General features: G+C 66.3%; 48 protein-coding genes and 1 other RNA gene (2 of these 49 only partly in view). 25 read left to right on the top strand and 24 right to left on the bottom strand.

What is annotated here, in order from left to right; genetic code table 11:
* Positions 1-33 carry the 3' portion of a CsbD family protein gene (locus ACQR1F_RS16930; RefSeq protein WP_315804750.1) on the top strand. It extends 339 nt beyond the left edge of the window, so 33 of the gene's 372 nt are visible here — the last part of the coding sequence; the start codon falls outside the window, past its left edge; it ends in the stop codon at positions 31-33.
* A gap of 130 nt (positions 34-163) precedes the next feature.
* Here ACQR1F_RS16930 and ACQR1F_RS16935 read toward each other — a convergent pair whose 3' ends face one another.
* Together ACQR1F_RS16935 and ACQR1F_RS16940 are read right to left on the bottom strand one after the other, a co-directional pair.
* On the bottom strand, positions 164-1,891 hold the full coding sequence (locus ACQR1F_RS16935) for a DUF459 domain-containing protein (RefSeq protein ID WP_434913489.1): 1,728 nt from the start codon (positions 1,889-1,891) through the stop codon (positions 164-166).
* Positions 1,892-2,030: 139 nt separating this feature from the next.
* Positions 2,031-3,425, bottom strand: a complete 1,395-nt coding sequence (locus tag ACQR1F_RS16940) for a lytic murein transglycosylase (RefSeq protein WP_315804752.1) — start codon at positions 3,423-3,425, stop codon at positions 2,031-2,033.
* Positions 3,426-3,643: 218 nt separating this feature from the next.
* Here ACQR1F_RS16940 and galU point away from each other — a divergent pair, with 218 nt between their 5' ends.
* On the top strand, positions 3,644-4,525 hold the full coding sequence (gene galU / locus ACQR1F_RS16945; protein ID WP_434913490.1) for a UTP--glucose-1-phosphate uridylyltransferase GalU: 882 nt from the start codon (positions 3,644-3,646) through the stop codon (positions 4,523-4,525).
* A gap of 46 nt (positions 4,526-4,571) precedes the next feature.
* Here the strand turns inward: galU and ACQR1F_RS16950 are convergent, their stop codons facing one another.
* A complete protein-coding gene (locus ACQR1F_RS16950) occupies positions 4,572-6,080 on the bottom strand; it encodes a sensor domain-containing diguanylate cyclase (RefSeq protein ID WP_434913491.1) in 1,509 nt (502 codons plus the stop codon).
* Positions 6,081-6,222: 142 nt separating this feature from the next.
* On the opposite strand from ACQR1F_RS16950, the gene ACQR1F_RS16955 reads away from it, so the two are divergent.
* The 7 genes from ACQR1F_RS16955 (at position 6,223) to ACQR1F_RS16985 (ending at position 14,336) form a co-directional block, all read left to right on the top strand.
* Positions 6,223-6,480, top strand: coding sequence for a DUF7662 domain-containing protein (locus tag ACQR1F_RS16955; RefSeq protein ID WP_316177305.1), 258 nt, complete (start codon positions 6,223-6,225; stop codon positions 6,478-6,480).
* A 119-nt stretch (positions 6,481-6,599) separates the two neighbouring features.
* Positions 6,600-8,393 (top strand): peptide ABC transporter substrate-binding protein, encoded by a 1,794-nt coding sequence (locus ACQR1F_RS16960; RefSeq protein WP_434913492.1) that lies wholly within the window; start codon positions 6,600-6,602, stop codon positions 8,391-8,393.
* A 246-nt stretch (positions 8,394-8,639) separates the two neighbouring features.
* Positions 8,640-10,433: a peptide ABC transporter substrate-binding protein gene (locus ACQR1F_RS16965; RefSeq protein ID WP_434913493.1), complete on the top strand. Its 1,794-nt coding sequence runs from the start codon at positions 8,640-8,642 to the stop codon at positions 10,431-10,433.
* A gap of 40 nt (positions 10,434-10,473) precedes the next feature.
* Positions 10,474-11,433, top strand: coding sequence for an ABC transporter permease (locus ACQR1F_RS16970; RefSeq protein WP_316177308.1), 960 nt, complete (start codon positions 10,474-10,476; stop codon positions 11,431-11,433).
* Positions 11,399-12,340, top strand: a complete 942-nt coding sequence (locus ACQR1F_RS16975; RefSeq protein ID WP_316177309.1) for an ABC transporter permease — start codon at positions 11,399-11,401, stop codon at positions 12,338-12,340. The genes ACQR1F_RS16970 and ACQR1F_RS16975 overlap by 35 nt, the downstream gene beginning before the upstream one ends.
* Positions 12,340-13,338 carry an ABC transporter ATP-binding protein gene (locus ACQR1F_RS16980; protein ID WP_315804760.1) on the top strand — a complete coding sequence of 333 codons (999 nt, stop codon included), beginning with the start codon at positions 12,340-12,342 and terminating at the stop codon, positions 13,336-13,338. The genes ACQR1F_RS16975 and ACQR1F_RS16980 overlap by 1 nt, the downstream gene beginning before the upstream one ends.
* On the top strand, positions 13,338-14,336 hold the full coding sequence (locus ACQR1F_RS16985; RefSeq protein WP_315804761.1) for an ABC transporter ATP-binding protein: 999 nt from the start codon (positions 13,338-13,340) through the stop codon (positions 14,334-14,336). The genes ACQR1F_RS16980 and ACQR1F_RS16985 overlap by 1 nt, the downstream gene beginning before the upstream one ends.
* A 16-nt stretch (positions 14,337-14,352) precedes the next feature.
* Here ACQR1F_RS16985 and ACQR1F_RS16990 read toward each other — a convergent pair whose 3' ends face one another.
* Both ACQR1F_RS16990 and ACQR1F_RS16995 read right to left on the bottom strand, forming a co-directional pair.
* Positions 14,353-16,338, bottom strand: coding sequence for a cache domain-containing protein (locus tag ACQR1F_RS16990; protein WP_315804762.1), 1,986 nt, complete (start codon positions 16,336-16,338; stop codon positions 14,353-14,355).
* Positions 16,339-16,503: 165 nt separating this feature from the next.
* Positions 16,504-18,360: a feruloyl-CoA synthase gene (locus tag ACQR1F_RS16995; protein WP_434890335.1), complete on the bottom strand. Its 1,857-nt coding sequence runs from the start codon at positions 18,358-18,360 to the stop codon at positions 16,504-16,506.
* 300 nt (positions 18,361-18,660) lie between these two features.
* On the opposite strand from ACQR1F_RS16995, the gene ACQR1F_RS17000 reads away from it, so the two are divergent.
* Complete coding sequence (locus tag ACQR1F_RS17000) at positions 18,661-19,140, top strand: MarR family winged helix-turn-helix transcriptional regulator (RefSeq protein WP_316216496.1); 480 nt, start codon at positions 18,661-18,663, stop codon at positions 19,138-19,140.
* A 164-nt stretch (positions 19,141-19,304) separates the two neighbouring features.
* Here ACQR1F_RS17000 and ACQR1F_RS17005 read toward each other — a convergent pair whose 3' ends face one another.
* Entirely contained in the window at positions 19,305-22,184 is a 2,880-nt protein-coding gene (locus tag ACQR1F_RS17005) for an EAL domain-containing protein (protein ID WP_315804765.1), read from the bottom strand.
* A gap of 169 nt (positions 22,185-22,353) precedes the next feature.
* On the bottom strand, positions 22,354-23,352 hold the full coding sequence (locus ACQR1F_RS17010; protein WP_434913494.1) for an NAD(P)H-quinone oxidoreductase: 999 nt from the start codon (positions 23,350-23,352) through the stop codon (positions 22,354-22,356).
* Positions 23,353-23,438: 86 nt separating this feature from the next.
* Here ACQR1F_RS17010 and ACQR1F_RS17015 point away from each other — a divergent pair, with 86 nt between their 5' ends.
* Both ACQR1F_RS17015 and ACQR1F_RS17020 read left to right on the top strand, forming a co-directional pair.
* Positions 23,439-23,630, top strand: coding sequence for a DUF1192 domain-containing protein (locus ACQR1F_RS17015; RefSeq protein WP_315713892.1), 192 nt, complete (start codon positions 23,439-23,441; stop codon positions 23,628-23,630).
* 615 nt (positions 23,631-24,245) lie between these two features.
* A complete protein-coding gene (locus tag ACQR1F_RS17020) occupies positions 24,246-24,758 on the top strand; it encodes a DUF1465 family protein (RefSeq protein WP_315713893.1) in 513 nt (170 codons plus the stop codon).
* A gap of 158 nt (positions 24,759-24,916) precedes the next feature.
* Here the strand turns inward: ACQR1F_RS17020 and rpmE are convergent, their stop codons facing one another.
* On the bottom strand, positions 24,917-25,144 hold the full coding sequence (rpmE, locus tag ACQR1F_RS17025; protein WP_012046762.1) for a 50S ribosomal protein L31: 228 nt from the start codon (positions 25,142-25,144) through the stop codon (positions 24,917-24,919).
* A 223-nt stretch (positions 25,145-25,367) separates the two neighbouring features.
* On the opposite strand from rpmE, the gene ACQR1F_RS17030 reads away from it, so the two are divergent.
* Together ACQR1F_RS17030 and ACQR1F_RS17035 are read left to right on the top strand one after the other, a co-directional pair.
* Positions 25,368-27,224, top strand: coding sequence for an ABC transporter ATP-binding protein/permease (locus tag ACQR1F_RS17030; protein ID WP_434913495.1), 1,857 nt, complete (start codon positions 25,368-25,370; stop codon positions 27,222-27,224).
* 143 nt (positions 27,225-27,367) lie between these two features.
* Positions 27,368-27,568 carry a hypothetical protein gene (locus tag ACQR1F_RS17035; protein WP_006614616.1) on the top strand — a complete coding sequence of 67 codons (201 nt, stop codon included), beginning with the start codon at positions 27,368-27,370 and terminating at the stop codon, positions 27,566-27,568.
* A gap of 203 nt (positions 27,569-27,771) precedes the next feature.
* Here the strand turns inward: ACQR1F_RS17035 and ACQR1F_RS17040 are convergent, their stop codons facing one another.
* Genes ACQR1F_RS17040 through ACQR1F_RS17050 form a run of 3 tightly spaced genes read right to left on the bottom strand, consistent with a single transcriptional unit; the run spans position 27,772 to position 30,290 of the window.
* Positions 27,772-28,221 (bottom strand): GNAT family N-acetyltransferase, encoded by a 450-nt coding sequence (locus ACQR1F_RS17040; RefSeq protein WP_434913496.1) that lies wholly within the window; start codon positions 28,219-28,221, stop codon positions 27,772-27,774.
* Positions 28,218-29,246, bottom strand: a complete 1,029-nt coding sequence (locus ACQR1F_RS17045) for a peptidoglycan -binding protein (protein ID WP_315753304.1) — start codon at positions 29,244-29,246, stop codon at positions 28,218-28,220. Before ACQR1F_RS17045 ends, ACQR1F_RS17040 begins: the two co-directional genes overlap by 4 nt.
* A gap of 54 nt (positions 29,247-29,300) precedes the next feature.
* On the bottom strand, positions 29,301-30,290 hold the full coding sequence (locus ACQR1F_RS17050) for a flagellar motor protein MotA (RefSeq protein WP_315804771.1): 990 nt from the start codon (positions 30,288-30,290) through the stop codon (positions 29,301-29,303).
* 181 nt (positions 30,291-30,471) lie between these two features.
* Between ACQR1F_RS17050 and ACQR1F_RS17055 the strand changes: the two genes are divergently transcribed.
* The 5 genes from ACQR1F_RS17055 (at position 30,472) to ACQR1F_RS17075 (ending at position 38,137) form a co-directional block, all read left to right on the top strand.
* A complete protein-coding gene (locus ACQR1F_RS17055) occupies positions 30,472-31,287 on the top strand; it encodes a DUF1295 domain-containing protein (protein ID WP_434913497.1) in 816 nt (271 codons plus the stop codon).
* The gene (locus ACQR1F_RS17060; protein ID WP_434913498.1) at positions 31,284-32,312 is read left to right on the top strand and encodes an SAM-dependent methyltransferase; all 1,029 of its coding nucleotides are present in this window, start codon (positions 31,284-31,286) and stop codon (positions 32,310-32,312) included. Before ACQR1F_RS17055 ends, ACQR1F_RS17060 begins: the two co-directional genes overlap by 4 nt.
* A gap of 283 nt (positions 32,313-32,595) precedes the next feature.
* Positions 32,596-33,792, top strand: coding sequence for an efflux RND transporter periplasmic adaptor subunit (locus ACQR1F_RS17065; protein ID WP_316238139.1), 1,197 nt, complete (start codon positions 32,596-32,598; stop codon positions 33,790-33,792).
* 6 nt (positions 33,793-33,798) lie between these two features.
* Positions 33,799-36,954, top strand: a complete 3,156-nt coding sequence (locus tag ACQR1F_RS17070; protein ID WP_315804774.1) for a multidrug efflux RND transporter permease subunit — start codon at positions 33,799-33,801, stop codon at positions 36,952-36,954.
* 583 nt (positions 36,955-37,537) lie between these two features.
* Entirely contained in the window at positions 37,538-38,137 is a 600-nt protein-coding gene (locus tag ACQR1F_RS17075; protein ID WP_434913499.1) for an outer membrane protein, read from the top strand.
* A gap of 230 nt (positions 38,138-38,367) precedes the next feature.
* On the opposite strand, the gene ACQR1F_RS17080 is transcribed toward ACQR1F_RS17075, so the two are convergent.
* From ACQR1F_RS17080 to tkt, 9 genes are all read right to left on the bottom strand, one after another.
* Positions 38,368-39,159: an inositol monophosphatase family protein gene (locus tag ACQR1F_RS17080; RefSeq protein ID WP_315804776.1), complete on the bottom strand. Its 792-nt coding sequence runs from the start codon at positions 39,157-39,159 to the stop codon at positions 38,368-38,370.
* 129 nt (positions 39,160-39,288) lie between these two features.
* On the bottom strand, positions 39,289-40,386 hold the full coding sequence (locus ACQR1F_RS17085) for a tetratricopeptide repeat protein (RefSeq protein WP_316216505.1): 1,098 nt from the start codon (positions 40,384-40,386) through the stop codon (positions 39,289-39,291).
* A 10-nt stretch (positions 40,387-40,396) separates the two neighbouring features.
* The gene (locus tag ACQR1F_RS17090) at positions 40,397-41,074 is read right to left on the bottom strand and encodes a thiamine phosphate synthase (protein WP_316216506.1); all 678 of its coding nucleotides are present in this window, start codon (positions 41,072-41,074) and stop codon (positions 40,397-40,399) included.
* Positions 41,074-42,096 carry a class I fructose-bisphosphate aldolase gene (locus ACQR1F_RS17095; protein WP_315804779.1) on the bottom strand — a complete coding sequence of 341 codons (1,023 nt, stop codon included), beginning with the start codon at positions 42,094-42,096 and terminating at the stop codon, positions 41,074-41,076. The genes ACQR1F_RS17090 and ACQR1F_RS17095 overlap by 1 nt, the downstream gene beginning before the upstream one ends.
* A gap of 423 nt (positions 42,097-42,519) precedes the next feature.
* Positions 42,520-43,587 carry a class II fructose-bisphosphate aldolase gene (fba, locus tag ACQR1F_RS17100; RefSeq protein WP_315804780.1) on the bottom strand — a complete coding sequence of 356 codons (1,068 nt, stop codon included), beginning with the start codon at positions 43,585-43,587 and terminating at the stop codon, positions 42,520-42,522.
* 194 nt (positions 43,588-43,781) lie between these two features.
* Entirely contained in the window at positions 43,782-44,039 is a 258-nt protein-coding gene (locus tag ACQR1F_RS17105) for a hypothetical protein (RefSeq protein ID WP_434886752.1), read from the bottom strand.
* A 45-nt stretch (positions 44,040-44,084) separates the two neighbouring features.
* Entirely contained in the window at positions 44,085-45,275 is a 1,191-nt protein-coding gene (locus ACQR1F_RS17110) for a phosphoglycerate kinase (RefSeq protein WP_316177327.1), read from the bottom strand.
* Positions 45,276-45,386: 111 nt separating this feature from the next.
* Positions 45,387-46,394, bottom strand: a complete 1,008-nt coding sequence (gene gap / locus ACQR1F_RS17115; protein ID WP_434863945.1) for a type I glyceraldehyde-3-phosphate dehydrogenase — start codon at positions 46,392-46,394, stop codon at positions 45,387-45,389.
* Positions 46,395-46,638: 244 nt separating this feature from the next.
* Positions 46,639-48,624, bottom strand: a complete 1,986-nt coding sequence (gene tkt / locus ACQR1F_RS17120; protein WP_434913500.1) for a transketolase — start codon at positions 48,622-48,624, stop codon at positions 46,639-46,641.
* Between the two features lie 268 nt (positions 48,625-48,892).
* Here tkt and ACQR1F_RS17125 point away from each other — a divergent pair, with 268 nt between their 5' ends.
* On the top strand, positions 48,893-49,243 hold the full coding sequence (locus ACQR1F_RS17125; protein WP_315804785.1) for a DUF4164 domain-containing protein: 351 nt from the start codon (positions 48,893-48,895) through the stop codon (positions 49,241-49,243).
* Entirely contained in the window at positions 49,240-49,623 is a 384-nt protein-coding gene (locus tag ACQR1F_RS17130) for a cell division protein ZapA (protein ID WP_315804786.1), read from the top strand. The genes ACQR1F_RS17125 and ACQR1F_RS17130 overlap by 4 nt, the downstream gene beginning before the upstream one ends.
* 264 nt (positions 49,624-49,887) lie before the next feature.
* On the opposite strand, the gene ACQR1F_RS17135 is transcribed toward ACQR1F_RS17130, so the two are convergent.
* On the bottom strand, positions 49,888-50,283 hold the full coding sequence (locus tag ACQR1F_RS17135; protein ID WP_434873343.1) for an ester cyclase: 396 nt from the start codon (positions 50,281-50,283) through the stop codon (positions 49,888-49,890).
* A 65-nt stretch (positions 50,284-50,348) separates the two neighbouring features.
* Positions 50,349-50,552, bottom strand: coding sequence for a hypothetical protein (locus ACQR1F_RS17140; RefSeq protein ID WP_434913501.1), 204 nt, complete (start codon positions 50,550-50,552; stop codon positions 50,349-50,351).
* 211 nt (positions 50,553-50,763) lie between these two features.
* Between ACQR1F_RS17140 and ACQR1F_RS17145 the strand changes: the two genes are divergently transcribed.
* Positions 50,764-52,032 carry a serine hydrolase domain-containing protein gene (locus ACQR1F_RS17145; protein ID WP_434913502.1) on the top strand — a complete coding sequence of 423 codons (1,269 nt, stop codon included), beginning with the start codon at positions 50,764-50,766 and terminating at the stop codon, positions 52,030-52,032.
* A gap of 8 nt (positions 52,033-52,040) precedes the next feature.
* Positions 52,041-52,682 carry a glutathione S-transferase family protein gene (locus ACQR1F_RS17150; RefSeq protein ID WP_434913503.1) on the top strand — a complete coding sequence of 214 codons (642 nt, stop codon included), beginning with the start codon at positions 52,041-52,043 and terminating at the stop codon, positions 52,680-52,682.
* Between the two features lie 243 nt (positions 52,683-52,925).
* Here the strand turns inward: ACQR1F_RS17150 and ACQR1F_RS17155 are convergent, their stop codons facing one another.
* Positions 52,926-54,167, bottom strand: coding sequence for a TAXI family TRAP transporter solute-binding subunit (locus ACQR1F_RS17155; RefSeq protein ID WP_315804791.1), 1,242 nt, complete (start codon positions 54,165-54,167; stop codon positions 52,926-52,928).
* Positions 54,168-54,284: 117 nt separating this feature from the next.
* On the bottom strand, positions 54,285-54,740 hold the full coding sequence (locus tag ACQR1F_RS17160) for a DsrE family protein (RefSeq protein ID WP_315804792.1): 456 nt from the start codon (positions 54,738-54,740) through the stop codon (positions 54,285-54,287).
* 1,114 nt (positions 54,741-55,854) lie between these two features.
* Here ACQR1F_RS17160 and ssrS point away from each other — a divergent pair.
* Positions 55,855-56,016: non-coding RNA, 6S RNA (gene ssrS / locus ACQR1F_RS17165), on the top strand.
* 119 nt (positions 56,017-56,135) lie between these two features.
* Positions 56,136-56,518, top strand: partial view of a 5-formyltetrahydrofolate cyclo-ligase gene (locus tag ACQR1F_RS17170; protein WP_434838673.1) — the 5' portion only. It continues 199 nt past the right edge of the window; 383 of the gene's 582 nt are visible here — the first part of the coding sequence; it begins with the start codon at positions 56,136-56,138; its stop codon lies off the right edge, out of view.

Consider the following 56,518-nt stretch of genomic DNA (forward strand, 5'->3'; position numbering starts at 1 on the left):
CGGCCGCAGCCGCCGCAGCGCTGGCGCTACTGAATCCGTAAGTCCCCCTGACGATCAGATGACAATCGGCCCGCATTCGCCGCGAATGCGGGCCGATCTTGTTGTGGGCATTTCGTTTCGGACGATCGCGTCGATCACCCCTGGCGCTCAGGCGCGGCCACGATCAGCGTCCCTGGGACTCCAGCGCTGCCGCCGAGCGGCCGACCGATGCTGGCGGCCGCGGCGGCACGTTCGGATTGCGCGCGGCAGGGGGCCGTGCCGGCTGCTGAGGCGCGCCGAAGCCGAAGAATTCACGGACGCCCTGACCTGGCTGATTCGGCTGCTGTGCCTGGGCTGGCGGCTGCTGGCCGGGGGCCGTCGGCGCGGTCAGCCGCTTCTGTCTCGGTGGCGCCGGTGTCGGCGCGGCCGGCGTTGCTTCCGCCGGCGTGGTCGCTGCCATCGGCGCTTCGGGCCGGGTCAGCTCCTTCGGCGGCTCCTTGGCCTGTTCGCGGCCGACCTCGCGGCGGGGCCAGACGAAATCGTCGGCGCGGCCGGCCGGCGGGCTCAGGGCCTCGCCCTTGACCAGGGTTCGGGCCGCCAGCGCGTCGACCGCCGCAGGTCGGGAGCCGGGGCCGCCCAGCAACTGGTCGGTGCCGACGGATGACGCCACCAGCGGCAGGATCGGGCCGGCGACCGGCCGCGGCGCCGGCTGGCCGGGCACGGCATTGGCGTCCGGCGTCGCCGGCTCGTTTGGCAGCTCGAGCGGCGCAGAACGGGCCGCGAGCAGCCGGTTGATCTCTCGCTCGGCATAGTGGGCGAGCTTGCGCGCGCCCGGCTTGGTGAAATAGACGCCGTCATAGGAGCGCAACTGGCGGATCTGGCCCTCGAAGTCCGGGCCCTTCTGCAGGAAGCGGCCGGACTCGTCGACGAAGCCGTCCCAGACATCGACATAGGTGATGCCGGCCTTGCCGGCGGCATCGCGATACAGCGAGTCGAGGAACAGCGTGTCCGCCGTGCCCTTGGGACCGCGAACCGCGGGCAGGCCGACCCAGAGCACGGGCACGCCCTTGCTCTTGGCGATCGCGATCATCTCCTCGATCTTCTTCGCATACAGCTCGACCCAGCGCTCGTCCCGGAACTCATAGAGGCCGCCCGGCGAGCGGGCGGCCTTCTCCGGTGCCGCGACCGCGGGCGTGTCGTTGTCGACCTCGTCCTGCGGCAGATCGGTATCGGCAGCCTTGTCGTCGGGCTTGGCCGCCGTGTCGGCCTTGCCGTCCGGCTTGGCTTCGCCCGGCTTGGCCTCACCGGGCTTGGCCTTGGCATCCTTTTTGGCCTTGTCGCCCTTCTTGTCGTCCGGCTTCTCGGTCTTCTCCACCGCAGGCTCGCGCAGCGAGATGCGGTCGTTGAGGCCGAGCATGATGACGATGGCGTCGGCGCGCTCGGTCGCCAGGATGCCCTTGGCGGCGGCGGCCCAGTCGGCCGGCTCGCCCCTGGGCTGGTACTTGATGAGGCCCGACGTGGTCCTGATCCTGCGGGTCACGCCCATGTCGGGCTGCTCGGCATAGGCCTCTTCCAGGCCATAGGCGAGCCAGTCGGCCATGGCGTCGCCCAGCACCAGCACGTAGCGGTCCGGCGCGCCGTCACGTTTCTCCGGCGGCGGCGCCTTGGAATAGTCCTGGATCACCCGCTTGGGCTGTTGCTGCGGGAACGGAGCGAAGAAGTCGCCGCCGAACCAGCCTCCGCCACCTCCACCGCCGCGCGGGGTCGGGCGGGGCGAAGCGAACGGGTTGAAGTTGAAGAACTGGGCCGAGGCGGGGCCGGCGATGCCGACGAGCATGGCGATGACGACCGCCAGCACGACCAGCGGGCCGGGCTCGTTCAACAGCTTGAGGATGGACTTCAGCTTTGACATGCGCACTCGTCGCGCGGCGTGATCGTGACGATCCATATAATAGGACGCGAATCAGGCCGCAAACGGGCATTCACCGGATGGTGTTGACGGCGCCGGTAATCACCCCAGAAGGTTACCGGCAGGGCAGGTTGGGCTGCGATCAGCGCGCCCGCAGCCGTTCGAGCACGTCCGAGGTGGCAAATCCGTCCGCCGGCGCCCCGATCGAGGCCTGGAAGTTCCGCAGCGCCTCGCGCGTCTGGCCACCGAACTGGCCGTCCGGCGTTCCGCGGTAAAATCCGCGCTCGGCGAGCAATTGCTGCAGCTCGAGCCGCTCGCCGCGCGACAGCGTTCGCTCCTCGCGCGGCCAGGCCTGAACGAACGGCGGCGCGCCGCGCAGGCGGTCGGCGAAGTGTCCGATCGCCAGCGCATAGGCTTCCGCAGGGTTGTATTTCATGATGACGCGGAAGTTCTGCAGCATCAGGAAGCCGGGGCCCTGGGCGCCGGCCGGCGCCAGCAGATAGGCCTTTTCGGCGCTAGTCGGGAACGGCTGACCATTGGCCCGTCGCAGGCCGAGCTGTTCCCACTGGCGGAAGCTCATGCTCTTGGCGCGGTCGGCGAGCATGTAGTTGAAGCCCTGGGGCACCACGACCTCGTAGCCCCAGCTCTGGCCGCTCTGCCAGCCGTCCTTCTTCAGATTGTTGGCGGTCGAGGCGATCAGGTCGGCCGGATTGTCGACGACGTCGCGGCGGCCGTCACCATCGGCATCGACGGCGAAGCGCTTGAACGCGGTCGGCATGAACTGGGTCGGGCCGAAGGCGCCTGCCCAGGAGCCGCGCAGCTGCTCGGGGCGCAGATCGCCGCGATTGAGGATTTCCAGGGCGGAGAGGAACTCATCCTTGAAATAGGCCTGGCGGCGGCCGATGCAGGCGAGCGTCGCGGTCGACTGCAGCACGCTGCGGTCACCGATCTGGGTCGAGTAGTTGGACTCGATGCCCCAGATCGAAGCGACGATGTAACGGTCGACGCCGTAGGCGCGCTCGGCCGCATCGAACTGCGGCTTGTACTTCGCCAGCACCTCGCGGCCCTTCGCCAGCCGGTTGTCGTTCACCAGGATGTCGAGATAGTCCCAGATCGATTTGGTGAATTCGGGCTGCGCGTCGAGCAGGTCCATGATGCGCAGGTCCGGCGACAGGCCGGCGGTAAAGCGCTGGAAATTGTCCTGCGTGATGTTGCGCCTTGCGGCATCTGGCCACATGCCGGCGACGCAATTGTCGAAATTGCCGGCGGCCTCGCGGATCGCCGCCGCCGTCATCAGCGGATGGCCGGAGGCGCCGTCCTCGCCGCTCCACGGCTGCGGCCCGCCGGCGGCAGGGGGCTGGTTGGGGGCGGGGTTGCCCTTGGTCAAGGTGCCCGTGAACAGGCCGTCGAGAAAGTTCAGCGGCCCGCCGCCGGATTGCGCGACAGCGGAACCGGACACCACCGTCAACGCCGTGACCAGAACCGCCGCGCCGGCACCCGCCTTCAGAGCTGTCAGCATCACGTTCCGTCGCATCATGTCTCGATCCAGATCGCATGGAAGATCGGCCTCCACGAGGCCCGGTCCTGCTTAACGGGAGATTAACAAGGTTAACGATTTCCGCAGCGAAATTTAGCCGTTCGGTCCATGTCGAGCGGAACACCGGACCAACATCCGCCTTTGTTCTCGGCTGCAAACGAGCTACCTAAAATGCGATCGATTTCGCATTCATATCGCCACAAGGTCTAGTCATCCCCATGAAGATCCGCAAAGCCGTTTTTCCGGTCGCCGGTCTCGGCACCCGCGTCCTTCCCGCCACCAAGGCGATGCCGAAGGAAATGCTGACGATCGTCGACAAGCCGCTCATCCAATACGTCTTCGATGAAGCCAAGGAGGCGGGCATCGAGCATTTCGTGTTCGTGACCGGGCGAAACAAGACCGCGATCGAGGATCATTTCGACCGCATGTACGAGCTCGACGCGACGCTCGCGGCGCGCGGCAAGAAGACCGAGATGGAAATCCTGGCGCGCGACCAGCCGGAGGCTGGCGCCGTCAGCTTCACCCGCCAGCAGGCCCCGCTCGGGCTCGGCCATGCCGTGTGGTGCGCGCGCGACATCGTCGGCGACGAACCGTTCGCGGTGGTGCTGCCGGACGAACTGGTGCTGAACGCGCCGGGGTGCCTGGCGCAGATGATCGCCGCCGCGAACAAGCTGCCCGAGAAGAGCAATTTGCTCGCGGTGCAGGAGGTGCCGGCCGACCAGACCCATCAATACGGCATCTGCGGCGTCGGCAAGCGTGACGGCAAGATCTTCGAGGTCGACGGCATGGTCGAGAAGCCGGCCAAGGGCACCGCGCCGTCGAACTTCTCGATCACCGGCCGCTACATCCTGCAGCCGGAGATCTTCAAGATCCTGGCGACGCAGGAGCGCGGCGCCGGCGGCGAGATCCAGCTCACCGACGCGATGATCGGGTTGTCCAAGACGCAGAAATTCTACGGCGTGGATTTCGACGGCGAGCGGCACGATTGCGGCTCGAAGTCCGGCTTCCTGAAGGCCAACATCGCCTTCGCCATGGCGCGACCCGACCTGCGCGATGGCCTGCGCGAGGACATGAAGCGCTATCTCGACGGCAAGGGCTGAGGCCCAGCCGACGAGAAATGCCGCGCCTTCGAGACAGTTGGTGGCATCACGCCGCCAGCGAGGCCGCGGGTGACGGGTTATGCACCGCTGCGCTGGCGCAGCGGTTGCGGCCTGCGGCCTTGGCCATGTAGAGGGCGCGGTCGGCGGCATTGAGCAGGCCGGTCCAATCCGTGTCGCGCGACGGCGTGACACTGGCGGCACCGATGCTGATCGAGGTGGTGCACGCCTCTCCCGCCCACAGCTTGACCTTGCTGCGGATCGTCTCCGCGACGCGCAGCGCATCCGCTTCCGAGGTCCCCGGCAGCAGCACCGCGAACTCCTCGCCGCCATAGCGCGCGGCGCAATCGCCGGCGCGCCGCACCGAATCGGAAATGCACACGGCAATGCCGACCAGCACCTGGTCGCCGGCCTGGTGCCCGTGGGTGTCGTTGTAGCTCTTGAAGTGATCGGCATCGATCATCAAGAGCCCCAGCGGCGCGCCGGCGCGCTGCGCCCGCCGCCATTCGAGCTCGATGGTCTCGTCGAACTTGCGCCGATTCTTCAGACCCGTCAGCGGATCGGTGGTGGCGAGCTGCTCCAGTCTGGATTCGACCTTCGCCCGGAGCTGGATCTCGCGCGCGGCGACCTGCGTCGCGGCCAGGACGAACACGATCAGCGCCAGCATCATCGCGCCGATCTGCGCAGCTTCGTTGCGCCAATAGGCGAAGACGCTGTCCCACGACTTGCTGGCGATCACGACCAGCGGCTCGGTGCCGTTGCGCCAGACCAGGAGCCGCGGCAGATCGTCCAGCGCGCCATGGCTGCTCGACCAGCCGGCCGGCTCGGTGAGCGCGCGGGTCACGGCCGGCGCCCGCGCCAGGTTGCGTCCGATCGCGGCAGGATCGAATGGCGCGCCGACGATGACGGTGCCGTCGCGCCGGAGCACGGTGATGTTGTCGCCCGTTCCGAGCGTGAGCCGCGCGAACAGGTCGCGGAAATAGCCGAGGCGGATCGAGCCGGCGACGACGCCGGCGAAGCGTCCGTCCGGCGTCGAGATGCGGCGACTGAGAACGATGGAATATTGGCCATGATGCTGGGCGGGCCGCCCGACATAGAGCCCGGTGTCGGGCCCGTCGCGATGCACCTGGAAGAAATCGGCGTCGCTGCGGTCCTCCGGCAGCGGGTCGAGCGTCGACGATTCGAGCGACAGCCGTCCGCGGGCATCGAACACCTGGATGGTGCCGAAATTCTTCGCGGTGGACGAACGGTCGAACAGGATCAATTGGCGGACCGGCTTGCTGACCTCGTTGATTTCGGGCAGCAACATGTTGCTGGCCACGGCCCGCAGCGAGAGATCGTAGAGCTCGACGTTGCGGCTGATGTCGGCGCCGATGCTGGCGGCCATGTTCTCCAGCGCCTGCCGGGCGCGGACCTCCTCGCTCCGGCGCAGGTCGATCATGACGCTGGCGCAGATGGCGGAGAAACCGATGATGGTCGAGATGGAGCTGGTGATCAGCGTGCGCGCCGAGAGCCGCCAAGGCTGCGTCGCCCGGCCCGTTCGGCGTGTCCAGCGCATCGGCTCGTCCCGTCCCCGTGAAACCCCGTCCGTAGACTGACGGATCAGGCCGAAGTAACGCATGTTAGGTTAACGAGCGGTTGCGTTCGCTGCGCCTGTCGTCAAGGCGGCCGCACACGCGCTGGTATGAGGGAGTCGAGACTTGCCGGACTATGATGCGCTTCGAGACTATCTCAAGCGGCAGACCCGCCCCGAACTGGTGCTCAGCCTCGAGGAGATCGAGGAGCTGATCGGCGACGGCCTGCCGCGCGCCGCGCAGCGCGCCTCGTGGTGGGACAGCCTGCGGAGTCCGCAGGAGAAGATGCCGCAGCGCGAGGCCTGCCTGGCGGCAGGCTATGTCGCGACCCGGCTGCCCGATGGCAAGGGCGTCCGCTTCCGCAAGCTGAAGCCGGAGCGCTGAGCTGCATCAGTGTCCGCGCAATTGGCCTACATCCTGCTTTCCGGGCGGTGCTGCAGTGTGGTTGAGCTTTCAGAGCGCGATCGAGCCCGCATTGTGACCGAGGATCTGGAGAGACGTACATGAACGAGCAGGACCTGCGCCACGAGATCGCCGCGGTCAAGGACGGGCGGCTATCGCGCCGTGACTTCGTGCAGCGGATGCTGGCGGCCGGACTGACGGCGCCGCTGGCCGGCATGATGCTGGCGCATTCGGGAGTGGCAATGGCGGCGCAGGAATTCCCCTACAAGCCGACCAAGGCGGGTGGCGGCGGCGCGCTGAAGCTCCTGTTCTGGCAGGCGCCAACCCTGCTCAATCCGCATTTTGCCATCGGCTCCAAGGACCAGGAATCCGCGCGCGCCTTCTACGAGCCGCTGGCCGGCTGGGACGCCGACGGCAATCTCGTCCCGGTGCTGGCGAGCGAGATTCCCAGCGTGGCCAACGGCACCGTCGCGGCCGACGGCACCTGGGTCATCTGGAAGCTCAAGCAGGGCGTGAAGTGGCACGACGGCCAGCCGTTCACCGCCGACGATGTGATCTTCAACTGGCAATATGCCATCAACACAGAGACGTCCGCGGTCACCATCGGCGACTACAAGGACATCAAGACGATCGAGAAGATCGACGACCACACCGTTCGCCTCGTGTTCAGCCAGCCGACGCCGCAATGGTTCACGCCGTTCGTCGGCGGCCGCGGCGCCATCATTCCGAAGCATCTGTTCGGCGACTACATCGGCGCCAAGTCGCGCGAGGCGCCGAACAATCTCAAGCCGGTCGGAACCGGCGCCTATCTGTTCGTCGACTTCAAGCCGGGCGACATCCTGACCGGCAGGCTCAATCCCGACTACCACGTTCCGAACCGGCCGCATTTCGACACGCTCGAGATCAAGGGCGGCGGCGACGCGGTATCGGCGGCACGCGCGGTGCTGCAGACCGGCGAATATGACTACGCCTGGAATCTGCAGGTCGAGGACGAGATCCTCGCCAAGCTGGAGACCGGCGGCACCGGCGTCGCCGAGATCGTGCCGACCGGCAATCTCGAATTCATCCTGCTCAACGCCACCGATCCCAATGTCGAGGTCGACGGCGAGCGCTCGAGCCTCAAGACCAAGCACCCGCTGTTCTCGGACCCGGCGGTGCGCGAGGCCATCAACCTCCTGATCGATCGCGCATCGATCCAGAAATTCGTCTATGGCCGCGGCGGCATCGCCACGGCGAACTGCGTCAACAATCCCGCGCGCTATCGCTCGCCCAACACGCGCTTCGAGTTCAACATCGACAAGGCGAACGAGATCCTGGAGAACGCCGGCTGGAAGAAGGGGACGAGCGGGATTCGGGAGAAGGACGGCAAGCCGCTGAAGCTCGTCTTCCAGACCTCCACCAACGGGCCGCGGCAAAAGAACCAGGCGATCGTCAAACAGGCCTGCCAGAAGGCCGGCATCGAGCTCGAGCTGAAGTCGGTGGTGGGTTCGGTGTTCTTCTCCAGCGACGTCGCCAATCCCGACACCTACACGCACTTCTATTGCGACATGGAAATGCTGATGATCACGATGTCGTCGCCCGAGCCGCAGGCCTTCATGACTCAGTACGTGTCGTGGGAAGTGGCGAGCAAGGCCAACAAATGGCAGGGTCGCAACATCTCGCGCTGGCAGAGCAAGGAGTATGACGATCTCTACAACGAGCTCACGCGCGAGCTCGATCCGGTGAAGCGTGCGGCGCTCTACATCAAGCTCAACGACACGGTCTGCGCCGGTCGTCACGTGCTGCCGGAGCTCAATCGTCCGCGCGTCAGCGGCATCCGCAAGGGTCTGCAAACCCATTCCTCGGGGTGGGACAACGACCTCTGGCAGCTGCCCAACTGGTATCGCGAGAGCTGAGCACTCCTTACGGCGTCCCGGTGCGGGGCGACCGTCGTTGACGACATAGTTCCATTTTCCGGGATGCTCTGGCAGTCATTCTTCCCGCATCTGCGAAGTGCGACAATCGATCCATTCTTTATTGCGGAATTGGCCCGGATTCTGCTTTGACAGTCGCTTCGAAGGCTGATCCAATTTTGTGCAGTTCCCGATCGATGCATGACGGGGACGCGTTTTTGGCATTCAGCACCACCTTGGAGTCGATGAATGAACGAGCGTGACCTCCGTAGCCAGATCGCTGATGTCAAAGCAGGACGCCTGTCACGGCGCGAATTTGTGCAGCGGATGATTGCCGTGGGGCTGACCGCGCCGATGGCCGGCGCGATGCTCGCCCATTCCGGCGTTGCGATGGCCGCCGAGCCGATCGGATACAAGCCGACCAAGGCCGGCGGCGGCGGCCCGCTCAAGCTGCTGTTCTGGCAGGCGCCGACTTTGCTCAACCCGCACTTCGCCAACGGCACCAAGGATCAGGAGGCCTGCCGGCTGTTCTACGAGCCGCTCGCCGGCTGGGACGCCGACGGCAATCTCGTGCCGATTCTCGCGGCCGAGATTCCGAGCAAGGAGAACGGCCTGCTCGGCGCCGACGGCCTGTCGGTCACCTGGAAGCTGAAGCAGGGCGTGAAATGGCACGACGGCAAGCCGTTCACCGCAGACGACGTGATCTTCAACTGGGAATATTCCGTCAATCCCGACACCGCTGCGGTTTCGATCGGCAGCTACCGGGGTATCAAATCGGCAGAGAAGATCGACGACCATACTGTCAAGCTGACGTTCAAGCAGCCGACGCCGTTCTGGGCGGATGCCTTCGTCGCAGCCTACGGTCCGGTGATTCCGAAGCATCTGTTCGCCGACTATATCGGCGGCAAGTCGCGTGAGGCGCCGGCAAATCTGAAGCCGGTGGGCACCGGCCCGTACGTCTACGTCGATTTCAAGCCCGGCGATTCCATCTCCGCCAAGCGCAACCCCGATTATCATCAGGAAAACCGGCCCTATTTCGACACGGTCGAGGTCAAGGGCGGCGGCGACGCGGTGTCGGCGGCACGCGCGGTGTTGCAGACCGGTGAATACGACTACGCCTACAATCTCCAGGTCGAGGACGAGATCCTGACCAAGCTGGAGGCCGGCGGCCAGGGCAAGGCGCAGCTTACGGTGACCGGTCACATTGAATATATCGCGCTCAACGTCACCGATCCCTGGACCGAGGTCGACGGCGAGCGCGCGAGCATCAAGACCAAGCATCCGGTGTTCTCCGATCCGGCCGTCCGTAAGGCGATCAACCTGTTGATCGATCGCGCCTCGGTGCAGAAGTTCATCTACGGGCGCGCTGGCGTCGCGACGCCCAACTTCCTCAACAATCCCGAGCGCTTCCGCTCGCCGAACAACAAGTTCGAGTTCAACATCGACAAGGCCAATCAGATCCTGGAGGAGGCGGGCTGGAAGAAGAACTCGTCCGGCATTCGCGAGAAGGACGGCAAGCCGATCAAGCTGGTATTCCAGACGTCGATCAACGCGCCGCGCCAGAAGAACCAGGCGATCATCAAGCAGGCTTTTCAGAAGGCGGGCATCGAGGTCGAGCTGAAATCGGTCGTCGCGTCGGTGTTCTTCTCCTCCGACGCGGCCAACCCCGACACCTACACCCATTTCTACTGCGACATGGAGATGTACCAGACCACCATGCCGCAGGCGGATCCGCAGTTCTTCATGAACCAGTTCACCTCATGGGAGGTCTCGAACAAGGAGAACAAGTGGCAAGGCCGCAATGTCTCGCGCTGGCAGAACAAGGAATATGACGAGACCTACAAGCAGGCCTCGAGCGAGCTCGACCCGGTCAAGCGCGCGGCGCTGTTCATTAAGCTCAACGATCTCGTCGTTCAGGACAATTACATCCTGCCCGAGATCAATCGCCGCAACTGCATCGGGTTGAAGAACGGGATGGTCGCTAACAAGAGCGGTTGGGACAACGATCTCTGGCAGATCGCCAACTGGTATCGCGAGACCTGATTGCGCCACCAGCATGATTAGACATCCTAGAGGCTGAGCGATGGGAAACTACCTCCTCAGGCGCCTCATCGTCGCGGTGCCGAGCCTGCTCGGCATCAGCGTCATCCTGTTCGTGCTGCTGGCGCTCGCACCGGGCGATCCGTTCGGCGAACTCGCGAGCAACCCGAACATTCCCCCGGAGGTCCGCGAGGCGCTGCGCGTCAAGTTCGGCATGGATGACCCGATCATGGTGCGCTACTTCCACTGGCTGATTGCGATGATGCATGGCGACTGGGGCTTCTCCTTCGCCAGCCGCGTCAACGTCGACACACTGATCCTGCAGCGCATTCCGGCTACGCTCTACGTGGTCGGAACCGCTCAGCTCCTCGCGCTGATCGTGGCGATTCCGGTCGGCGTGCTTGCAGCACGCCGGCCCTATTCGATCTTCGACCAGATCGCCAACACCTTCGCCTTCATCGGCTTCTCGCTGCCCACCTTCTTTACCGGGCTGCTGCTGATCCTGATCTTCAGCGTCAATCTCGGCTGGCTGCCATTCGTCTATCGTGCCGACATCCAGGCCACGGGCTGGATGTGGTGGTGGGAAAACTTCAAGCAGGCGGTGATGCCGGTTACCGTGCTCGGCCTCTACCAGGCCGCGTCGTATACGCGCTACGTGCGTTCGGCCGTACTCGACGTCATCAAGCTCGATTACGTCACGACGGCGCGCTCCAAGGGGCTCGACGAGAGCAAGGTCATTGTCAAGCACGTGGTGCGCAACGCGCTGATTCCGGTGGTGACGCTGGTGGCGCTGCAGATGCCGACTGTGTTCGGCGGCGCCATCGTCACCGAGCAGATATTCCGCATTCCCGGCATCGGCTCGCTCCTGATCAGCGCGATCCTCGCGAACGATACGCCCGTCATCATGGCGGTGACCTTCGTGTTCGCCTGCCTCGTCGTCCTATTCAACCTTATCGCCGATATCCTGTATGGCTGGCTTGACCCACGCATCTCCTTCCGTTGAGACGCCGCTCGCGCCGGCTTCGACGAAGCGCCGATTCTCGCCCGGACGAGATGCGGTCAGGCGCTTCCTGCGTCACCGCCTCGCGGCCGTCAGTATTGTCGTGCTGGCGCTGCTGGCGCTTGCGATCGTCGTTGGCCCGTGGATCTGGCGCGTGCCGATCAACGAGATCGATTTCACCGCGCGGCTCGCGGCGCCGTCCTGGGACCATCCGTTTGGCACCGATGATCTCGGGCAGGATCTCCTGGCGCGCATGATCTATGGCGGCCGCATCTCGCTCGCCGTCGGCTTTGCGGCAATGGCGGTCGGCCTGTTCGTCGGCGTGGTCATCGGCGCCATTGCCGGCAACTCCAAGGGGCCGGTCGATGCCGCGCTGATGTGGCTGACCGACCTGTTCCTGTCGCTGCCGCAGCTGCCGCTGCTGCTGCTCGTGATCTATCTGTTCCGCGACCTGCTGAAGGGCCTTGTCGGGCCGGAGGGCGGCACCTTCGTCCTGATCGTGCTCGTGATCGGCGGCTTCCGCTGGATGCCGGTGGCGCGGCTGGTGCGCGCGCAGTTCCTGTCGCTGCGCGAGAAGGAGTTCGTCGAGGCCGCGCGCGCGCTCGGCGCCTCCAACGCCCGTCTCGTCGTCCGCCACATCCTGCCGAACGCGCTGGGACCCGTGATCGTCGCCGGCACCATCGACGTCGCGGCGGCGATCATCGCGGAATCGACGTTGTCGTTCCTCGGTCTCGGCTTCCCGCCGGACATTCCGACCTGGGGCCGGCTGCTGTTCGACGCCAAGGACTATCTCGACATCGCGCCGCATTGGGCGCTGTTCGCCGGCGGCGCGATCTTCCTCACGGTCATCGCGATCAACTTCATCGGCGATGGCCTGCGCGATGCGCTCGATCCGCGGAAGGTGATGTGATGGACGCGCGCGTGGCTCCGCTGCTCGAGATCAAGGGGCTGAAGACCTATTTCAACACCGACGAGGGCGAGGTCCAGGCCGTCGACGGCGTCGACATCTCGATCGGCAGCGGCGAGACCCTGTGCGTGGTCGGCGAGTCCGGCTCCGGCAAGACCGTCACCGCGATGTCGGTGCTGAAGCTGATCGCGATGCCGCCCGGCCGCATCGCCGGGGGCCAGATCCTGTGGCAGGGTCGTGACCTGGTGTCGCTCGGCTCGTCCGAGATGAACAAGATCCGCGCCAGCGAGATCGCGATCGTGTTCCAGGAGCCGATGACCTCGCTCAACCCGGTCTACACCGTCGGCGATCAGATCGCGGAGGTGATCCGGCTGCATCAGGGCCTGTCCAAGAAGGCGGCGATGGATCGGGCGGCGGAGATGCTGGCGCTGGTGCAGATCCCCAATCCGAAAGCCCGCGTGCACGATTATCCGCATCACTTCTCCGGCGGCATGCGCCAGCGGGTGATGATCGCGATGGCGCTGTCGTGCAACCCGAAGCTCCTGATCGCCGACGAGCCGACCACCGCGCTCGACGTCACGATCCAGGCGCAGATCCTCGATCTGCTGCTCGACATGAAGGAGCGGCTCGGCATGTCGATCATGCTGATCACCCACGCGATGGGCGTCGTCGCCGAGGTCGCCCAGCGCGTTGTGGTGATGTATGCGGGCCGGGTGGCCGAGGAGGCGCCGGTGGATCGTCTGTTCGCCAATCCGCGCCATCCCTACACGCAGGGCCTGATCCGCTCGATCCCGCGCATCGATCTCGACGCGGTCAGGAAGAGCCGGCTGGAGAGCATTCCCGGCAGCGTGCCGAAGCTGGTCAATCCGCCGGAGGGCTGCCGCTTCGCCTCGCGCTGCCGCTTCGCCATTCCCGATTGCAGGACCGCGCAGCCTCTGCTGCGCGAGATCGAGCCCGGCCACAAGGTGGCGTGCATCCGCGCCGAAGAGACGTTGCTGTGATGACCGAAGCTGCCATTGCCACGCCCGCCGCACCCGCGCCGCTGCTCAGCGTACGCAACCTGACCAAGGCGTTCCCGATCCGGGGTGGGCTCTTGAAGCGCCAGATCGGCAGCGTGCGCGCGGTGGACGGCGTCAACTTCCACATCGAGCCGAGCGAGACCTTCGGCCTCGTCGGCGAGTCCGGCTGCGGCAAGTCGACCACCGGGCGCTGCGTGCTCAGGCTGATCGAGCCAAGCTCGGGCGAGCTGAATTTCGAAGGCAAGGACGTCATCGCGCTGTCCGGCGAAGGCCTGCGCGCGCTCCGCCGCGACATCCAGATCATCTTCCAGGACCCCTATGCCTCGCTCAACCCGCGCATGACCATCGGCGCCATCATCGGCGAGGCGCTGACGATCCACGGGCTGGCGACTTCACGCCAGCAATACGAGGCGCGCATCGTTCATCTCTTGGAGACCGTCGGCCTGCAGGCCGATCACATGACGCGCTATCCGCACGAGTTCTCCGGCGGCCAGCGCCAGCGCATCGGCATTGCGCGTGCGATCGCGGTCGAGCCCAAGCTGATCATCTGCGACGAGCCGGTGTCGGCGCTCGACGTTTCGATCCAGGCCCAGGTCATCAACCTGCTCGAGGACCTGCAGCAGAAGTTCGGCATCGCCTATCTATTCGTCGCGCACGACCTCTCGGTCGTCGAGCACATCAGCCGCCGCGTCGCGGTGATGTATCTCGGCCGCATCGTCGAGACCGCGCCGTCACGCCAGCTCTATTCGGCGCCGAAACATCCCTACACGGAAGCGCTGTTGTCGGCAGTGCCGATCCCGGACCCGAGCATCAAGCGCAAGCGCGTGCGGCTCAAGGGCGAGGTGCCGAGCCCGATCAATCCACCATCGGGCTGTCACTTTCACACCCGCTGCCCGATCGCCAAGGACGTCTGCAGCAAGGAAGTGCCGCCATTGAAGGCGAGCGCCGAGGGGCATCTCGTCGCCTGCCATTTCCGTTGAGGCGGAGGTCGGCGCGCTACGCCGCCTGACGGTCCGAGACCAGCGCCGTCAGCCGCGCCGATTGCTCCGGGTTCAGTGCGAACTGCACCAGCGCGGTGCGGTCGCCGACGCGGGTCACGGTCCCCGGCAGATCGGACACCATGCCGGTGATGGCAAGCGTCACCGACGTGTTCATCGTCAGACGAACCGGAACGGCTTCGAGCAGGGCGCCGCCGAGCGAGAGGTTGCGCACGGTGACGGGGATCGCTTCGCCGTTCACCTGCAGCGTGCCCGGGCGATTGATGTTGAGCCGCGTCGACAGCCGGCGATCGACGTCGGCCGTCGAGGTCCGGATCACCCGCACCAGCTCGGTGCGCAGCCGCTGTACCTTGTCGGCGACAACGGTCGAGCCGTCGCGGATGTCGGTCGAGCGCCGGCCGGCCTCGCTGGCCTCGCGCGAGACCTCGGCGATCTGGCTCGCGACCTCGCGCGCGGCGGCGGACGTCTCTTCGACCGTGCGCGAAATCTCGATGGTCACACCGTTCTGCGCCTGGATCGCATCGGCAATGCCGGAGGATACGGCTTCGACGTTGCGGATGACTTCGCCGATCGCCCCGATCGAGGTCACCGAGGCGCGCGTCGAGTCCTGAATCTCGGCAATCTGCTGCGCGATCTCGCTGGTCGCCTTGGCGGTCTGCTCGGCGAGCGATTTGACCTCGGAGGCGACGACCGCAAAGCCACGGCCGGCATCGCCGGCCCGGGCGGCCTCGATGGTGGCGTTCAGCGCCAGCAGATTGGTCTGGCCGGCGATCTCGCTGATCAGACTGGTCACGGCGCCGACCTTGTCGGCGGCCTCCGACAGCTTCGCGATGGTGGCCTGGGCATCGGACGAGGCGGCGACGGCCTTGCGCGTGAGCTCGCGCGACGAGCTGACCTGGCTGGAGATCTGCGAGATCGAGGCGGCGAGCTGGGCGGACGCCTTGGCGACCGTCTGGGTGGTGGCGAGAGCCTGCTCGGCCGCCGCCGCAACGCTGCTCGAGTTGCGCTCCAGCGTCAGCGCACTGTCGGTCATCGACTTGGCGTTGTCGGCCATGTGGCCGGTGCCCTGCGCGACCTCGCCGACCGCGTTGCTGGCGGCCTGCTCGACGGCTTCGGCCATCTCCTGCAGCGCCCTGGTCTTGATGCGCTCGGCGACCTGGCGCTGCTCGTCTTCGAGCATCGCGGTCTGCCGCGCCTTCTCCTCGGTCTTCTGCCTGAACTGCTCGATCGAGCGCGCCATGTCGCCGAGCTCGTCGCTGCGGTTCTGACCCGGCAGCTTGATGTCGAAGTTTCCGTTGCCGAGCTCGGTCAGCGCGCCGCTCATCGCGGCCAGCGCCGATGACATCCGCCGCGCGATGATCAGCGTGATCGATCCGATGATCAGCATCACCAGCATGGCGGCAATGAACACGCTGCGCTTGCTCTCCCACATCTGGGCTTCGAGATCGTCGACATAGACACCGGTGCCGATGATCCAGCCCCAGGGCTCGAAGCCGGCCACATAGGACATCTTCGGCTGCGGCGCATCCTTGCCGGGCTTCGGCCACATGTAGTCGACGACGCCGGCGCCCTGACGCTTGACGACATCGACCATTTCGACGAACAGCCGCTTGCCGGTCGGGTCCTTGTTGTCAGCGAGGTTCTGGCCATTCAGCTCCGGCTTGATCGGATGCATGACCATCTTCGGACCCATGTCGTTGATCCAGAAATAGTCGCCGCTGCCGTAGCGGAGCTTGCCGATCCGCTCGGCCGCCTTCTTCTGCGCGACCTCGGGCGCCACCTTGTCGCGCGCGATCGCGTCATATTCCTCGCGGGCGATGCTGACTGCCGTCTGTGCCAGATGGCTCAGCTCGCTCTGCCGCTGATCCTTGAGAGCGGTCTCGAGGTTCTGGCTCTGCGTTGCAGCGAGCCCGACCAGTCCACAGAATGACAGGCCGATGATCGCGTAGATGCGGAGGGCGAGAGAGAAACGCGGCTTGGCCATGGGGCGGTCCGGACAAATGAGGGAGCTAGATGCAAGCCATTTTAAGGATTCGCAGTTGATGCCCGGTTAAGTGTGACTGGTAGCTAATTGCCGTACTCGCGAGGCGTTTCCGTAATTATACGTGCGGCATTTTGTGAGTGAGTCGAGTAGTCGTGTAGTTCCGGATCAGGACATGTCGGGCCTGATCAGCTCGGTCGCGGTTTCATCCTTCAGTCGTGCGACCAGATCGGCGCGGCGGCTGAGCACCGCGCGCTGGTTGATATAGCCCTTGTCGGTGATCTCGCCGGCATCGAGCAAGGGCGGCTCCGCCATCAACAGCGCACGGCTCGCATAGCGCGACGAGCCGACCGCCTCAGTGCGAAGCCTGGCCAATCCTCGCGCGATGGCGGTGCGCACCGACGGATGCGCCAGAACGTCGCTGGCCGGGACCGTCTCGGCCAGCCCCGCGGCGCCGCGGCAGGCCGCGATGTTGGGCACGATGAGAAAGTGCACCTCGTCGGTGCCGTGGCCGGCGATCACGATATCCTGCGCCAATGGTGCCAGCGCCGCGATGCCGGCGACGCGTAGCGCGCCGACGTTCACCCATGTCCCGGAGCTCAGCTTGAAATCCTCGGTGATGCGGCCGTCGAAGAACAGGCCGCGCTCCGGATGTTCGGGATCGGCGAGCTTCACGGCGTCGCCGATCTTGTAGAAGCCCTCCTCGTCAAAAGCCGCGGCCGTGAGCTCGGGCGCCTTCCAATAGCCCGGCATCACGTTCGGCCCGCGCACGCGGACTTCGAGCTTCTCGCCGGTCGGCACCAGCTTGAGCTCGGTGCCGGGGATGGGCACGCCGATGTTGCCGGCGCGCTCGGCGAAGAAGTGGCAGTCGGTCGCGAGCGGCGATGTCTCGGTGGCGCCCCACGCCGACACCAGCGGTGCAGGACGGCCGATCGTGGCCCGGCTCATCTCATTGAGCGCATCCCACAGATTTTGCGGCAGGGCCGCGGCCGCGTAGAGGATGCACCTCACGCCGGAGAAAAATCTGCGGCGCAGATCGTCATCGGACCTGAGTGCCGCGACCAGCATGTCGAAGCCGCGCGGCACGTTGAAATAGATCGTCGGCACCAGGCTGCGCAGATTGGCGAGCGACGTCTCGAACAGGCCGGGCGCCGGCTTGCCGCTGTCGATGTAGATCGACCCGCCGTGGCTCAGCACCAGGTTGAAATTGTGGTTGGCGCCGAAGGTGTGACTCCATGGCAGCCAGTCGACGATGACGGGGCCGCCCTCGACCTCGCGCAGGAACGTCCATAGCTGCGCCTTGGCCTGCTGGCTCATGGTCAGCATCCGGTGCGTGTTGATCACCGCTTTCGGCTGCCCGGTCGAGCCCGAGGTGAACAGCAGCTTGGCCACCGTGTCCGGCGTGACCGCGGCGAAGGCGCGGTCGACCTCGGCGCCTGGCTTCGTCGCGAGCAGGGTCTGCAGCGGCACCGCGCTCGTTCCATCGCCATCGCCGGCAATGATCGTTGCCCGGTGCAGGCCATCGACGGCCGCGAGCGCGCGCGCGAATGGCTCGCGCTGCGCGACGAAGATGGCGCCTGGATCGAGCAGACGGATCATCGCACGCAGCTTCTCGTGATCCGTCGACATCAGCGAATAGGCCGGCGAGATCGCGCAGACGGGGACACCGACATGTTGCGCGGCGAGCGCCAGCACGGCATGGGCGATGCTGTTGTCGGAGAGGATCGCGAGCGGACGCTCGGGACCCAGGCCCTGGGCGAGCATCCAGGCCGCGGCGGCGCGGACCTGCATCAATGTTTCGCCATAGGTGAGCCAGGTCCAGTTGTCGCCACGGCGTTCGGCCAGGAACGTGCGATCCGGGAAATGGCGGCCCCAATGCTCCAGCCATTCGCCGGTGCAGCGCGCGGCCGGCTGCAGCGGCATGCGCGAGCGCAGGATGATCGTGCCGTCGTCGCGCCTGACAGCCTCGATCGACGGCTCGGCGAACATCGCAGGCTCGGAGGCGCGGCGTTCTGCATCAGCCATGGCGTGTCTCCGGGCTGCGGGACGTGATCGCGGAAGCCGCAATGCGGGAGGAGGCGGGGAGGGAGGATGCCGCGCGGCAGGCGCCGCGATCGGGTGCCATCTGCCGCCGCATTGCGGTCGCAATGCAGGCAGCCGTCGTCGTCTTTGACGGCATGCGTTTCCCTCCCATGGTGTAGTCGTTGAGCGCAAGACTAACAGAATGGTTGTACTTTGCAATTATTGTGGATGTGACCAATTGGGGCGGCTTGCCCTGGCGACGGCATCGGTCTAGGCAGGGATGCTTCATGTCAGCGAGCCAGCATGCCCAAGAGCGCGAGCGCCGGAGCGCAGCGAGACGCAACCAGCCGGGAGTCCGGGATCGGTCTCGGTGAGCTCGAGAACCATCTCGGCTATTTCGTCCGCCGCCTGCAGCACTGGATCTTCCGCGACGTCAACGCCGCGCTCGCAACGATCGACCTCGACGTCATCCTCTATTCGATCCTGGAGACGATCGCCGCCAATCCCGGCGCCGCGCAGATCGCGATCGCCGGCGCGCTGGGCATCGAGCGCGCGCGCATGGTCGCGCTGCTCGACGACCTGCAGCAGGCCGGCCTGATCGTGCGCGAACGCTCCGCGCACGACCGCAGGGCCCATGCGCTCGGCCTGACGCCGCGTGGCCGCCTGATCCTGAAGAAGGCCAATGCACTCGTCGCCGCGCACGAGAAGCGGGTGGCACGCCGGCTCGGTGCCGACAATTATCGCCGCGCGCTCACCGCGCTGTCGCAGTTCGAGACGGACTAGGCTCGTCGCGAACGGGCCATGTCGCGAGTCTTCTGCCCCGCAAGCACGCATTGGTCATCACTCACACGGCACCCTTTACGCGGTACCGTGGTAACTCTACCTCAAACGAGGCAAAAGGAAAGATGCATCCTGAGGCTGTTGCCATCATGGATGCATTGCGGCCCTCAGCTCGCCGCTTCCAGCCGCTCTTCGGTCAGCAGCCGCATCGCGGCATCGGCATCCATCGGCTCGCCGAAGGCGTAGCCCTGGGCGTATTCGCAGCCGAGCTGGTAGAGCTCGACGGCATCGGAGTCGGTCTCCGCGCCTTCGGCCACCACGTCCATGCCGAGGTCGTGCGCCAGCGCGATGATCGATTTGAGGATCACGGGACGGGTGCCGCGCGCCGTGGTGCGCACGAACGACTGATCGATCTTCAAGGTATCGAACGGGAAGCGCTGCAGATAGGCCAGCGACGAATGGCCGGTGCCGAAATCGTCGATCGACAGGCCGACGCCGAGCTCGCGGATGCGCGCCAGCATCTGCGCGGCGTGCTCGGGGTTTTCCATCACGAGCGATTCCGTCAGCTCGATCTTGAGCGAGCCGCGTGCCACCGACGAGCGCGCCAGCACCGAGCGGATGTCGTGGATCAGGTCGTGGCGGAGCAGCTGGCGCGAGGAGACGTTGACGCTGGCGAAGATCGGCTCGCGCAGCCGCGTTGCGCGCTGCCACACCGAGAGCTGCCGCGCGGTCTGGTCGAGCACGAAGGTGCCGAGATCGACGATCAGGCCGATCTCCTCGGCGATGGTGATGAACTCGATCGGCGACATCCGGCCGAGCTTGGGGTGATCCCAGCGCGCGAGCGCCTCGAAGCCGGCGACCGAGCGATCCTCCAGCCGCACGATCGGCTGGTACAGGATCGTGATCTCCTGGCGCTCGATCGAGCGGCGCAGCTCGCTCTCCAGGGTCAGGCGGTCGTTCTTGCGCGCGCGCATCGCCGGCTTGTAGACGTCGATGCGGTCGCCGCCGATGCGCTTGGAATGATACATCGCAAGCTCGGCGTCCTTGATGATGTCCTCCGAGAGCTGCGTCTGCGGGTCGGACAGCGCGAGCCCGATCGAGGCGGTCAGGAAGATCTCGCGCTCGTTGAAGGCGATCGGCGCGCGGATGGTCTTGCGGATGGTCTCGGCGAACGCGGTGATGCGGGCGGGGTCCTGCTCCGACAAGAGGATCAGGCCGAACTGATCGCCGGCCAGCCGCGCCAGCGTGTCCTGGGGCTTGAGGATGCGCGACAGCCGCCGCGCCAGGGTCAGCAGGATGGAATCGCCGACCGCGATGCCGACGGAGTCGTTGACCTGCTTGAAGCGGTCGAGATCGATCACCATCAGGGTCGGCCGCATGGCCGGCATCGACTTGGCGAAATTGGCGACGGCGGCAAGACGATCGATGAACAGCTTGCGGTTGGGCAGGCCGGTCAGGTTGTCGTGCACGCTGTCGTGGAGCAGGCGCTCCTCGGCATTCTTGAACTCCGTGACGTCGGTCAGCGTGCCGACGACGCGCGAGACCTCGCCGTCCGAGCCGACCACGGGCCGCGCCTTCAGCGCGAACCACATGAAATGGCCGTCGGGGGTGCGCAATCGGAAGTCCTGCACCAGGCGGCCGCGGCGCTGGTCGAGCACGCTGTCGAGCGCGGCGCGGAAGCGGTCCTGGTCGAGCGGATGCAGCACCTCGAGCCATTTGGCCGCGGGGCCTTCGAGCGTGCCGCGCTTGAGGCCGAGCAGGCTCTCGGTCTCCGGGCTGGTGAACACCTTGTCGGCGGAGACGTCCCAGTCCCAGATCAAATCGCCGGAGCCGGCCAGCGCCAGCGCGCGGCGTTCGACGTCGGAGACGATGCCGGTGGTGGCGCCGCCGCCGGCGAAGGCGTGCTGCATCACCGTGAAGCCGATCAGCATCACGATCAGCACGAGGCCGCCGAGCAAAGCCGGACCGACGATGTCGTTGGTGACCTGGCCCGCGACCGTCATGCCGGCGGCGGCGACCCACACCGTGAGCAGGAACCAGGTCGGGATCAGCAGCACCGCGCGGTCGAAGCCGTGGCTGGAGAGATAGACGATCAGCGCAAAGCCGAGCACGGCGATCAGCAGCAGCGACATCCGCGCGATGCCCGAGGCCACCGCCGGGTCGAACAGCGCCACTGCGACCAGGGATCCTAAGAAGAACAGCCAGCCCAGCGTGATGTGCGAGTAGCGAACGTGCCATCGCGACAGGTTGAGATAGGCGAACAGGAACACCAGCAGGGTCGCGGCGAGGATCGCCTCGCCGGCCGCGCGCCAGACGCGCTCGGCATTGTTCGACATGTCCAGGACCTTGCCCCAGAAGCCGAAATCGACGCCGATATAGACCAGCACCGCCCAGGCCAGCGCCGCGGCCGCCGGAAACATGATGCTGCCCTTGACCACGAACAGGATCGTGAGAACGAGGGCGAGAAGTCCGGAGATGCCGATCACGATGCCCTGGTACAGCGTGAACGAGTTGACCTTGTCCTTGTAGGCCTCGGGCTCCCACAGATAGAGCTGCGGCAGCTTGTCGGTGCGCAGCTCGGCCACGAAGGTGACGACCGAGCCGGGATCGAGGGTGACGCGGAAGACGTCGGCGGTCGGGCTCTCCTGCCGCTCCGGCAGGTCGCCGACCGAGGGCGTGATGGTGGCGATGCGCGACAGGCCGAGATCGGGCCACAACACGCCGGAGCCGACCACGCGGTAGTGCGGTGCCACGATCAGGCGGTCGAGCTGGTCGTCGGTGTTGTTGGCCAGCGCGAACACGATCCAGTTCTGGCCGCCCTCGCGGGCCCGCACCTCGATGCGGCGGACGATGCCGTCGGTGCCGGGCGCGGTCGAGACCTGGATGCGGTCGTTCTCGCTGCGCTGATGATCGAGGATGCCCGTGAGGTCGATCGCAGGCGCGTCGCTGCGAACGCTGACGGCGTCAACGGCCTGAGCGGGGGCAGCGGCACCACACATCACGAGGCCCAGCGCCGCCAACGACGCGAGGCACCTGATCAGACGCAATGTCAAATCTCCGCGTTCGACACCAATCCAAAGCGAAACAAGCCAAATCGAAAGAGGTCGTCGCCGGGCTAATTGGAGCCGTTCCAGGCACGGTTCAGATGTGCGCGATCATTGGCACGAAAGCGAGGAGAATCAAAGAGTTTCCAAACACGCTCTGTTTAGACTGCGCCTAGATTTCCAACACAATTTTGCCAATATGTTGGCTGGTCTCCATGCGTGCATGCGCTTTCGCGGCGTCCACGAGGGGAAAGGTCGAGTCCATCAGCGGCTTGATGCGGCCCTCGCGCAGGAACGGCATCACGTTGGCCTCGATCGCCGCCACCATCGCCGCCTTGTCGGCGTTGCTGCGCGGGCGCAGCGTGGATCCGGTATGGGTCAGGCGCTTCACCATCAGCTTGACGAAATTGACTGACGCCTTGGGGCTGGCGAGGAAGGCGATCTGGACGATACGGCCATCGATCGCCGCGGCGTCGTAGTTGCGCTCGATGTAGTCGCCGCCGACCATGTCCAGGATGACGTCGGCACCCTTGCCGCCAGTCGCCTCCTTGACCACGGCGACGAAGTCCTCCGTCTTGTAGTTGATGGCTCTGATGGCGCCGAGCTTGACGCAGGCGTCGGCCTTGTCCTGCGAGCCGACGGTGACCAGCACCTTGGCGCCGAATGCCGTGGCGAGCTGGATCGCCATGGTGCCGATGCCCGAAGAGCCGCCATGGATCAGCAGGGTCTCACCCGCCTTCAGACCGCCGCGCTCGAACACGTTGTGCCAGACCGTCATCAGGGTCTCGGGCAGGGCGCCGGCCTCCAGAATGGAGAGTGAGGAGGGGACCGCCATCGCCTGCGCGTCTTGTGCGATGCAATATTGCGCATAGCCGCCGCCGGCGACCAGGGACATCACGGTGTCGCCGAGCTTGTGCCGGACCGCGCCCTCGCCGAGCGCCACGACCTCCCCGGCCACTTCCAGCCCGGGCAGGTCACTGGCGCCGGGCGGCGGCGGGTAGCTGCCGGAGCGCTGGGCAACGTCGGGACGGTTAACGCCGGCGGCCTTCACCTTGATCAGGATCTCGCCGGGGCCCGGCTTGGGGAGGGGCCGGGTTTCCGGCTTGAGCACCTCGGGTCCGCCCGGCTGGCTGATGGCGACCACGGTCATTTGCGCGGGCAGCTGTTCCATGAGAAATCCTTCGGCGAGGGCTGAAAGCGATGCTGCCGCGTGCTTAAGCCAGCCGGGGCATGGCTGGCAACCGGGAGGAGGGTGAGATGGCCAACGAGGACGACGACCGGCCGCGCAAGGCCGTTTCGCACGAGATCGGGCAGGATCTGTCGATGCTGTCGGTCGAGGAGCTGACCAGCCGGGTGGCGCTGCTCCGCGCCGAGATCGAGCGCATCGAGCAGGCGGTGGCGAAAAAGCGCGCCTCGCGTGATGCCGCCGCCAGCATCTTCAAGTCGTGAGCCTCGCGGCCGTGGAAACACGGTCGGCCAGTGGCCGACATGGCTAACGAAGATTGAAAAATTTTCGCCATTTACGGTTGATTAAGCTTTCGCGTTTACAACCGGAACCGTCCTCGTTTGGACACCGAGTGGCTCCTGTCCACTCTGTTTGACGCCTCCCTGTTATCAACTTCAAAGCCGCCGGAAACGGCGGCTCTTTTTTTTGCGCGCTCACCGAGCCGGGCGAACCGGGCGGTCGCCCGTGGCGCGCTCGTCCATCCGCAGGCGGGCGATCGTGGAACGATCGTCGTACCTGCTCATTGCGCCCGTGCCGGTCTTCGGTCGCCGGCACGTCACGCGCGAAAATCCTGTGCGCCGCGGCAGGCGTGACGATCCTGGTTCGACCACTGCAAACTATTGCCGTGATCATGGTTGCTAGTTGAGCTGATCGTGCGACTCGGCCTGAAACGGCCGTGTTGCAGTCGCAAATGGTACGAGGGCACGGCATGGCCCACGCCGTGGAAACCATAAAAGGCGTTGCTGCTGGACTCTCGAAACCGGCCGCGCAATGATTTGTTCATCATACCGGCGACGTTGCCGGGTTGCGTAAACAGTCGCGTTTAAGAGGCGTTAACCATGTCGGACCGTTTGCTGGGCGATGGCGCTCTGGTTCAGTTCAACGAGCGGCTCACCAATTCTGCTGCATTCGGCGCGCTGTTCCGGGAAGGCATGGATCTGGTCGAGGAGACCGCCGCCTATCTCGATGGCGACGGCCGCAACGAGGCCAAGGCGCTCGACCGCGCCGTCAGCCTGACCTACGCCACCGAGAGCATGCGCCTCACCACCCGCCTGATGCAGCTGGCGTCCTGGCTGCTCCTGCACCGTGCGGTGAAGGAGGGCGAGATGACCCTGAGCCAGGCCAACCGCGAGAAGACCAAGGTCAAGCTGACCGCCGCAGATCCCGGGCCGGATGATCTGCTGGAGAAGCTGCCGCAGCAGCTGCAGAGTCTGATCTCGCGCTCGATGAGCCTTCAGGTGCGGGTCCGCCGGCTCGACTCGACCATTCATTCCCCGCCGCCGGACCAGAGCGCGATCGGCAATCCGCTGGTCCCGCATCTCAATCGGCTGAAGGCTGCGTTCGAGCAGTAGGCCGCGGCATCGGGCGGCCCTGCCGGGCCGCTCGCCTCACCCGGAGGTCTCGTTGCGTCCAGCCCAGAAACAAAAACGCCCCCGTGTCCGGGGGCGTTTTGCTGTGAGCTGTCCATGGGCGCAGGCCAGGATGGCCGGTGCCGAGGGCCCAGGAAGGATCAATCCTTCTTGAGGAAGCCCTGGAACTTCTTCTGGAAGCGCGAGACGCGGCCGCCGCGATCCATGATCTGCTGGGTGCCGCCGGTCCAGGCCGGGTGCGACTTGGGGTCGATGTCGAGGTTGAGCTTGTCGCCCTCTTTGCCCCAGGTCGAGCGGGTCTGGTACTCGGTGCCATCGGTCATCACGACCGTAATCGTATGATAATTCGGGTGAATGTCGGCTTTCATGGCTGATCCTGCGGCACGATGCGAAGACATGATGCGGCGCGGCCGCGCCTGATCCTGTCGTCACTGAAGGGGGACAATTGGCGGGCTCTATAGCCCAAGGTTCTGCCCAAAACAAGCCAAGGTCGCGGTTGAACACCTTGGTACGTTTCCGGATTTGCCAAGCCCGGCCCGGCAGGCCTATCAGGACGGCAGATCGGTATTTGGAAGAATTCTCAGGTGGCCCATGAGCGCAGTGGAACGGCTTGACGAACGGCAGGGCGCTGCCCCAGGGCAGGATCCGGTCGGAGATGCCGTTGCGGCCGTCGAGGCATTGGCCGAGCCGGCAAGCCCTGTGCGGCGCTCGAAGCTGCGCCCGCTGCTGGCGCTGTCTCCCTATGTCCTGCGCTATCGCGGCCGCGCCCTCCTGGCGCTGATCGCGCTGACGGTGGCGGCCCTGACCACGCTGCTGGTGCCGATCGCGGTCCGCCGCATGATCGATTTCGGCTTCACGCCGAAGGGCATCGAGCTGATCAACAGCTATTTCAGCGTCATGATCGCCGTCGTGGCGGTGCTCGCGCTGGCAAGCGCGGCCCGCTACTACCTCGTCATGACGATCGGCGAGCGCATCGTCGCCGATCTCCGGCGCGACGTGTTCGCGCATCTGATGTCGCTGTCGCCGTCCTTCTTCGATTCCGCCCGCTCCGGCGAGCTGGTGTCGCGGCTCACCGCCGACACCACCCAGATCAAATCGGCGGCGGGCGCCTCCGTGTCCATCGCGCTGCGCAATCTGCTGCTGTTCATCGGCGCCACCGCGATGATGGTGATCACGAGCCCGAAGCTGTCCGGCTTCGTGCTGCTGGCGATCCCGCTGATCGTGCTGCCGCTGGTGGCGTTCGGGCGCTGGGTCCGGCGGCTGTCGCGCAACGCCCAGGACACGCTCGCCGACGCCTCGGCCTATGCGTCCGAGCTGATCGGTTCGATCAGGACCGTGCAGGCCTATACCAGCGAGAAGCTCGCTGCGGCGCGTTTCGGCGGCGAGGTCGAGCAGGCCTACGAGGCGGCGCGGGTCTCGACCCAGGCGCGCGGCGTGCTCACCGCGATCATCATCTTCATCGTGTTCTCCAGCGTGGTCGCGATCCTCTGGGTCGGCTCGCACGACGTGTTGACCGGCGCGATCAGCGCCGGCCGGCTCGGTCAGTTCGTGCTCTACGCGGCCTTTGCCGCCGCCGGTCTCGGCCAGCTCTCGGAGGTCTGGGGCGAAGTGTCGGCGGCGTCCGGCGCGGCCGAGCGGCTGTTCGAGCTGTTGCATGTGCAGCCGGAGATCACGGCGCCCGCGCAGCCGCGCCCGATGCCGGAGCCGGCGCGTGGCGACCTCGGCTTCGACCACGTCAGCTTCGCCTATCCGAGCCGCCCCGACGTCCGCGTCCTCGATGACGTCTCGTTCGCGATCCGCGCCGGTGAGAAGGTCGCGATCGTCGGCCCGTCCGGCGCCGGCAAGAGCACGCTGTTCCATCTTCTGCTGCGCTTCTACGATCCCGCCTCCGGCTCGATCTCGTTCGACGGCGTGCCGGTGCGCGCGGCCGACCCGCGCAGGATGCGCGAGCGCATCGCGCTGGTGCCGCAGGAATCCGTCGTGTTCGCGACAAGCGCGCGCGAGAACATCCGCTTCGGCCGGCCCGAGGCGACCGACGCCGAGGTCGAGCGCGCAGCCGATCTCGCTCATGCCAGCGAATTCATCCGCCGCCTGCCGGATGGCTTCGACACCTCGCTCGGCGAGCGCGGCGTCACGCTCTCGGGCGGCCAGCGCCAGCGCATCGCCATCGCGCGCGCCATCCTGCGCGATGCGCCGCTGCTGCTGCTGGACGAGGCGACATCGGCGCTCGACGCCGAGAGCGAGACGCTGGTGCAGACCGCGCTCGAGGGGCTGATGAAGGACCGCACCACCCTGGTGATCGCGCATCGCCTCGCGACGGTGCTGTCCTGCGACCGCATCCTGGTCATGGACCGCGGCCGCATCGTCGAGCAGGGCACGCACACGTCGCTGGTTGCGGCCAACGGCCTCTATGCGCGGCTGGCGCGGTTGCAGTTCGAGGGCGTGTAGTTTCGGCCACACCGTGGATGGGCGGCAACACTCTCGGAATTCTTGTTCCCGACCCTGCAACCTTTCTCCCGCTTTATACGTTCCCTGCCGGAACAGATGGCGCGCCGTCCTGATGCGCGCCCAACCGCTCAGGAGCAACGCGCATGCCTTATCGTCGTGGCAGTTTTGCCCTCACCCCGCCCTCGTTCGTCATCTTCGCGATCGCGCTGGTGCTCGCATTGGTCGCGATGCTCGCGCACTACATGCACGCCTCGGTGCCGCTGCTGTCGGCCGCGCACGCCTTCGATGCGCTGGCAATTGCCTTCGTCGTGCTGACCATCGGCGTGCTGTTCCGCGGCGTGTAGTTGAAGCCCGCCCCGACACTCGGTGTCGCCCCTGCGAAAGCAGGGGCCTATAACCACAGCCCGATATTTGACGGGCAAATGCCCGTGGCCGCTTCCTTCGCAGCACGTCTGCTGCGGCGCATGGTCTCGGATCTGCCTCGCTGAGCTAAGGTTGTCCGGGATGACAGCGCTGGGCGTGGCGGCGATGCGGGCTGTCGCAGCGACTAAGGCGTCCACGCCATCCGCAGCACGGGACGGCCCGAGGTCGGGTTGACGTCCTCGCCGGCATCGACGAAGCCGTTGCGCTTGTAGAAGCTGATCGCGCGAGCGTTGTCCTTGTTGACCAGCAGCGTGATGCCTCCAGGAGATTTCTGCTTGGCGGCATCGACCAGCTGCGTGGCGAGCGGCGAGCCCCAATGTTGGGGCGAGACCACGAGCTGATCGAGATAGCCTGCAGCATCGATCGTCACGAACCCCGCGAGCGTCCCCTCCGTCTCGGCGACGATCACCTCGGCGTTCGGCACCAGCTCATTGCGCCAGCGCTCGCGCCACCACGGTACGCGCGCGGCAAAATCGATGGCGGGATAGGCGAGCTGCCACGTCTCCTGCCACAGCGCGATCGCCGCGTCCTCGTCCTCGGCGCGATAGGGGCGCAGGGTGGAGCTCGACGTCACCGCTCCGTCAGCTTCAGCTCGATGCGGCGGTTGCGGCGGAACGCTTCCTCGGTGTTCGCAGGATCCAGCGGCTGGAATTCGGCGAAGCCCGCCGCGACCAGGCGCTGCGCGGGGACGCCGAGCGAGATCAGATACTGCACCACCGAGATGGCGCGCGCCGAGGACAACTCCCAGTTCGACTTGAACACCGGGCTGTTGATCGGACGAACGTCGGTGTGGCCGTCGACCCGCAGCACCCAGGAGATCTCAGCGGGGATCTGCTTGTCGAGATCGACCAGCGCCGTCGCCACCGAGTTCAGCTCCTGCTGGCCCTCGGGCAGCAGGGTGGCTTGCCCCGTGTCGAAGAACACCTCGGACTGGAACACGAAGCGGTCGCCGACGACGCGGATGTCGGGACGGTTGCCGAGGATGGCGCGCAGCCGGCCGAAGAACTCCGAGCGGTACCGGGTCAGCTCCTGCACCCGCTGTGCCAGCGCGACGTTGAGGCGCGAGCCGAGATCGGCGATGCGGCTCTGCGATTCCTTGTCGCGCTTCTCCGAGGCATCGAGCGCATCCTCGAGCGCGGCGAGCTGGCGGCGCAGTGCGCTGATCTGCTGGTTGAGCACCTCGATCTGGGCCAGCGCCCGCGCCGTGACCTGCTTCTCGGAGTCGAGCGCCCGGTTGAGCTCGTTGGCGCGGCCGGCGGCATTGCTGCCGGCATTGGCGAGCCCGTCATAGAGGCCCTTGACGCGGTCGCGCTCCGCTTCGGCGCTTGCAAGCCCGGCGCGCAGTTGCGCAACCTGGTCGTCCAGCGAGAGCTTGCCGAGCTTCTCCAGGGACAGCATCTCGTTGAGCTGCGCGATCTTGGCGTTGAGCTGCTCCAGCGCCTTGTCCTTGCCGGTGACCTCCTGCGACAGGAAGAACTGCACCACCAGGAACACGGTCAGCAGGAACACGATCGACAGCACCAGCGTCGACAGCGCGTCAACGAAGCCCGGCCAGTAGTTGAGGCCGGAATCTCCGCGGCGGGTACGGGCAAGCGCCATTCAGCGTCTCCTAGCTCGTCTAGTAGTTCGGCCTGGGCCGGCCGACGGAGCAGCTCAACTCTTCTCCGTCTGCCGCGCCAGCCGCTCCAGCAGCCGCTTGATCTCGCGGTTCTGCTCGCCCTGGCCGTCGGCCCATTCGCGGATCATCTGCTGCTCGGTGCGCATGTGCCCGACCAGGCCCTGGATCGCCTCGGCGAGGTTGGCCATCGCCGCGGTGGCGCCGCGGTTGGAGCCTTCTTCCATGGCGGTGCGCAGCCGCTCGATGGCAACCGAGAGGTCGGCACCGGTGTCGCCGCTGCCGCCATATTCCCGCACGGTGCCGGCGAGCCAGTCCTCCAGGTCGGTATAGAAGCGGTTCTGCGCCTGGCTCGATTGCAGGTCGAGGAAGCCGAGGATCAGCGAGCCGGCGAGGCCGAACAGCGAGGACGAGAACGAGATGCCCATGCCGCCCAGCGGCGCGGCAAGGCCGCCCTTCAGCGTGTCGAACAGCGCACCGGCGTCGCCGCCGACCTTCAGCCCTTCGATCACCTTGCCGACCGAGCCGACCGTCTCGATCAGGCCCCAGAACGTGCCGAGCAGGCCGAGGAACACCAGGAGGCCGGTCATGTAGCGCGAGATGTCGCGGGCCTCGTCGAGCCGGGTGGCGATCGAGTCGAGCAGATGGCGCATGGTCTGCTGTGAGATCGACATCCGCCCGGAGCGCTCGCGGCCGAGGATGGCCGCCATCGGCGCCAGCAGGACCGGGTGGCGAGGCACCGCCAGGCCGGGATCGGCGATGCGGAAATTGTTGACCCAGGACACTTCCGGATAGAGCCGGACCACCTGTCGGAACGACAGGATGACGCCGATCAGCAGCACGGCCCCGATCAGGGCGTTGAGGCCGGGATTGGCGAAGAACGCCATGACGATCTGCTTGTAGAGCACGACGCCGACCAGGGCGCACAGCACCAGGAAGACCAGCATCCGCACCAGGAAGATCCGGGGCGTGGACAGCTTGGTCCGTTCGACGTCCATCGCGGAGCGGGAGGGGGAGCCTTGAGGCATTGTCGATGACATCCGTTGCGGGGACCGGTCCCTGAAATCCACTATGGCACAGCAGCAGCGGGAAAAAAGCCGCGATCGGCGCAATCCCGTCCCCTGCGCGGAACTATGGCTGAAACCGGCGGGCACCCGCGGCGTAGTTAGTCCCGTGGCTCATATCTAGCGGGAACGCCCTGGCTTTGTCATGACCGTCGTTGAATATCTGCAAGCGCTGCTGGCGATGGCCGTGGCGATGTCGGTGCTGATGGGGCTCGCCTGGGTCGTGCAGCAGCGCAGCGGCAACTCCGGCTGGGTCGACACCATCTGGACGTTTTCCGTCGGGCTGGTCGGCGCTGTCGGCTCGATCTGGCCCGCCGGCGGTGCCGCCCCCAACGCGCGACAATGGCTGGTCGCAGTGCTGGTGGCGGTCTGGGCGCTGCGGCTCGGCGGCCATGTGGCGGCGCGCAGCCGCGGCATCTCCGACGACCCGCGCTACGCGGAGTTTGCCCGGGAATGGGGCGCGGCCGCACCGCGAAAGATGTTCCTGTTCCTGCAGCAGCAGGCCTGGGGCTCGATCCCGCTGGTGTTCGCGATGTTCGTCGCCGCCCATGCGCCGGCCGCCGAGCTGCGGCTGCAGGACTATCTCGGCATCCTCGTGCTGTTCGCAGGGATCGCCGGCGAGGGCGTCGCCGACGCTCAGCTCAAGGCGTTCCGTGCCGATCCCGCCAACAAGGGCAAGGTGTGCGACGTCGGCCTGTGGCGCTGGTCGCGCCATCCCAACTATTTCTTCGAATGGGTGTGCTGGCTGTCCTACCCGGTCATCGCGCTGTCGTTCGACCACCCGTGGGGCTTCGCCAGCCTGCTCGCGCCGCTGTTCATGTACTGGATCCTGGTCCACGTCACCGGCATCCCGCCGCTGGAGCAGCAGATGCTGCGCTCGCGCGGCGATCGCTACCGGGCCTACCAGGCGCGCACCAGCGCGTTCTTTCCCCTGCCGCCCCGCAACGGAGCCACAGCATGAGCTTCATCTCGACCATCATCGGCGCCGCCGAGCGTGTGCCGCTGCCCGATGCCGTCATCCGCTCGGCGATCTCCGAATTGTGCGCGCGCACGGCGGCGCGGCTCGGCGGGGCCGATGCGATGGGCGACGCAGAGTTCGCCCGCCTGCTGACGACGCGGCCGATCGCCGAGCATACCGACGCGGCGAACAGCCAGCACTACGAGGTGCCGGCGGCGTTCTTCGCCCGCGTGCTCGGGCCGAACCGCAAATATTCCTGCTGCTTCTACAAGGAGCCGGTCTCGACCCTGCAGGAGGCGGAGGAGGAGGCGCTGCGCCAGACGGTGGCCAATGCCGATCTGCAGGACGGCCAGAGCATTCTGGAGCTCGGCTGCGGCTGGGGCTCGCTGTCGCTGTTCATGGCCCGGCAGTTCCCGCGTGCGAAGATCACGGTGGTCTCCAACTCACATTCGCAGCGCCGCGCGATCGAGGAGATGGCGGCCGCGCGCGGCCTGCTCAATTTGCGGGTCGTCACCGCCGACATGAACGGGTTCGCTCCCGACGCGCGGTTCGATCGCATCGTCTCGGTGGAGATGTTCGAGCACATGATGAACTGGCGCGAGCTGCTGTCGCGGGTCCGGGCATGGCTCCTGCCGGATGGCCGGCTGTTCATGCACATCTTCACCCATCGCACCGCATCCTACCTGTTCGACCGCAACGATCGCGAGGACTGGATCGCGCAGCACTTCTTCACCGGCGGCATCATGCCGAGCCACGGGCTGATCCGGCAGTACGACGATCTGTTCGCGGTCGAGAAAGAATGGCGTTGGAGCGGCGCGCATTATCAGCGCACGGCGCGGGACTGGCTCGCCAATTTCGACGCCGACCGCGACCGCATCCTGCAGGTGCTGCAGCCCGTCTATGGCGACGACGCGACGCTGTGGATGCGCCGCTGGCGCTGGTTCTTCCTCGCCACCGCGGGTCTGTTCGGCCATGACGAAGGCCGCGAATGGGGCGTCAGCCATTACCGTCTGCGGCCGGCCAACTAATTTGTTCGCTGCGGCGGGATGCCGCAGCGCCGTCATGGGATTCGCGTTTCGCTCTGCGGAACCTGCCCGGAACTTGTTGCCACAAAGCGCTCACAATCAGGTGAGTCGCGAAAAAGCTAAATCTATCAGCTACGTAGTTCGTGTGACATCAAGCCGCCCAGGTTCCGCGTTGCGTCGCAGCAGCTGTTTTCTATGTTGCACGCAAGGCGAGCGCCAGAATGGCGCCATGACCGGGCCATCCGGTCGACTGGTTTTCATCATCATCGAGGGGGCTCCTCCACTCATGTCTCGTTTTCGCGCGTCGCTGGTCAGCAGTGCATTGATGCTCTCGGCCGCCGCGCCGCTGCTGGCCGGCTGCAACGACCCCATCCAGGCTCAGGCCTCCGCCAATGAGCAGATCGTCATCCCCGAGGTCGGCATCGTGACCGTCGAGCAGAAGGCGCGCGCGATCGTGCGCGAGCTGCCCGGCCGCATCGCGCCGACCCGCGTCTCCGACGTGCGCCCGCGCGTCTCCGGCATCGTCGTCGAGCGGCTGTTCCGTCAGGGCAGCGAGGTCAAGGCGGGTGATCCGCTCTATCGGATCGATCCGCGACCCTTCGAGGTCGAGATCCTGTCGAGCCGTGCGGCGCTGGCCAAGGCCGAAGCGGTGCATGAGCGCGCCGTGCAGCAGGCGAACCGCATCGCGCAGCTGTTCAAGGAGCGCGCGGCGCCAGCCGTCGAGAACGAGAAGGCGATCTCGTCGGAACGTGAGGCTGCGGCCGATATCGAGGCCCGCAAGGCCGATCTCGCGCGCGCCCAGCTCAATCTCGACTACGCGACCGTGCGCGCGCCGATCGACGGTATCGTCGGTGCGGCCCAGGTGAGCGAAGGCGCCATCGCGGTCCAGAACGAGACCTCGCTGGTCACGATCCAGCAGCTCGACCCGATCTATGCCGACTTCACCCAGTCTGTGAGCGAGCTGAACCGCCTGCGCCGCGCGTTCGAGTCCGGCGATCTCGACCAGATCTCGCCCGACGCGATCAAGGTCCGTCTCGTGCTCGACGACGGCACGCCGTACTCGATCCCGGGCAAGCTGCTATTCTCCGACGCCAAGGTCGATGCCGCCACTGGTCAGGTCACCCTGCGCGGCGAGTTCGCCAATCCCAAGCGCGAGCTGCTGCCGGGCATGTATGTCCGCGTCCGCATCGAGCAGGGCATCGACAGCGACTCCGTCGGCGTGCCGCAGCAGGCGGTGCAGCGCAATGCGGCCGGCGGCTCCGAGGTCTACGTCATCCGCGACGACAACCGCGCGATCGCGAGGCCGATCCGCACCGGTCCGATCCAGGACGGCCTCGTGCTGATCACCGACGGTCTGCGCGCCGGCGACAAGGTCGTGGTCGACGGCTTCCAGAAGTTTGCCGCCGGCGACAGGGTCGCGCCGCAGGTCTGGACCGAGGTCAGCGCCGCGACGCAGCTCGAATCGAAGTCGACGTCGCGGTAATTCGCCATGCCGAGCTTCTTCATCGACAGGCCGATCTTCGCCTGGGTGGTCGCGCTGTTCATCTGCCTGATCGGCGCGATCGCGATCCCGCTGCTGGCGGTGGCGCAATATCCGATCATCGCGCCGCCCTCGATCTCGATCTCGACCAGCTATCCCGGCGCGTCGCCCGAGAACCTCTACAACAGCGTGACGCGGCTGATCGAGGAGGAGCTCAACGGCGCCTCCGGCATTCTCAACTTCGAATCCACCAGCGACTCGCTCGGCCAGGTCGAGATCACCGCCAACTTCGTGCCGGGCACGTCGACCAACGACGCCTCGGTCGAGGTGCAGAACCGCCTCAAGCGTGTCGAGGCGCGGCTGCCGCGCGCCGTCATCCAGCAGGGCATCCTGGTCGAGGAAGCCTCCGCCGCGGTGCTGCAAATCATCACCCTGCAGTCGACCGACGGCAGCCTCGACGAGGTCGGCCTCGGCGACTTCATGATCCGCAACGTGCTCGGCGAAATCCGGCGCATCCCCGGCGTCGGCCGTGCCACGCTGTATTCGACCGAGCGCTCGCTGCGCGTCTGGCTCGATCCGGCCAAGCTGATCGGCTACGGTCTGACCGCCGACGACGTCACCAAGGCGATCGGCGCCCAGAACGCGCAGGTCGCCTCCGGCAGCATCGGCGCCGAGCCCGCGACGACCTCGCAGCGCACCTCGGCGCTGGTGCTGGTCAAGGGCCAGCTCGATTCACCCGACGAGTTCAGCGCGATCATCCTGCGCGCCAACCCCGACGGCTCGACGGTGCGGCTGCGCGACGTCGCGCGCGTCGAGATCGGCGGCCTCAGCTATCAGTTCAACACCCGCCTCAACGGCAAGCCGACCGCCGGTCTCTCGGTGCTGCTGTCGCCGACCGGCAATGCGCTGGCGACCGCTGGTGCGGTCGAGGCCAAGATGAAGGAGCTGTCGCGCTTCTTCCCCTCCAACATCACCTATGAGATTCCCTACGACATCACGCCGGTGGTGAAGGCCTCGATCAAGCGGGTGCTGATGACCCTGGTCGAAGCCGTCGTGCTGGTGTTCGTGGTGATGTTCCTGTTCCTGCAGAACATCCGCTACACCATCATTCCGACCATCGTGGTGCCCGTGGCGCTGCTCGGCACCTGCGCCACCTTGATGCTGGTCGGCTACTCCATCAACATGCTGACGATGTTCGGCATGGTGCTCGCGGTCGGCATCCTCGTCGACGACGCCATCGTCGTGGTCGAGAACGTCGAGCGCATCATGACCGAGGAGGGGCTGTCGCCGAAGGAGGCGACGCGCAAGGCGATGGGCCAGATCACCGGCGCGATCATCGGCATCACGCTGGTGCTGATGGCGGTGTTCGTGCCGATGGCGTTCTTCCCCGGCTCGGTCGGCATCATCTACCGGCAGTTCTCGGTTACCATGGTGGCGGCGATCGGCTTCTCGGCGCTGCTGGCGCTGTCGCTGACGCCGGCGCTGTGCGCGACCCTGCTCAAGCCGGTCACGGCCGGTCACGGTCACGCGAAGAAAGGCCTGTTCGGCTGGTTCAACCGCTTCATGGACAACAGCCGCAACCGCTACACCGGCGTGGTCGGCGGCGCGCTGAAGCGCACCGGCCGGCTGATGCTGATCTATGCGATCTTCCTGGTCGGGCTGACCTTCGCCTTCATCCAGTTGCCCGGCGGCTTCCTGCCGGTCGACGACCAGGGCTTCATCACGACGGACGTGCAGACGCCGGCGGACTCGTCCTACGCGCGGACGCAGGCCGCGGTGGAGGCGGTCGAGAAGTATCTCGCCAAGCGCGCGGGCATCGAGGACGTCACCTTCCTGACCGGCTTCAGCTATGCCGGCCAGGGCGTCAACACCGCCCAGGCCTTCATCTCGCTGAAGGACTGGTCGGAGCGCGGCAAGCATGACAGCGCCGCGGCGCTGGTCGCCGACATCAACCGCGATCTCGCCGGCTTGCGCGACGCCAAGATCACCGCGCTGCAGCCGCCGCCGATCGACAATCTCGGCAACTCCTCGGGCTTCAGCTTCCGCCTGCAGGACCGCGGCCAGAAGGGCTATGCCGCGCTGACCGCGGCCGCCGACCAGCTGATCGCCGAGGCCAATGCCAGCCAGGTGCTGCAGAAGGTCTTCATCGAAGGCCTGCCGCAGGGTCCCCAGGTCAATCTGATGATCGACCGCGAGAAGGCCGGCGCCTTCGGCGTCACCTTCGAGGACATCAACAACACGATCTCGACCAATCTCGGCTCGACCTACGTCAACGACTTCCCCAACCGCGGCCGCATGCAGCGCGTCGTGGTGCAGGCCGACCGCATCAGCCGCATGAACGCGGACGACATCCTCAACTACAGCGTCAAGAACGCCAAGGGACAATTGGTGCCGTTCTCGTCGTTCGCGACCATCCAATGGGCCAAGGGACCGACCCAGATCGCCGGCTTCAACTACTATCCGGCGATCCGCATCTCCGGCGAGGCCAAGCCGGGCTACACCTCGGGCGATGCGCTCAAGGAGATGGAGCGGCTCGCCGGCAAGCTGCCGCGCGGCTTCGGCTATGAATGGACCGGACAGTCGTTGCAGGAGAAGCTGTCGGGCTCGCAGGCGCCGCTGCTGCTCGGTCTCTCGGCGCTGGTCGTGTTCCTGTGTCTCGCTGCGCTCTACGAGAGCTGGACGATCCCGCTCGCGGTGCTCCTGACCGTGCCGCTCGGCATCCTCGGCGCCGTCGTCGCCGCCAATCTGCGCGGCCTGTCGAACGACGTGTACTTCACGGTGGCGCTGATCACCATCATCGGCCTCGCCGCAAAGGACGCGATCCTGATCATCGAGTTCGCCAAGGATCTGCGCGCCCACGGCAAGCCGCTGGTCGCGGCGACGATCGAGGCCTGCTCCTTGCGTTTCCGCCCGATCATCATGACCGGCCTTGCCTTCGTCTGCGGCGTGCTGCCGATGTCGATGGCGACGGGCGCCGGCGGTGCCAGCCAGCAGGCGCTCGGCACCAACGTGATGGGCGGCATGATCGCGGTGGTGATCCTGGCGCTGCTGATGGTGCCGGTGTTCTTCGTATCCGTGCAGCGCGTGCTCGCGGGCGATCGAGAGAAGACGGAGCCCGCGGCGGGGCGCGAGGTGTACGGGCCGCCGGCGCCGGCGAAGCCGTGAGCGATGTTGGGTCTTCCTTGAGCGATCGAGCCCAACGCTTGCGACGCGGCCGGTGCGCCCCCTTCCCGTTGCGGGCAGAGCGATCGCATATGGTGAAAGAGGCTGGGCGCGCAGTCTTTTCGCGACCATCCTTCGAGACGCCCGCCTTCGGCGGGCTCCTCAGGATGAGGGCCTGTCTTCGCAAAGCTGTTGATCCTCATGGTGAGGAGCGTCGCTCTTGCGACGCGTCTCGAACCATGAGGCCATGAAAGGTCCGCCCGGGAAAACCATATGCGATCGCCCTGCCCTTGCGGGGAGGGATCGGGGTGGGGGTCTCCGGGCGCTGAACGACGTGGGGTCGCTCTCACAAGTCAGAGATCAATCAGCCAGACGAAGCGCACGCGTCGCGGGATCACCTCTGTTCAGATGAAGTGAATCGCGTTTTCACCACATGCAGCAGGACTCGGTGGACCCCCACCCCCGACCCCTCCCCGCAAGGGGGAGGGGAGCAGACCATCCGGGCGGGGGAGGTCGCGCTCCACCGGCTGTGCTGGAGTTCCTCGTCCTCTGCCTGTATGATCCGTTGACGTGTAGCGGTAACGGCATGTCGATGATCTCTCGCAAATCTGCATTCGCGCTCGTGCTCGCTGGGCTCTGTGTCGGCACGACAGCGGCCAATGCCCAATCAGGTCCCGTCAAATACTGGCTCCCCGGCTGGCCGGTCGGCTTCAGCGACTCCGGCAGCCTCGACTCCTACGGCAACTTTCCGAGCTTCACGGGGAGCGGCAAGGACAGCGGCTTCTTCGCGCGGGGCTACAGCGTGACGAACAATTGGGCGGCGCTGTCGGGCATCGGCCTGAGCTCGAACCTCGTCAACCGCTATGGGGCGCTCGGGTCGTACACGACCGAGGGCGCGCAATACGGCTACACCTTCAAGAGCGGCGTCAGCTTCTACGGCGGCTTCGAGACGCTGAAATACAATCCCGGCCTCGGCGGCCCGTTCGCGACGTTCGACGGGCGCTCGACCTCGACGCCGGCCTACGCGATCAATGGCGGCGTCGAGTACAAGCCGACCTCCAATGTCAGCCTGTCGCTCGGCTTCAGCTACGCCGGCCAGTCGTCCGATCGCGTCGACAGCGACATCAACTCTCCGGCGCTGCCAGGTGCCACGCCGCAGGCCTTCACCAGCGGACGGCGATACTAGGCGCGGCCAGCCTCACCCTCGGTGTCGTCCCGGACAAGCGCGCGTCACGCGCGGCCGATCCGGGACCCATAACCCCAGGGAGACGTGTGAGGCATTCTGGTCGACCCATCTTGCTCGATCAAAACGGCCGGTGGCTATGGGTCCCGGCTCAAGGCCGGGACGACACCGCGTGTGAGGCGAGCGGTTTGGCAAACCGTAAGAAGGCGTCCGGTGGCCGCGCAGAATCAAAGCTACGCCGCCGCCTTCAGCACCTTCACCAGCTCGCGGTGGATGACCTCGTTGCCGCACACCACGTGCCCGGTCGCCAGCGCGTCCTCCTTGCCGTCGATGCCGGACACGGTGCCGCCGGCCTCGCGCACCAGGATCATACCGGCGGCGATGTCCCAGGGCTGCAGGTCGCGCTCCCAATAGGCGTCGAAACGGCCGGCGGCGACGAAGGCGAGGTCGAGCGAGGCGGCGCCGAAGCGGCGGAGCCCTGCGACCTTGACCTGCAGCGAGGTCATCTCGCGCAGGAACAGCTGGTGATCGCCGCGGCCGATATGCGGCAGGCCGCAGGCGATGACGCATTCATGCAGCTGTTTGCGCGCGGCGACGCGCAGCCGCTGGTCGTTCAGGAACGCGCCCTTGCCGCGCTCGGCGATGTAGAGCTCGTCATTGGCGGGATTGTAGATCACGCCGGCGATCACGGTGTCCTCGCGCTGCAGCGCGATCGAGATCGCGAATTGCGGGATGCCGTGCAGGAAGTTGGTGGTGCCGTCGAGCGGGTCGACGATCCAGGTGTGCGACTTGTCGCTGCCTTCGCGCTTGCCGCCCTCCTCGCCGAGGAAGCCGTAGCCGGGCCGGGCCTTGGAGAGATCCTCGTAGAGCATCTCCTCGGCCTTCTTGTCGGCGCGGGAGACGAAATTGGCCGGCCCCTTCAGCGACACCTGCAGGTGCTCGATCTCGCCGAGATCGCGCTTGAGGTTGCGGCCGGCGCGGCGCGCGGCCTTGACCATGACGTTGATGAGGGCGGAATGGATCATGAGCTCGATGCGCTGGGCTGACCGCACCTCGCGGTGCGCGCCTTCCCCGGAAGCGGACGAAGGCGGGTGAAATGGCTGGCTGTGGGTGCCCTGCCGGGGCGGCCGCGTCAAGGCCGGATCAGCGGCCGATCACTTGATGGTGCCCAGCCAGTGCTTGGCGGCCTGTTCGCCCTTGGCGCGGTCTTCGGGGGGCATGTCGGCGAATTTCTCGTCGAGCTTGGGATCGCCCTTGCCGGCGGTCTTGGCCACCAGGTGCCATTTGTAGGCCTCGACCTTGTCCATCGGGGTGGCGATTCCATACAGCAGCACCCACGCCAGCCGGTTCTGGGCGACCGGGCTGTTCTGCCGCGCGGCCCGGCGCAGCAGCGCGATGGCCGCGGGCTGGTCCTTCGGCACGCCGGTGCCGTTGAACAGCGCGATGGCGTATTCGACCTCGGCGTCGATATTGTCGGCGATCGCGGCCGCCTTCAGCAATTGCGCGGCCTTTTCGAGGTCTTTCGGCACGCCGGTTCCTTCCTTGTAGAAGGTCGCCAGCGCGTATTGCGCCTCGGCATTGCCGGCATCCGCAGCCAGGCGCAGCAGCTCGGCCGAGCGCCTGAGGTCCTGCGGCAAGGTCTGGCCGTCGAGATAGAGCAGCGCGAGATTGTAGGCCGCCTTGGGCTCGCCGAGCTTGGCGGCGGAGGCCAGCAGCTTGACCGCCTCGAGCTTGTCGACAGGGCCGCCGCGCCCGGCCAGCCGCATCATCGCCAGCGCGAACATCGCCTCGCGGTCGCCGGCCTCGGCGGCCCGCTTGTACCAGATCGCCGCCTTTTCGTAATCGCGGCGGATGCCCTGGGCGTTTTCGTAGAGCTGGCCGAGCATCGCCATGGCCTTGGGATCGCCGGCCTGCGCCCGCGGCGTGGCGAGATCGAACGCGGTCTTGTACTGGCCGCGCTGATAGGCGCCGTAGACCAGGTCGACATTGGGATCATTGGTGGCGGGCGGTGGCGTCGCGGCCGGCGCTGGAGCGGCCGGCTTGGCCGACGGGGCGGGGGCCGGCTTCTTTGCCGCGGACGTTGCCGGCGGCTTGGCCTTCTCGGCCGCCTTCTCCGCCGGCCGTTCGACCGGCTTGGGCTTTTCCGCCGGGGCTGGCTGCAGGGCCGGCGGCGTCAACGAGATCTGCGCGCGTGCGCCCGGCATCGCCATGGCGAGCGCAGCAACGACACATGTCAGGCGCAGGATCGTCATCGGCCGCCGTTCAGCTCTGTCCTGGTGCGTCGGCTGGCGCGGCCGTATGGGCGCTGCGGATCGCGGTGCTGATCTCAGCAAGCGCCGCGGCCGGGCCGCGGGCGTCGTTCCAGACGAGGTCGTCGACCAGCACGAAATCGGCTCCCGCCGCGACGAAGTCCGCGGCCTCCTTGAGCGAGATCGCATAGCCGACGCAGGGCGGCTCGAACAGCTCCGCCCACCAGGCGAGGCGCTCGTTGACGGCATCCGGCGAGGGCCGCCGTCCCTGCGCATCGCGCTCGCCGAACAGCACATAGTCGGCGCCGAGCTCGCCGGCGCGCATCGAATCATGGCGTGTGGACAGGCCGCCGCAGCCGGCGATGCGGTCCGGCTTCAGGCCGGGCAGCGCCTCCTCCAGCGCGGCGATGCCGGTCAGGTGCGCGCCATCGGCGCCGGCGCGGGCGACGATGTCGGGATGGCCGTCGATCAGCAGCGCTGCGCCGGCGCCCTGGATCGCCGGCGCCAGCGTCTTGACCATCGTGATCATGCTGCGCGGATCGCTGTCCTTCAGCCGCACCAGCACCGCAGCGATGTCGGCGCTGGCGAGGATCTCGGGCAGGCCGGCGGCCAGCGCCGCCGCATCGGTCACGACCGGCGTTGCCAGATAGAGGCGCGGCGCGGGCCGCGCGGATGTCGTCTTGCCGGACACTAGGCGGCCTCTTTCTCGAGCGCTGCGGTCCACTGGCCGCGGCTGGCAAGCGCGTTCATGCGGGCGCGGTGGGTGAAGGCGCGCTGGCCGGCGGGGATGTTCGCCGCCCTGCCTGCCCATGCCTGCTGCGGCGCCGCCTGCAGCGCGCGGCCGTAGGAGAAGGTCAGCTTCCAGGGCAGCGGTCCGAGCCGGTTCATCGCGTCGAGATGCGCGGTCGCGCTCTCGTCGGATTGTCCGCCGGACAGGAAGGCGATGCCGGGCACCGCCGCAGGCACGCATTCCTTCAACAGTTGGACGGTCCTTTCGGCGACCTCCTGCACCCCGGCCTGGTCCGGCGACTGCTTGCCCGCGACCGCCATGTTGGGCTTCAGGATCATGCCTTCCAACGCGACGCGCTGGATGCGCAATTCACGAAACACCTCGTTCAGCACGCGGCGCGTGACGTCGAAGCAGCGACCGATGTCATGATCGCCGTCCATCAGCACCTCCGGTTCGACAATCGGCACGATGTTCGCTGCCTGGCACAGGGCGGCATAGCGGCCGAGCGCATGCGCGTTGACATGGATCGCTGTCATCGAAGGGATGTTGTCCTTGTCGATATCGATCACGGCCCGCCATTTGGCGAAGCGCGCACCCAGCGCGTAGTACGTCGCCAGCCGATCCGCAAGCCTGTCGAGGCCGACCGTGACCCGCTCGCCGGGGCAGCCGGACAGCGGCTGTGTTCCCTCATCGACCTTGATGCCGGGAATGGCGCCGGCCGCTTCGATCAGCTTCACCAGCGGGGTGCCGTCGGCGGCATGCTGCCGGATGGTTTCGTCATAGAGGATGACGCCGGAGATGAACGACATGCCCTCGCTGCGAAACAGCATCTCGCGATAGTCGCGGCGGTTCTGTTCGGTCGATTCGACCTTGATGGCATCGAAGCGCTTCTTGATCGTCCCGGTGGATTCATCGGCGGCGAGGATGCCCTTGCCCGGTGCAACCATGGCAAGGGCCGTGGTGTTCAGTGCGGAGAGATTCATGCTTGGCTCCAGACGCACCTGCCCTGCCCATCAAAATAGACGGTTCTCGGGCGGATGCCGAGCAAACATTGGCCGCCGGTGAGGCGGACTCTCGAAGAGGTGAAGGGGAGGTTGCTGATCGGAGCAAGCGATCACGTCACCGGTGGTCGGCTTCCCTCCCCCTTGCGGGGAGGGGTTTGGGGGGGCCACACGCACTGAACTCAGTGAGTTACGCGTTGAGATCGTAAGTGGTGAACGCTGTCGCGCGCACGCGTTCGGCCACTTCAATCGCAAGCGCGATGGTCGATATGCGCCTTCGATCTCATCACTGATAGTACGCCCCGGACCCCCCCCCGACCCCTCCCCGCAAGGGGGAGGGGAGCTTACCGCCGTTGCGGCGGCTGCTGGGGTCGAGAAGCTCAACGCAGCGCGGCGGCAGCTGCCTCACGCCACCTTCGGAGCCAGCTCGCCCTTGGCGTAGCGCTTGGCCATCTCGGCCGTGGTCAGCACGCGCTTGATCTTGGAGGCCTGGCCGGCGGTGTTGAACTCCTGCAGGCGCTGCTTGCACAGCTTGGCCATCGCCTCCATCGCCGGCTTCAGGTACTTGCGCGGATCGAATTCCTCCGGGTGCTCCGACAGAACTTTCCGGATCTGGCCGGTCATCGCCATGCGGTTGTCGGTGTCGATGTTGATCTTGCGCACGCCGTTCTTGATGCCGCGCTGAATCTCGCTGACCGGCACGCCCCAGGTCGGCTTCATCCTGCCGCCATAGGCGTTGATGATCTCCTGCAGGTCCTGCGGCACCGAGGACGAGCCGTGCATCACGAGATGCGTGTTCGGCAGCTTGCGATGGATCTCCTCGATCACGTTCATGGCGAGGATGTCGCCGTCGGGCTTGCGCGTGAATTTGTAGGCGCCGTGCGAGGTGCCCATTGCGATCGCGAGCGCGTCGACCTGGGTCTCACGCACGAACTTCACGGCCTCGTCCGGGTTGGTCAGCAGCTGGTCGTGCGACAGCTTGCCTTCGGCACCGTGGCCGTCCTCCTTGTCGCCCATGCCGGTCTCGAGCGAGCCGAGCACGCCGAGCTCACCCTCGACCGAGATGCCGCCGAGATGCGCCATGGTGGCGACCGTCTTGGTGACGCCGACATTGTAGTCCCAGTCAGCCGGCGTCTTGCCGTCGGCCTTCAGTGATCCGTCCATCATCACCGAGGTGAAGCCGGACTGGATCGCGGTCATGCAGGTGTCGGGACCGTTGCCATGGTCGAGATGCACGCACACCGGAATGTGCGGATAGATCTCGGTGACCGCGTCCATCATGTGCTTGAGCATGACGTCGTTGGCATAGGAGCGGGCGCCGCGCGAGGCCTGGATGATCACCGGAGCGTCGACCGCATTGGCCGCCTCCATGATCGCCAGTGCCTGCTCCATGTTGTTGATGTTGAAGGCCGGGACGCCGTAGTCATTTTCCGCCGCGTGGTCGAGCAATTGACGCAACGTGATACGAGCCATGGCTGGAACTCCCTGATTAAGAATTGGACCGTGCGGCAGGATGCGCACGTGTCGAAACTGCTGCACCGTGCATAACGCGGTGGTCGGGAGATTCCAAGGGTTGCGGGCGACGCAGGCCACCAGACCGCGCTGTCAGCGGCCATTCATAGGTTATCAGCCAAATCCGTCGCAACGGACAGCACGTAAGAGCTGGCTCAGCTCTTCCTGGCTTCGAGAGCCGCGATGCGCTCTTCGACCTCGGTGACACGCTCGTCGAAGTCGCTGGCGGCCGCGCGCATCATGACCAGCATGCCGGCGGAATCACGCCGCTGCTTGCGGATCAAGGTTTCCAAGCTATCGAGCCGCGTCTCGGTCGATTGTCCGAACTGTCCAAACTCCGATCGGAACGCAGCAATGCTCTCCTGAATCTTGATCAGGATCGAGTGCACGGCGTCTGTCGGAGTGTCAGCCATGAATGGAACATAACAGAAACATCCATGGCCGACAAGCTCTGAGGATCAGGCCTTCAGCACTTCCACGCCCGGCAGCGGCTTGCCTTCCATCCATTCCAGGAAGGCGCCGCCGGCGGTCGAGACGTAGCTGAAGTCGGCGGCCACGCCGGCCTGGTTGAGGGCCGCGACGGTATCGCCGCCGCCGGCCACCGAGACCAGCTTCTTGGTCTTGGTGCGTTCCGCTGCGTGCTTGGCAGCGACCATCGTGCCGCGGTCGAACGGCGTCAGCTCGAAGGCGCCGAGCGGACCGTTCCAGACCAGCGTCGCGGCATCGTCGATCGCGGCATGGATGCGTGCGGTCGATTGCGGGCCGACATCGAGGATCATGCTGTCCGGCGGGATCGCGTCGAGGCCATAGGCGAAGGACGGCGAGTTGGCTGCGAAGTGATAGGAGACGGTCGCGTCCACCGGCAGGATGATGGCGCAGTTCGAGGCTTCCGCCTTCTCCATGATCCTGAGCGCGGTCGCTGCCAGATCCTTCTCGGCCAGGGACTTGCCGATCTGCACGCCCTGGGCATGCAGGAAGGTGTTGGCCATGCCGCCGCCGATCACCAGCGCATCGACCTTGGTGACGAGGTTCTCCAACAGGTCGATCTTGGTCGAGACCTTGGCGCCGCCGACGATCGCGATCACCGGCTTGGCCGGGCGGCCCAGCGCCTTGTCGAGCGCGTCGAGCTCGGCCTGCATGGTGCGGCCGGCATAGGCCGGCAGCTTGTGGCCGAGGCCCTCGGTCGAGGCATGGGCGCGGTGCGCGGCGGAGAAGGCGTCGTTGACCCAGATGTCGCCGAGCTTGGCGAGCTCGGCCACGAAGGCCGGATCGTTCTTCTCTTCCTCTTTGTGGAAGCGCGTGTTCTCCAGGCACAGCACGTCGCCGTCCTTCATCGCGGCGATGGCGGTCGCCGCCGGCTCGCCGATGCAGTCGTCGGCAAAGGCGACCGGGCGCTTGATCACTTGCGAGAGCGCGGCGGCGACCGGCTTCAGCGAGTCCTTGGCGTCGCGGCCCTTCGGCCGGCCGAAATGCGCGAGCAGGATGACCTTGCCGCCCTTGGTGGCGAGCTCATTGATGGTCGGCGCGACGCGCTCCAGGCGCGTGGCGTCGGTGACGTGGCCATTCTCCATGGGGACGTTGAGATCGACGCGCAGCAGCACGCGCTTGCTCTTGGGATCGACGTCGTCGAGGGTGCGGAATTGTTTCATGCGGTGCCTCCCAGGCGTCATGCCCGGCCTTGTGCCGGGCATCCACGTCGTCCTTCTATGGGCGTAAAACGTGGATGGCCGGGACAAGCCCGGCCATGACAGTCAATTTTGTTAGAGCAGCTTGCCCATCGCGACGGCGGTGTCGGCCATGCGATTGGAGAAGCCCCACTCGTTGTCGTACCAGGACATCACGCGCACGAGGTTGCCGTTCATGACCTTGGTCTGGTCCATGTGGAACGTCGACGAGTGCGGGTCGTGGTTGAAGTCGATCGAGACGTTGGGCGAATTGGTGTAACCGAGCACGCCCTTGAGCTCCTGCTCGGCGGCGCGCTTGATCGCCTCGTTGATCTCCTTCGGCTCGGTGTTGCGCTTGGCGACGATCTTGAGATCGACCACCGAGACATTCGGCGTCGGCACGCGGATCGCGACGCCGTCGAGCTTGCCCTTGAGCTCGGGCAGCACTAGGCCGATCGCCTTGGCGGCGCCGGTCGAGGTCGGGATCATCGACATCGCCGCGGCGCGGCCGCGATAGAGATCCTTGTGCATGGTGTCGAGCGTCGGCTGGTCGCCGGTGTAGGCGTGGATCGTGGTCATGAAGCCGGTCTCGATGCCGACCGTGTCGTTCAGCACCTTGGCGACCGGCGCCAGGCAGTTGGTGGTGCAGGAGCCGTTGGAGACGACCAGGTGATCCCTCGTCAGCGTGGTGTGGTTGACGCCGTAGACGATGGTGGCGTCGGCGCCGTCGGCCGGGGCCGAGACCAGCACGCGCTTGGCGCCGGCGGTCAGGTGCGCGGAGGCCTTGTCCTTGGAGGTGAAGATGCCGGTGCATTCCAGCGCGATGTCCACGCCGAGATCCTTCCACGGCAGCTTCGACGGATCACGCTCGGCGGTGACCTTGATCTTGCCCTGGCCGATATCGATCGTGTCGCCGTCGACGGTCACGGTGTGCGGGAAGCGGCCATGCACGCTGTCGAAGCGCAGCAGGTGGGCGTTGGTCTCGACCGGGCCGAGATCGTTGATGCCGACCACCACGATGTCCTTGCGGCCCGATTCCGCGATGGCGCGCAGAACGTTGCGGCCGATGCGGCCAAACCCGTTGATCCCGACCCGGACTGCCATTTTCGTCTCCTTCAATGACGTTTATCGTTCAATGACGTTTCTCGTCCCTCGTAGCCGGCCCCTGGCAAGGGCTCTACGAGGGTTTGGACCTGTTGACGCCCGGTTCTGCCGGGCGGGAGCGGACGATATGGCCCTTTCGTAGTCCTTTTTTTGCGCTCGCTCAACCGTCGCGAATCAGGGATCCGCCAGCGCGGCTGTCCGGTCGCTCAGACGTGATGGACGGCCGCGCGGGGGACCGAAGGCCTTACGCCAGCCGCTGTACGGCGGCCTCGACAGCCGCCTCGGCGGTGATGCCGAAATGCTTGTAGAGCTCCTTGGCCGGGCCGCTCTCGCCGAACGAATGCATGCCGATGAAGATGCCATCCTGGCCGATGACCGCGTCCCAGCCCCAGCGCACCGCGGCCTCGATGGCGATCTTGACCGGCGCCTTGCCGATGATCGCGGCCCGGGTCTCGGCCGGCTGCTCCAGCAGCAGCTCGAGCGACGGCACCGAGACGACGCGGGCTGGGATGCCACGCTCGGCGAGCTGCTTCTGCGCGGCGACCGCGATCTCGACCTCCGAGCCGGTGGCGAACAGCGACACCTTGGCTTCGCCTTGCGCCGCGACCAGCTCATAGCCGCCGCGGCCGCAGGGATTGTCCGCCGGCGCGGACGTGCGCAGTTGCGGCAGGTTCTGCCGCGTCAGCGCCAGCACGGTCGGGCCGTTGGTGCGGTTCAGCGCCAGCTCCCAGCACTCGGCGGTCTCGACCGCGTCGGCCGGGCGGAAGACGCGCATGTTCGGCATCGCGCGCAGCGCGGCGAGATGCTCGACCGGCTGATGCGTCGGGCCGTCCTCGCCGAGGCCGATGGAGTCGTGAGTCAGCACGTAGACGACGCCGGCGCCCATCAGCGCCGACAGGCGCATTGCGCCGCGCGCGTAGTCCGAGAACACCAGGAAGGTGGCGCCGTTCGGCGCGAAGCCGCCATGCAGGAAGATGCCGTTCATGCACGCCGCCATGCCGTGCTCACGGATGCCGTAATGGATGAAGCGGCCCTTCGGCGTCTTGGCCGAGAACGAGGTCGCGGACTTCGCCTTGTTGTTATTGGAGCCGGTGAGGTCGGCCGAGCCCGCCATGAACTCGAACGGCATCGCTGCGGCGATCACCTCGATCGCGGCCTCCGAGGACTTGCGGGTGGCGACGTTGAGCGGGGTCTCCAGCAGCGCCTTCTTGTGGTCCTTCAGCGCCTTCGCCAGCGACGCCGGGCGCTCGTGGCGCAGCCGGCGCTCGAACTCGGCGCGCTTGCGCGGGCCCATCTCGCCGAGCCGGGTCTCCCACTCCGTGCGCGCAGCCGCGCCGCGGCGGCCGGCCTCGCGCCAGGCGGCGAGCACGTCGTCGGGCACCGAGAACGGCTCCTGCGAAATGCCGAGCTTCTCCTTGGCGCCCTTCAGCTCCTCCGCCCCGAGCGCCTCGCCATGCACCTTGGAGGTGCCGGCCTTGGTCGGCGCGCCATAGCCGATCGTGGTCTTGCAGGCGATCAGCGACGGCTTCGACGACTTCTGCGCCCGTGCGATCGCGGCGGCAATCGCCTCGGGATCATGGCCGTCGATCAGCTCGGCGGCCCAGCCGGCAGACTTGAAGCGCTTCACCTGGTCGACCGAGTCGGCGATCGACAGCGGGCCGTCGATCGAGATGCCGTTGTCGTCCCACAGCACGATCAGCTTGTTGAGCTTCCAATGCCCGGCCATCGCGATCGCTTCCTGGGAGATGCCCTCCATCAGGTCGCCGTCGGAGGCCAGCACATAGGTGTGATGGTCGACGATCTTCTTGCCGTACTCGGCCTGGAGCATCTTCTCGGCCAGCGCCATGCCGACCGCGGTGGAGATGCCCTGGCCGAGCGGGCCGGTGGTGGTCTCGATGCCCTTGGTGCGGAAATTCTCCGGATGGCCGGGGGTGAGCGAATCGACCTGGCGGAAGCGCTTGATCTGGTCGAGCGTCATCTCCTCGTTGCCGGTCAGATACAGCAGCGCGTAGAGCAGCATCGAGCCGTGGCCGGCCGACAGCACGAAGCGGTCGCGGTCCGGCCAGGCGGGCGCCGCGGCATCGAATTTCAGCACGCGGGTGAACAGCACGGTGGCGACGTCGGCGGCGCCCATCGGCAGGCCGGGATGGCCCGATTTCGCCTTTTCGACGGCATCCATTGCGAGCGCGCGGATGGCGTTGGCCATGCGGGAATGATCGACCTGCGTCATGCTGGAATCCGTCCAAACGTGAAATGCTGATGACAGGGACGCCGCCGGTATTGCTGGCGGGCCGGGATTTTGCGGGCTGATTAGCACCTCGGTTCCGGGAATCAAAGGCAATGCAACGTCCCGGACGTCCCAAAAGTTGCTTAGTAGTGCATAGTTTCGGCCGAGCGTTGCGCTTGGCTCGCCCAGCACGTAAGATTTTGCCCGTAACCGCTTGCCGGACAGCGCTTTTGTCGCGTCCCGCTTGCTCCGAGGGCCTCGCATCCGCGCCATGAACGATCACCCTGCCAATCTTGCCGGCCAGGTGGAACCCGGCGCCGCCGATCTCGAGGCGGCGACGCGGCGACTGATGACGGCACTCGACGCGCTGGAGAGCGCGGTCGAGCGGCGGCGTGAGGCGGATCGTGACGAGGACGAGCTGGCGACGCGCATCCAGGCGCTCGGCGCCGACCGCTCGCGTCTCGCCGACGAGCTCGACGGCTCCCTGATGAAGACGCGCCGGCTCGAGCGCACCAATCGCGAGATCGCCGAACGTCTGGACACCGCGATCGGCACCATCCGCGCCGTGCTCGCTGGCGGCGACGGGCAGGGCGCCGCTGAAGACGATGAGGACGAGGAATGAGCCACATCAACGTCACCATCAACGGCCGCCAATATCGCATGGCGTGCGAGGAGGGCCAGGAGCTCAGGCTGCTGAAGCTCGCGGAGAGTCTGGAATCGCGCATCACCAATCTGCGCGGCAAGTTCGGCGAGATCGGCGACGCCCGCCTGACCGTGATGGCTGCGCTCACCGTGTGCGATGAGCTGATCGACGCCAATCAGCGCGTGCAGATGCTGGAGCAGGAGCTGGAAGGCCTGCGCAACGTGCGCAACCAGGCGAGCGACCGCGCCCGCGCCACGCAAGTCGCGGTGGCCAAGGCGCTGAACGCCGCCGCCGAGCGCATCGAGCGCACGACGCAGGTGCTCAACCGGACCATCGGTGGCGGGGTGGCGATCGGATAGGGCGGAACTAACAAGTCAGTCCTAGTGCAGTCAACGTGGACCGCCTCATTTCGCGGTGCTTATGAGTGTGCCCTCGCCCCTTGTGGGAGAGGGCATGTATGACAGTGCGGCGAGCGCGGTTGGGTGAGGGGTCTCTCGCGGCGAGCGTTGTTCGTGGAGAGAAACCCCTCACCCAACCGCGTGCGTGGATAGGCCGGCGATGCCCTCTCCCACAAGGGGCGAGGGCGCTGTATCTGAGAGCACGCTCTTCCTTCGCAGCCTCACTCACGCTCGCGCGAGTTGCGCCTCGATGGCGGCCTTGTCGATCACCGACCATACTTCCGCGATCCTGCCGTCGCGGAATGCGTAGAACACGTTCTCCGTGAAGGCGACCCGCCGGCCGTTGACCGGCAGCCCGAGGAACGCGCCACGCGGCGTGCAGTCGAACTCCAGCCGGCTTGCGACGCGAGGCGGGTCGGACAGCAGCAGGCCGATGTTGAAGCGAAGGTCGGGGATATCGGCGAAGTTTCCCACCAGCATATCGCGATAGCCGTTGAGCCCGAGCTGCCGGCCGTTGTGAACGACGTGGTCGTGCACGAAATCGCCGAGCACCGGCCATGCCTGCGCATTCAGGCACACGATGTAGGCGCGATAGTGATTGGCGAGCTCGGGTCCGGTCATGGCGCTGCGTCCGTTCGAGACGAGAGCAGGCAACCTCTCGCACCGGCAACGGTTCCGAACAGGGATCAAAGACCTTCTATGATCAATGCGATGGCTTCCAACGGCAATGCCGCAACTACTGCGCCGATGACCAGACCGACGAGGCCGAGGACGACGGCACCGATCCAGCCGCCCGAATGAAAGCCGACGGTTGCACCGACGAAGGCTCCCGTCGCAAGCGTACAGATGGCCCAGAGCGTGTGAAGGATGAGTCCGATCGTCCTCAGCATGCGTGATATCGCCTGTCAGCGGTCTCACCCGTCCCCTTCCGATGGGTCGCGCGGAGACGCCATTGTGCGGCAGCGAAGCCGATCACGTCATCGCGATGTGTTCGTGTTGCGAGCGCTTGTCGTTCTTTCCCATGTCCTCTACCCATTGGTCAGGCGGAGCGATCGAATCCCGCGAGACAAGCGGGATCATCCGCGCATCAGGGAGGTGCCCATGAAGACGCTGCTCAAGGCGGCCGTAGCCACAGCCTTCACCATGATCATCACGCAGCTCGCCGCCGCGCCCCTGCCGGAGGCCAGGCCCGACGAGGTCGGCTTCTCGCAAGCTGGCCTGGCGCGCATGGATGATTTCTTCGCCCGCGAGATCGCGGCCAAGCGCGTCCCCGGCGCGGTGGTGGCGATCGCGCGTGACGGCAAGCTCGTGCACTACAAGGCCTACGGCCAGCTCGATCCGGTGAAGGGCACGCCGATGCCGCTCGACGCGATCTTCGCCCTGGCCTCGATGACCAAGCCGATGACCGCGGTGGCGGGGCTGACGCTGATGGAGCAGGGGCGACTGCCGTTGCAGGCCAGGCTCGCCGACTACTATCCGGCCTTCGCCGACATGAAGGTCGGAGTCACCCAGGAGAACGGCGCGCTGCTGCTGGTGCCGCAGGCCCGCCCCATCCTGATCCACGATCTCTACCGCCACACTTCGGGCCTGATGTATGGCGGCCGGCCGGACAGCTCGAGCCCGGTGGCGCGGCTCTATCCCGACGGCACCGCGCCTGCGATCGAGGGCGACACCCAGGCCTTCATCGAGCGCATCACCAAGCTGCCGCTGGCGCACCAGCCTGGCACGCAGTTCGAATACGGCTTCTCCATCGACGTGCTCGGCGCGGTGATCGAGAAGGTCAGCGAGCAGCGGCTCGGCGAATATCTTTCAGCCAATGTCTGGAAGCCGCTCGGCATGGTCGACGCGACCTTCGCGCCAACCGACGCACAACGCCCGCGGCTGGCGCATCCGTTTCCGAACAATCCGCTGACTGGCAAGCCGCAGGCGATCAAGCTGCTGGATACGTCGACGAAGTCGGACTGCGGCGGCGCCTGCTCCTTCGCCACCATCGGCGACTACGTCCGCTTCGGCCAGATGCTGCTCAATGGCGGCGAGCTCGATGGCGCGCGCATCCTGAGTCCGAAGACGGTGCACCACATGACCTCCAACCATCTCGGGCCGGAAATCAAGAACACCGTCGCCAATGTCGAGCCGCATCGCGCCGGCTTCAGCTTCGGGCTCGGCGTCGCGGTGCGCGTCAGCGAGGGCCTCTCGGCCGTGCCCGGCAATCCCGGCGAGTTCAGCTGGAACGGCGCCTATGGCACGCAGTTCTTCTGCGACCCGAAGGAGCGCCTCGTCGTGGTGGTCGGCACCGCGGCGCCCGGCGACCTGCGCAAATATTATCGCGAGCAGGTGCAGGACATCGTGTACGGCGCGATGGTGAGGTAAGATAGCGCATGCTGACAATCCATCATCTGGGGAAGTCCCAATCCGAGCGCATCGTCTGGCTCTGCGAGGAGCTGGCGATCCCATACGAGCTGAAATGCTACACGCGCGACGCCAGGACGGTCCTGGCGCCCGCGGAGTACAAGGCGCTGCACCCGATCGGCGCCGCGCCGGTCATTACCGACGGCGATCTGGTGCTCGCCGAATCCGGCGCCGTTGTCGACTACATCATCTCCAAATACGGCCAGGGCCGGCTGCGGCCAGGCCCCGATGATCCGAACTTCGCGCCATTCCTCTACTGGTTCCACTTCGCCAACGGCACCTTGCAGGCGGCGATGGGCCGGCTGATGATCCTCAACCGTCTCGATCTGCCCTACGACAATCCCATGCTCGGCGCGATGCGGGCGCGGGTCGATCGCGCCTTCGCGGCCGTCGAGGCGCGCTGCGGCGAGGCGGACTACCTGGCGGGGGCGGCGCTCACCACCGCCGACATCATGACCGTGTTCTCGCTGACGACGATGCGCTACTTCCTGCCTTACGATCTCAGCCCCTTCCCCAACATCCGCGCCTATCTGTCACGCATCGCCGCCCGCCCGGCCTATCAGCGGGCGATGGAGAAGGGCGATCCGGGGATGAAGTTGTTGTTGAGTTGATTGCAAGCAAGTTTGCGCGATCGCTCACGCGGCTGGCTCGGTGTACCTCGCCCCGCTTGCGGGGAGAGGTCGGATTGCATCGTCAGATGCAATCCGGGTCAGGGGGTACAGGTCTCACCAAGGACGCTCCCTGCGCGTCTGCCCCAACTCACACTTCCCGTGTGGCGGCCGCTCACCCCAACCCTCTCCCCGTAAGAACGGGGAGAGGGAGCCGACTGCCCGAGCCGCTATTGGCGGTCCCCCTCATCTCTGCCGCTTGCGGCTCCAGTCCAGGAACGAGCGATACAGCTCCTCCTTCTCCGCCTTCGAGGTCGGCGCCTTGGCCTGCGATTCGAGAAACGCCTCGAAGCGGTCCTGTTGCGAGAGACCGCCGGTCGCGGCGGGCGCCAGGCCGACATTGGCCTCCTTCTTCATCCGTTCCAGCACGGCGTCGACATACGGATAGCGCTGCCAGCCCGGCACCTGGGCCTCGAGATTGAGATCCTTCCAGCCCGGATGGAACGGCGGCTGCTGCAGCCGCGCGAGGTTGGTGAACAGCGTGTCGACGAAGCGGTTGACGCGGTCGGCGCGGTCGCTGCCCGGCTTCCAGTTGTAGACGGCCAGCACCGACGGCACGGCGATGGTTTCCACGGCGGTGTCAGGTGCGACCAGCCCTGGATAGGTGTCGGCCTTGATGCTGGTCGGATAGTAGAAATCCGAGAATTGCTGCGTGTACGGCACCGGCACGAAGTGGAATCCGGGATCCGCCTTCTTGCCGCTGAACAGCTCGCCGGGCTTGGAGGCGACATAGACCATCGCGGCGATCTCGCCCTTGTGCAGCTTCTCCAGCGCGACAGGGCCACCGACCGCGACCGGCTCTATGTCGATGCCGAGGCGCCGGAAGATCAGCGGGCCGGTGTGGGCGGCGGCGACGCCCGCCGTGCCCACCGCGACCTTCTGGCCCTTCAGGTCCTGCAGCGTCTTGAACTCGTCGCGCGCATAGATGTGCACGTCGGAGATGAAGAAGCGCAGCACGTAGCGGATGCGGTCGTTGATGTTGGAAAGACCGGCCTGCCTGGCGTAGAAGTCGAAGGCGTCGGCATAGGTGATCGCGACGTCGACGCCGCGCAGATAGAGCAGGTCGGCGATGTTCGAGGTGGTGCCGCGCGTCACCATCGGGATCAGGCGCATGTTGTCGCCATCGTCCATCGTCCGCGCCATCTCGCTGGCGAAGCGCACGAAGCCGCCGTCGGGCAGGCCCGCGGCCAGGCCGACGGTCCATTGGTTCATGCGCGTCTTGATGGCGGCTTCGTCCGAGGCGCTCCGCGGCTCGCGGGACTCTGAGACCCGAGGCTCGACGGTCCGCCGTTCCGACGCGCGCGCAGGCTTGATCGAGAGCGGAGCGGCGGACTGCTCTTGCGCGCGCACCGCGCCGACGGGGGTGAGCAAGGCAGCCGAAAGCGTTGCCAGCGCCAGCAGCGCCGGCCGGGCGAGTACTCTGTGCATGTGACTAGTCCCCGATCGCGTCTGCTCGCCATTCCCCCGAGCAGACTGATGACACAGATCAATCCAAGATCGTATCTCAATGAGCCCTAAACCTGGCAGTTTTGGGGCAAGAACTACTTAAGGTTTCAGGTAGCTCCAGCCGCTCTCCTGCAATTCCATCAGCCTCACTGCGCCCGAGGGCACCAGGCTCGCTTCGGCGACGATCGCAATCGGATGTCCTTCGCGTTTCTCCATGCCGCGCTTGGTGATGTTGCAGGCGGAGAATTTGATCTTGGCGGGAAAGCTCAGCTCGGCGATCTGCTTGAGCCGGTCCTTCACCGGCGAGGTATCCTCGCGCAGCATGTTCAGCCCGGGTCCATAGGTGACGAGCTCGATCTCGACCTCCTCGCCCTTCTCCTTGAACGTCTCCATGATGTTGGTGGCGTTGTTGAGCGCCAGATTCATGATCGCCGGATCGTTCTGATCGACCTGGATCGCGACGCGATGGATCTTGACGTCGGCGGCGAGGCCCGCTCCAGCCGGCGCGATCAGCAGCGCGCAGGCGGCCATGACAGTTGTGAGATTGAAGCGCATGCCAGGACTCCGATGTACGATACAGGGCATTGGGATGTGGGCATGATCTGCCACAACCTCAGCTCCCAGTCGATGGGCCTGAATCGTGGCAAGACTATGCGCTGCCGCGGGAGATGCGGCGAGGAGGGCGGTGATGATGACGGCAATGCCGGAGATGAGAGGGATGGCTGGCATTGATGTGGATGACGATTGGGATTGAAGAGGCGCGATGACCTCCGCCGTCGCCAAGCCCGCCGCTATTTGGTTGCGTCTCGCACCCTCGCCGGATGGATGCCTCTCCGCCAACTGCTTTCCTCTGCCGCACGACGGGTAATCCGCGCATACGCGCCCTGCGCAAACTGCCCGTCGCGTTACGATGTCGCAGGCTGCGTCACTTGTCTCGTCGGGCAAATCAGGCGGATGCTTCCGCTCGTCCTGCTGCCGCATGAGGGGCGTGTCGCGACCGTCACGAGACGTTGGCAGTGGGATGCGATGGGCGTGGATTGCCGCAGCGTGAGTCACATCGCGCGGACGAACGGCGATGCACGTACGGTCAAGTCGCGTGGTCCTGACACCCCGATGCTGGTGTTCCCTTTGCGACGACGCTTGAGGCGTCGCGCGGAGCATGGTGGCCAACAAGCCCGGCGCACCAGGGAGATCGCGAAGCAGCCGTTCCAACCGTCGCGCAGGGAAGGCCGGGTGTTTCCGGCTGCACCTGTGGTACCTGCCGCCTGCATTTTTTGAGCAGGCGGGCCACGGGCGTCAGCCGACGCCCGGCCTTCCCTGCGCCCTCTGTTCACGGAGGGCGATCGAAGTTCAACAGCTCGGACGCTACGCGCCGCGAGGAGTCGAAGCCATGGCCGACGCCGAATCCACCGTGATCTGCACTGGAATGAAAGGCCCCGCGGCAATCGGCTCAGCAGGGATCAGCCCGGCTGCCGCCACCCCACCGCTGTCGTCGCCCGCGAAAGCGGGCGATCCAGTACGCCGCGGCCTCTCGGCTGAGCCACTGCCGTCACGGCGGACTGGGTCGCCCGGTCAAGCCGGGCGACGACACCGAGGATGGGCGACGGCGTCCCGTCCCAATCCGTCGGCACCGCTGGCAAAATCACCCCGCCATGGTTACATTGCGCCGGCGAGGCTGCGACGCGCGTCCGGAACCAACATATCCCCGGGGCCTTATCGATCCTTTAGGGAACTGTCCCTGGCCAGGTCCGTGGACCTGGACATATGGTGCCCACCTACTTTCGTAGGGAACTCCGGGATCGAGCGTTTCAACGGCGATTGCGGCTTCGCGCTTGTCTCTCTCCTCTTTGTATCTCTCCTCTGCCCCTTCGATTGCCGACCTGCTGCGTTTCTGAGAACGTTGGAGTGCCCGCGTCCGCGCGCTCTTGACGGAGGTCCCGCCGCATGCCGATGAAGGCCGTCCAGCACACCAAGCAGCAGCTGCGGGCTGCAGCCCTGGCCGCGCGCGATGCGCTGAGCGACGAGGCGCGCAGCGCCGCGGCGGAGGCCATCGCGGTGCGAGGGCTGCCCTTCGCGCTGGAGCCGGGCCAGGTGGTCTCGGGCTATGCGCCGATTCGCAACGAGCTCGATCCGGTGCCGCTGATGCGCGTGCTGGCGACGAAGGGCGCGCGGCTGGCGCTGCCGGTCATCCTGGCGCGCGGCCATTCGCTCTCTTTCCGGGCGTGGTCGCCGGGCGATCGGCTGACATTGGGCTCGCTCGGCATCCCCGAGCCGTCGCCGGTCGCGGCCGAGCTGGTGCCGGACGTGATGCTGGTCCCGCTCGCCGCCTTCGA

It is taken from the genome of Bradyrhizobium sp. HKCCYLS3013 (assembly GCF_051167615.1).
In the GTDB taxonomy this organism is placed as follows: Bacteria; Pseudomonadota; Alphaproteobacteria; order Rhizobiales; family Xanthobacteraceae; genus Bradyrhizobium.

What these genes read in the sequence shown, in the direction of transcription:
- fba (WP_315804780.1), bottom strand. Translation starts at nt 43,587, where the DNA reads ATGGCTCGTATCACGTTGCGTCAATTGCTCGACCACGCGGCGGAAAAT.
- ACQR1F_RS16965 (WP_434913493.1), top strand. Translation starts at nt 8,640, where the DNA reads ATGAACGAGCGTGACCTCCGTAGCCAGATCGCTGATGTCAAAGCAGGA.
- ACQR1F_RS17110 (WP_316177327.1), bottom strand. Translation starts at nt 45,275, where the DNA reads ATGAAACAATTCCGCACCCTCGACGACGTCGATCCCAAGAGCAAGCGC.
- rpmE (WP_012046762.1), bottom strand. Translation starts at nt 25,144, where the DNA reads ATGAAAGCCGACATTCACCCGAATTATCATACGATTACGGTCGTGATG.
- ACQR1F_RS17015 (WP_315713892.1), top strand. Translation starts at nt 23,439, where the DNA reads ATGGCCAACGAGGACGACGACCGGCCGCGCAAGGCCGTTTCGCACGAG.
- gap (WP_434863945.1), bottom strand. Translation starts at nt 46,394, where the DNA reads ATGGCAGTCCGGGTCGGGATCAACGGGTTTGGCCGCATCGGCCGCAAC.
- ACQR1F_RS17095 (WP_315804779.1), bottom strand. Translation starts at nt 42,096, where the DNA reads ATGAATCTCTCCGCACTGAACACCACGGCCCTTGCCATGGTTGCACCG.
- ACQR1F_RS16970 (WP_316177308.1), top strand. Translation starts at nt 10,474, where the DNA reads ATGGGAAACTACCTCCTCAGGCGCCTCATCGTCGCGGTGCCGAGCCTG.
- ACQR1F_RS17035 (WP_006614616.1), top strand. Translation starts at nt 27,368, where the DNA reads ATGCCTTATCGTCGTGGCAGTTTTGCCCTCACCCCGCCCTCGTTCGTC.
- galU (WP_434913490.1), top strand. Translation starts at nt 3,644, where the DNA reads ATGAAGATCCGCAAAGCCGTTTTTCCGGTCGCCGGTCTCGGCACCCGC.
- ACQR1F_RS17145 (WP_434913502.1), top strand. Translation starts at nt 50,764, where the DNA reads ATGAAGACGCTGCTCAAGGCGGCCGTAGCCACAGCCTTCACCATGATC.
- ACQR1F_RS17000 (WP_316216496.1), top strand. Translation starts at nt 18,661, where the DNA reads ATGCCCAAGAGCGCGAGCGCCGGAGCGCAGCGAGACGCAACCAGCCGG.
- ACQR1F_RS17065 (WP_316238139.1), top strand. Translation starts at nt 32,596, where the DNA reads ATGTCTCGTTTTCGCGCGTCGCTGGTCAGCAGTGCATTGATGCTCTCG.
- ACQR1F_RS17130 (WP_315804786.1), top strand. Translation starts at nt 49,240, where the DNA reads ATGAGCCACATCAACGTCACCATCAACGGCCGCCAATATCGCATGGCG.
- ACQR1F_RS17085 (WP_316216505.1), bottom strand. Translation starts at nt 40,386, where the DNA reads ATGACGATCCTGCGCCTGACATGTGTCGTTGCTGCGCTCGCCATGGCG.
- ACQR1F_RS16950 (WP_434913491.1), bottom strand. Translation starts at nt 6,080, where the DNA reads ATGCGCTGGACACGCCGAACGGGCCGGGCGACGCAGCCTTGGCGGCTC.
- ACQR1F_RS17160 (WP_315804792.1), bottom strand. Translation starts at nt 54,740, where the DNA reads ATGCGCTTCAATCTCACAACTGTCATGGCCGCCTGCGCGCTGCTGATC.
- ACQR1F_RS17055 (WP_434913497.1), top strand. Translation starts at nt 30,472, where the DNA reads ATGACCGTCGTTGAATATCTGCAAGCGCTGCTGGCGATGGCCGTGGCG.
- ACQR1F_RS17045 (WP_315753304.1), bottom strand. Translation starts at nt 29,246, where the DNA reads ATGGCGCTTGCCCGTACCCGCCGCGGAGATTCCGGCCTCAACTACTGG.
- ACQR1F_RS16940 (WP_315804752.1), bottom strand. Translation starts at nt 3,425, where the DNA reads ATGATGCGACGGAACGTGATGCTGACAGCTCTGAAGGCGGGTGCCGGC.
- tkt (WP_434913500.1), bottom strand. Translation starts at nt 48,624, where the DNA reads ATGACGCAGGTCGATCATTCCCGCATGGCCAACGCCATCCGCGCGCTC.
- ACQR1F_RS16985 (WP_315804761.1), top strand. Translation starts at nt 13,338, where the DNA reads ATGACCGAAGCTGCCATTGCCACGCCCGCCGCACCCGCGCCGCTGCTC.
- ACQR1F_RS17020 (WP_315713893.1), top strand. Translation starts at nt 24,246, where the DNA reads ATGTCGGACCGTTTGCTGGGCGATGGCGCTCTGGTTCAGTTCAACGAG.
- ACQR1F_RS17135 (WP_434873343.1), bottom strand. Translation starts at nt 50,283, where the DNA reads ATGACCGGACCCGAGCTCGCCAATCACTATCGCGCCTACATCGTGTGC.
- ACQR1F_RS17080 (WP_315804776.1), bottom strand. Translation starts at nt 39,159, where the DNA reads ATGATCCATTCCGCCCTCATCAACGTCATGGTCAAGGCCGCGCGCCGC.
- ACQR1F_RS17150 (WP_434913503.1), top strand. Translation starts at nt 52,041, where the DNA reads ATGCTGACAATCCATCATCTGGGGAAGTCCCAATCCGAGCGCATCGTC.
- ACQR1F_RS16960 (WP_434913492.1), top strand. Translation starts at nt 6,600, where the DNA reads ATGAACGAGCAGGACCTGCGCCACGAGATCGCCGCGGTCAAGGACGGG.
- ACQR1F_RS17010 (WP_434913494.1), bottom strand. Translation starts at nt 23,352, where the DNA reads ATGGAACAGCTGCCCGCGCAAATGACCGTGGTCGCCATCAGCCAGCCG.
- ACQR1F_RS17070 (WP_315804774.1), top strand. Translation starts at nt 33,799, where the DNA reads ATGCCGAGCTTCTTCATCGACAGGCCGATCTTCGCCTGGGTGGTCGCG.
- ACQR1F_RS16935 (WP_434913489.1), bottom strand. Translation starts at nt 1,891, where the DNA reads ATGTCAAAGCTGAAGTCCATCCTCAAGCTGTTGAACGAGCCCGGCCCG.
- ACQR1F_RS17105 (WP_434886752.1), bottom strand. Translation starts at nt 44,039, where the DNA reads ATGGCTGACACTCCGACAGACGCCGTGCACTCGATCCTGATCAAGATT.
- ACQR1F_RS17155 (WP_315804791.1), bottom strand. Translation starts at nt 54,167, where the DNA reads ATGCACAGAGTACTCGCCCGGCCGGCGCTGCTGGCGCTGGCAACGCTT.
- ACQR1F_RS17125 (WP_315804785.1), top strand. Translation starts at nt 48,893, where the DNA reads ATGAACGATCACCCTGCCAATCTTGCCGGCCAGGTGGAACCCGGCGCC.
- ACQR1F_RS17050 (WP_315804771.1), bottom strand. Translation starts at nt 30,290, where the DNA reads ATGCCTCAAGGCTCCCCCTCCCGCTCCGCGATGGACGTCGAACGGACC.
- ACQR1F_RS16980 (WP_315804760.1), top strand. Translation starts at nt 12,340, where the DNA reads ATGGACGCGCGCGTGGCTCCGCTGCTCGAGATCAAGGGGCTGAAGACC.
- ACQR1F_RS16975 (WP_316177309.1), top strand. Translation starts at nt 11,399, where the DNA reads ATGGCTGGCTTGACCCACGCATCTCCTTCCGTTGAGACGCCGCTCGCG.
- ACQR1F_RS16990 (WP_315804762.1), bottom strand. Translation starts at nt 16,338, where the DNA reads ATGGCCAAGCCGCGTTTCTCTCTCGCCCTCCGCATCTACGCGATCATC.
- ACQR1F_RS17030 (WP_434913495.1), top strand. Translation starts at nt 25,368, where the DNA reads ATGAGCGCAGTGGAACGGCTTGACGAACGGCAGGGCGCTGCCCCAGGG.
- ACQR1F_RS16995 (WP_434890335.1), bottom strand. Translation starts at nt 18,360, where the DNA reads ATGGCTGATGCAGAACGCCGCGCCTCCGAGCCTGCGATGTTCGCCGAG.
- ACQR1F_RS17060 (WP_434913498.1), top strand. Translation starts at nt 31,284, where the DNA reads ATGAGCTTCATCTCGACCATCATCGGCGCCGCCGAGCGTGTGCCGCTG.
- ACQR1F_RS17075 (WP_434913499.1), top strand. Translation starts at nt 37,538, where the DNA reads ATGTCGATGATCTCTCGCAAATCTGCATTCGCGCTCGTGCTCGCTGGG.
- ACQR1F_RS17140 (WP_434913501.1), bottom strand. Translation starts at nt 50,552, where the DNA reads ATGCTGAGGACGATCGGACTCATCCTTCACACGCTCTGGGCCATCTGT.